Raw genomic sequence first — 57,671 nt, 5'->3', positions numbered from 1 at the left:
TCGGGGAGCGTCCGGCGGCCGAACGACCACCGTTCCGCCGACGACCTCCTCGCCCGGCCGGAACTGGTCGGCGGTGAGGTCCACGTCCGAACCATCCGGCAACCGGTTCCAGTAGTGGTGTCCGCTCTGAGCGCCCTGCACGTGGACCTCGGCCAGGATCAGGTCGCCGCCGAGGACGTCCTGGACGACCAGCGCCGTCATGCCGCATTGGTCGCGAGAAGGATTCTCGGGCGTCCACTCGGCGCTCATGTGCGGGTAGCAGGTGTCCGGTCCCCAGGCTGCGAGGAAGTGTCGGCGGAGCTCTTCGACGGTAGGCATTCCCGGATCGTGGCACCGGGCACCGACACCTCGGCGGCGCTGTCATGGACGCGCGGCCGGGCCGAACCCGGTCCAGCGCAGCTCGGGCGGCAGGTGGCCCATGTCGTTGTAGACGATCAGGGAGGCGTCGCCGCCGTCGCGGAACTCGATCGTCGTGAGGGCCGCGTTGCCGTACGGCAGGCCCAGCCAGCGCTCGGGCGGCGCGCCGAGGGCGTGCCGCACCAGCCATGCGACCTGGAAGGCGTGCGTGATCAGCACCTCGTGCGTCTCGGCCTCGGCCGGGCGGGCGAACCGTGCGGTCAGCGCGGCGGCGAGCCGCTCGCCCTCGGCCGCCTCGGCGTGGTCCTCGCCGTCGAAGAAGCCGGCCCAGGCGGGCGGGACCGGGTCCGGGATGTAGGGCACGTGGTCGACCAGCTCGGCCGCCGCACGGACCGGGACGTCCGGGAGCTGCGCGCCCACCACCTGCGCGGAGTGCACCGCGCGCGGCAGCGGCGAGTGCCAGACGGCGTCGACGGGCAGGGCGGCCAGCCGGCGTCCGGCGAGCGCCGCCTGCTGCTCGCCCACCTCCGTCAGCTCGCCGAACGGGTCCGCCGCGCCGTGGCGCAGCACGTGCAGGTGTCGGGTCGGCATGCGCAGACGCTATCCGCCCCTGCCCGCCCCCGACCAGGCGGTTGCCACCGCAATGGCGGCCGCCAGGAGCCGATAAGGGTGTCAACCGCCTGGTCGGCCTGGGCACGGCGGATAGGGTGCTTCGGGCCGTGCCGTCGGGGCGGCCGCAGGGGACGCGGGGAGCGACATGAGCGAGCGACAGCCTTCGGGAACGACGAGGAACGGCGTCGCCGCGCCCGAGGAGCAGCAGGACAAGCTGCTCTGGCCCAAGCTCGGCCCGTACCCGACCGAGGCGCGCGAGACGATCCGCGTGCTCGCGGAGATCCTCGGCGCCCCGCGCCGGAAGAAGAAGGGCACGCCGACGTCGAGCTCCGGCTGGGCGGCGCGCAAGCTCGGCGTGAAGAAGGCCGCCATGTCGGAGGTCAAGCGCGAGCTCTCCGACTCGCAGCTGCTGCTGCACGGCCACGTCCTCGCGCGTTGGATGAAGGACCACGAGGACGTCGTCAAGATCCTCGGCCCGCAGGGGCGCACGCCGGAGTGGCGTCCGCTCAACCTCGGCGAGGACCACACCGTGTCGGTGCCCTACCACCTGTCGGTGTTCTTCCCCGCGGGGAGCCTGCGGGCGGAGCCGGTCGCGATCCACATCTGCGGCGGGCACCCGGCGGATCTCACGGTCTACACCGGCGAGGGCCGGCGCGACGTCGCGGAGACGGTGCTCGACGACTTCCTGCACGCTCTCAAGGGGGAGGGGAACCCGTACCGGGGCCGGATCCTCCAGGTGTCGGTGAGCGGCTACGGCAACCAGGTCGCGTTCGAGCCGGTCCCGGCGACGCGCGAGACCCGCACGGACCTCGTGCTGCCGGGGGCCGTCTGGTCGGAGGTGGACCTGTTCCTGTCGTCCGGCACCACGCGCCGGGACGACCTGCTCTCCCTCGGGCTGCCGACCACGCGCGGCCTGCTGCTGGCGGGCAAGCCCGGCGTCGGCAAGACGAAGCTCGGACGGATCCTCGCGGCGGAGGTCGCGGGGGCGCTGACGGTGCTGTTCGTGGAGCCGGACGTGCTGCGGCAGGCGTCGGAGAACCTCTACAAGGAGGTCGAGGGCCTCGGGCCCACCCTCGTGGTCATGGAGGACATCGACGCCATCGCGTCCCAGGACATGCGCAGCTCGTCCGGGTTCTCGGAGTTCATCAACGCCCTGGACGGCGCGCGGGTGCGCAACGACGTGCTCACGCTCGCGACCACCAACGACCCCGGCTCGCTCGACCCCGCGGTGAAGCGGCCCGGCCGGTTCGACACGATCCTCGAGGTGCCCCTGCCCAGCCAGGAGGGGCGCGTCGCGATCCTGCGGATCTACCTGCCGCAGCACGGGGAGGGCCTCGACCTCGCGGCAATCGCCGGCAGCCTCGACGGGGCGACGGGGGCCGAGATCCGCGAGGTCGCGCGCCGCGCGGTCCTCGAGCACGGCATCGAGGGCGTCACCACCCGGCGCATCCTCGACATCACCTCCACGGGGCGCTGGAAGCCGATCCCCGCCGTCGGGCACTACCTGTAGCCGCCCCAGCCCGAGACCGCCGAACAGGCGGTTGACACCGTGATCGCGCCCTCGTGACGCCCATAACGGTGTCAACCGCCTGTTCGGCGCGGGGGGGCGGCGGCATGATGGCGGTCATGACCTCACCGATCCGCACCGCCCGCTCCTCCGTCGCCATCGTGAACGGCCACGTCGTCCCGGTGGACGGCAACCCCGTCGACGACGGCACCGTGCTGATCACCGACGGCGTCATCACCGCCGTCGGCGCCGACGTCGTCGTGCCGGACGGCGTGCGCACGGTCGACGCGGGCGGGCGCTGGGTGCTGCCGGGCTTCGTGGAGTCGCACGGGCACGTGGGCGTGCACGAGGAGGCCGAGGGCTGGGCCGGCGACGACACCAACGAGAAGACCGGGCCGAACGGCGCGCACCTGCGCGCGCTGGACGCGATCAACGTCGAGGACGAGGGCTTCCGCGACGCGCTCGCCGGCGGCGTGACGTCGGTCGTCGTGAAGCCGGGCTCCGCCAACCCGATCGGCGGGCAGACCGTCGCGATCAAGACGTGGGGCGGCCGCACCGTCGACGAGCAGGTGATCAGCGAGGCCGTGTCCGTGAAGTCCGCGCTCGGCGAGAACCCCAAGCGCGTGTACGGCGAGCAGAAGAAGCAGCCGTCCACCCGCCTCGGCGTGGCCGCCGTCATCCGGCAGGCGTTCCTCGATGCGCAGCACTACGTGGCCACCCGCGACGCCGCCGCGGCGAAGGGCGAGCCGTTCGCGCGCGACCTCGCCAAGGAGACGCTCGCCCGGGTGCTCGCGGGCGAGCTCGCCTGGGACCAGCACACGCACCGCGCGGACGACATCGCCACGGCCCTGCGGCTGGCGGACGAGTTCGGCTACCGGCTCGTGGTCAACCACGGCACCGACGGCGCGGCGATCGCGGACGTGCTGGCCGAGCGGGACGTCCCGGTGATCTTCGGGCCCATGCTCACGTCGCGCTCGAAGGTCGAGCTGCGCCACCGCGACATCGCGAACCTCGCGCGCCTCGCGGAGGCCGGGGTGCGGGTCGCGATCACGACCGACCACCCAGTGGTGCCGATCAACTTCCTGGTGCACCAGGCGTCGTTCGCGGTGAAGGAGGGCCTCGACCGGCAGGTGGCGCTCGAGGCGCTGACGGTGAACCCGGCGTCGTTCCTCGGCCTCGACGACCGGGTGGGCGCGCTCGCGCCCGGGCTCGACGGCGACGTCGTCGTCTGGTCGGGCGACCCCCTCGACATCGGCTCGCGCGCCGAGCACGTGTTCGTCACCGGCACGGAGGTCTACACCTGGGACACGGACGCCGACGGCGGGCGCGGCGCCGGCCGGGTCCGCGAGCGCGCGGACCGCTTCGTCGGTTGAGCCCGTCGGAACCACGAACCGGGTCTCGACAAGCTCGACCGACGGATGGCGGTTGAGCCCGTCGGAACCACGAACCGGGTCTCGACAAGCTCGACCGACGGTTGTCGGTTGAGCCCGTCGAAACCACGAACCGGGTCTCGACAAGCTCGACCGACGGTTGTCGGTTGAGCCCGTCGAAACCACGAACCGGGTCTCGACAAGCTCGACCGACGGATGGCGGTCAGTGGGTGAAGCCCGACTGCAGTCCCTCGGTCGGCATCGGGCCGGTGAGGGCGTCGAGGTAGGCGACCTCGTCCTCGAGGTCGGCGAGGAACGACGCCGCGAGGTCGCGGCTGAGCCCGTTGCGCACCACGACGCGCTGCACGGTGACGTCGGCGAGGTCGTCGGGCATCGGGTAGGCCGGGACGAGCCAGCCGCGGGTGCGCAGCCGCTCCGACAGGTGGTACAGGTTCCAGTTCTCCGTGTGCCCGGCGCGCAGCCGCCAGGCGAAGACCGGGATGTCGGACCCGTCGTTCCACAGCTCGAACGCGGGCAGCTGCCCGATGCCGTCGGCGAGGAAGCGGGCCACGTCGTGGGACGCGGTCTGGACGGCGGTGTACCCCGCGCGACCGAGGCGCAGGAACATGTAGTACTGCAGCAGCACCTGCGCCCCGGGTCGGGAGAAGTTGAGCGCGAGCGTCGGCATGTCGCCGCCGAGGTAGCTCACGCGGAACACGAGGCTCTCGGGCAGCGCCTTCTCGTCGCGCCACACGACCCAGCCGAGCCCGGGGTACACCAGGCCGTACTTGTGGCCCGACGTGTTGATCGACGCGACCCGGTCCACCTGGAAGTCCCACACGAGGTCCGGCTGCACGAAGGGCGCGATCATCGCGCCCGAAGCCCCGTCGACGTGGATCTTCACGTCCAGCCCGGACGCGGCCTGGATCCGGTCGAGGGCGGCCGCGACCTGCGCCACCGGCTCGTACATGCCGGTGTACGTGACGCCGAGGATCGCCACGACGCCGATGGTGTTCTCGTCGACGTACTTCTCGAGGTCGTGCCCGTCGAGCACCCGGTGCTCCTCGCTGATGGGCACGTACCGAGCCTCGACGTCGAAGTAGTTGCAGAACTTCTCCCAGCACACCTGCACGGCGCTGGACATCACGAGGTTGGGCGTGCCGACCGGCTTCCCGGCGTCCCGGCGGGCCTCCTGCCACCGGCGCTTCAGCGCGAGGCCGGCGAGCATGCCCGCCTCGGAGGAGCCGATGGTCGAGGTCCCCATCGCGTGGACCGGGTCGGGGGCGTGCCACAGGTCGGCGAGCATCCGCCAGCACCGGTCCTCGACCGCCGCCGTCGCCGGGTACTCGTCCTTGTCGATCATGTTCTTGTCGGCGGCCTCGAGGTAGAGGCGGCTCGCGTGGTCGTCCATCCACGTGCCGACGAAGGTGGCGAGGTTGAGGCGGGCATTGCCGTCGAGCATGGCCTCGTCGTGGACGACCTGGAACGCCGTCTCCGGCAGCGACTCCCCCTCGGGGAGCCGGTCGCGCGGGACCGAACCCGTCTCCCCCGGCCGGACGAAGACGGGGTTGAGCTCGATGTCCGCGCCTCGGACGCGACGTCGGCCGCCCCCTCGGGTCCTGCTGACCATGACGCTCTCCCTCGTCGGTGCGGCGTGCGGCTCGTTCGAGCGTAGGTCGGGTGGCGGGGGCTCACCCGGCCGGTGCGAGCGGCGGCGGGTCGATCATCAACATCTCGTCCGTGGAGGGCCTGCGCGGCAGCCGCGGCCTGCACGGGTACGTGGCGTCCAAGTTCGGCGTGCGCGGGCTCACCAAGTCGGTCGCGCTCGAGCTGGGCAGCCGCGGCGTGCGCGTCAACTCCGTGCACCCCGGGTTCGTCGCCACGCCGATGACCACGGGAATCGACGCCGGCCAGCCGCTCATCCCGCTCGGTCGCGGCGCGCGGCCGGAAGAGGTGTCGCAGACGGTCCTGTTCCTCGCGAGCGAGGAGTCGAGCTACTCCACCGGGTCCGAGTTCGTCGTCGACGGCGGCCTCGTGGCGGGTGTGCCCCGCACCGCGAGCCGCTGACGCCCGCTGGTCGAGCTCGGCTCAACCGACGGACTCGAGGAAGTCCTCCATCAACGGCCCGGCCGTGTCCGACCCGCGGTGGCCGTCCTCGATGAGGACTGCCACCGCGAGGTCGTCGACGATCGCGAGCATCCACACGTGCTGCTTCGAGCCGTCGCCGTATTGCGCCGTGCCGGTCTTGGCGCCCACGATGCCGGGTACGTCCTGCAGCATGTCCGCGCTGCCCTTCGTCACGACGCCGTGCATGAGCTCCCGCACCACCTTCGCCTCGGCGTCCGTCACGCCTGGGGTGGCGGGCTCCTCCGCGTCCTCGGCGGCAGTGTCCTCGCCTGCGCGCACCAGCACCGGCTGCACCCGCTGCCCCGCCGCGACGCTCGCGGCGACCGTCGCCATGCCGAGCGGCGACGCCTGCACCTTGCCCTGACCGATCATCGACGCCGCGTGCTCGGTCCCGCCCGCCTCGGTCGGCACCGCCCCGAGGAACGCCGGCACGCCCAGCGACGCCGTCGCGGCCTTCTCGCCCAGCAGGCCGAGGTCGGACGCCGCCGTCGCCAGGTCCGCCTGGGCGACCTTGTCGCGCTGCGCGATCATCGCGGTGTTGCACGAGTGGGCGAACGCCGTGCGCAGCGGCACGTCGCCGATGGCGGACGACGGGTAGCCGGGCACGTTGCCGAACGTGCGGCCGTCTACGGTGATGGTGTCGGTGCAGGCCACGTCGGTGTCCGGGGTGATCCCCGCCCGCTGCATCGCCAGCGCGTCCACCACCTTGAACGTGGACCCGGGCGGGTACTGGCCAAGGGTGGCGGTGGACCAGCCCTCGCTGCCCGGGCCGCTCGCGGCGGCGAGCACCTCGCCGCTCGACGGCCGGAGGGCGACGATCGCACTGGCCGGGTCGACGTCCTCGAGCACGTTCTCGGCGAGCTTCTGCAGGTGCTGGTCGAGGGTGGTGGACACGGGCGTGCCGTCCACGGGGTCCACGCGGTAGACCTCGCGGGCCTCGTCGTCGTCCTTGGCCGGGTCGCCGTCGAGGCCGACGTCATCCCCCGCCGCGCCCGCCGCCGGCACCACGCTCACGACGACGCCTGGCGTCCCGGCGAGCTGGTCGTCGTAGTCGCGCTGCAGCCCGGAAAGGCCCACGACGTCGCCCGCCCGGACCGCACCGTCGGACTTCTCGACGATCTCCTCGGTGGCCTCGCCTGCGCTGCCGAGCAAGGGCTCCGCGAAGTCACTGGTGGGGCCCAGCTCCCGCGAGTCCTCGACGGCGACGACGCCCTCGATGTCGCGCGCATCCTCGACGGAGAAGTCGGTGCCGGGGTTCTTCTCACGGATGGTGATCGCCTCGACGAACGCCTTCTCCCCGGCCGCGTCCACGCGGGCGAAGAACTCGTTGGGCTCCAGGCCCACCAGCTGGGCGAGGTCCCGCGCCGCCGACTCCTGGCCCAGGCCCTCGACCGCCGTCTTGTCCACCCCGATGTGCCAGACGCCGCGCTCGGTGATCATCGGGTCGTCGTCGCCGTCCAGGACGTCCCCGCGGTCTGCGTCGAGCGTCTCGACGTCCAGGCGCTCGCCGGGCACCAGGTCGGGCACCAGCACGTCCGGGCCCCACACCGCCGTCCACGCGCCCTCGCCGTCGCCGTCGGCCGCCGCCTCGTACGCCAGGTCCGCGGTGGTCGAGTACGTCCAGGTGAGGCTGCGCCCGAGAGGCCACGACCAGTCGAGCGTCGCCTGCGCCGTCGTCGAGCCGTCCTTCGTCACGGGCTTGCCCACCTCGGCGACCGCCACCGTGTGCCCCTGCTCGCCGGCGGCGTCCACCAGCGGGTCCAGCACCTCGGTGAGCTGGGTCTGCGGGTCCACGGACCCGGGGGCCTGGAGCGGGAGGTCGGCGAGGTCGCCGGCGAGGAGCGCGGCAGCGAGCGCCGCCGCGGTCTTGTCGGCGGGTGGGACATCGGGTCCGGTGCAGGCGACCAGGGGCAGGGCTAGCGCGGGCAGCAGGACGGCGGCGAGGGTGAGGCGGTGGCGTCGGCGCACCTTCGCGAGGTTATCGGCTTCCTGCCGGTCGTGACGGCTGGTTCGCCCGTGTCTCGGTAACGGTGCTGCATAGATTTCGTGCGGTCACCGGCGTCGGCTCAACCGGCGAGCGCGCGGCCCAACCGCTGCACGGCCTCGGTGAGGATCGCGGACGACGTGGCAAGGTTGAGCCGCAGCCACCCCGCGCCGCCGGCGCCGAAGTGCGTGCCGTCCTCGAGCGCGACGCGACCGTGTTCCAGCACGAAGCCGTGCGCGTCCGCGGCGGGCACGCCGCCGGGGAGGGCGGCACGCAGGTCCAGCCACGCGAGGTAGGTGGCGTCGGCGGGCTGCAGCCGCACCGCCGGGGCGTGCTCGGCGAGCAGCCGACCGACCAGCCCGTGGTGGTGGTGGACGGCGGCCAGCAGGGCGTCGAGCCACGGCTCGCCGTCGCGGTAGGCGGCCGCGTGGGCCAGCACGGCGAGATGGTTGACGGCGTGGCCGGCCTCCTCCGGGATGCGGCGCAGGTCGTCGCGGGCCTCGGGCCCCGCGAGGGCGACGGCCGCGCGCAGGCCGGCGAGGTGGAACGCCTTCGACGCCGACTGCACGACGATCGCCCGCTCGGATCCCGCCACCGACAGCAACGGCACGAACGCCGGCGCCCCGGCGGCGACCCGCTCGAACGTGAACGGCGCGTGGATCTCGTCCGCGACGACGCGCACGCCGTAGCGGTCCGCGAGCGCCAGAACGGACTCCAGCTCGGCCCGCGTGTGCGCCGTCCCCGTGGGGTTGTGCGGGTTGCAGAGCAGCAGCACGGCGCGCCGTCCGGACCCCGGCCCCGTGCCGTGCGCGGCCGCCCCCGTGGCGCGGGCGAACGCCTCCTCGAGGGTGACGAGGTCGAGCCGGAGGTCGGCCGATAGCGGCGCCTCCAGCACTCGGCGTCCCTCGTTCGACGGGAACCCGTAGAACGGCGGGTACACGGGCGGGGTGACGACGACGGCCTCGCCCGGCGCGGTGAGCACCCGCAGCACCTCGACGATCGCCCCCATGACGTCCGGCATCGTGCGGCTGCTCGCGACGTCCGGCGTCCACCCCCACCGGCGCTCCGCGAACGGCGCCAGCGCCTCCGCGTACGTGGTGCCGATGTCGTACCCCGTGTCGCCGATGGCGAGCGCGCGCTGCACCTCGGCCACCACACACGGCGCCACCGGCGTGTCCATCTCCGCCACGAACAGCGGCAGCACGTCCGGTGGGTACACGCGCCACTTCACGGACGTGCGGCGGCGCAGGTCGTCGAGGGTGAGCTGCTCCAGCGGGGAGTCGACGGCGGTGGCGGGCGGGGTGGCGGGCTCGTACGGGGTCACGGCTCCGGTCTACCAGAACCGAGCGCCGGTCGAGCCTGGCGAAACCCCGGTGGTTTCGACAGGCTCAACCGGCGTCGTGGTTTCGACAGGCTCAACCGGCGTCGTGGTTTCGACAGGCTCAACCGGCGTCATGGTTTCGACAGGCTCGACCAACGTCGCGCTCAACCGGCGGCCGGGACGGTCCTCACCACGGTCGCCCACTGCTCCTCGGCGAGCGCCGGACGGTCCTCGTCAGTGTGCCCGGCCCAGCGACGTGCGTCCTCGATGGTCGCGCCGAGGAGGCCGCACAGGCGGTCGTCGACGTCGGGCACGAAGGCCTCGCTGATGCCCTGCACGGCGGTCGACACGACCGACGGCGCGGCGTCGCGCACGAAGCGCTTGGGCCGCACGCGCGTGCCCTCGCAGAACCGGTAGGCCCAGTCGGCCGTCTTGGGCGACGCCGCCAGGGCGTCGGCGCTCGCGGGGGCGAGGGTGCCGTCCGGCCGGCCGTCGAGCACGTCGAGCATGCGCTCGGCGCCGATGATCGCGACCGCCAGCGTCTGCTGCCGGTCCGCCGGGGCAACGGGCAGCGCGGTCTGCGCCGCACGCAGCGCGATCTGCACGTCCCAGCGGGGGTCGGCGCTGGTCAGCCCGATGACGGACGGGATGAGCGGTGCGAGCTGCGGGCGGTTCCCGTCGGACGTCAGGTCGTTCACCGCGCGCGCCAGCATCGCCAGGAGCGGGTGCGTGCACTGCGGATGGTCGCTCCACCGCTCCCCCGCCAGGAACGACGCCAGCTCCATGAAGCACGCGCCCTTCCTCGGATTGCGATGCTTGCCCCTCCCGAGCATCGGCAGCGCGTCGAACGCGCCAGCAACAGATCCAGCCACGAGTCCACCCCCGTATCGGTCCGGTCTCCCCAGTGTGCGACCACTGTGACCCACGTCGCAACGGATGGAGCGGTCGAAAGGTCACCACGCCCCGCCCGCCCGGGCGTGGAGAGCCACCTCAGACCGGCCTCCCCCAGGTCGGACCGCCGTCTGAGGTGCCCTCTGAGGTACCCGGGCCGGCGAAGACCGGTCGATTGCCCGATCCACCGCCGGGGACCTCAGGACGAGTGTCGTCATCACGAGATCAGGTCAGCCGGCGGTGGCCGGCAGGAGAGGCCGGGAACGCCCGGCCGGCGAGGGGACCGAGATGGACCAGACGATGATGAGTGCGATCCAGGCGGAGCTGGAGTACCGGCGCGAGCGCAACGCGAAGGCGTACCAGCAGGGGAAGCCGGCACCGCTGGTGACGGCGGGCCGGTGGGGGGCACGCCTCGTGCACCGACTGCGGGCCGGCGAGGCCGTGCAGCGGTTCGGCACGACGATCGACGCCGTGGCGGCGCGGACCGACGCGGCGGCGTGGGAGCGCCAGGTGACGCGGCGGGCCGAGCAGATCTCCCACGGGCTCGACACGCTGCGCCCGCAGGACGGCGCCGGACGACGCGCCGCCTGACGTGGCGGTCGGGTCGGCGGCCGGCGCGCCGGTCGCGACGGGCGGGCAGGTCGGAAAACCTACGGCGGATGTGGGCGGGCGGTGGGACGATCACCTGGTGCGTCGTTCCAGCGAAGTTCCCCTGATCGCCCGCCAGGAGGAGGTCACCGCCTTCGGCCGTGCCCTCGAGCGCGCGGCGGAGGGCGAGCCCGGCGTGCTGCTGCTCGGCGGCGACGCGGGCGTCGGCAAGACGCGCCTCGTGACGCACCTGGCCGACGTCGCGCGCGACGCCGGCGCGCGCGTCGTCGTCGCGCACTGCGTGGACCTGGGCGACGTGGGCATCCCCTACCTGCCGTTCACGGAGGCCCTGGGCGAGCTGCGCGCCGTGCCCGGCGTGCGCGACGTGATCGCCGAGCGGCCCGCCCTCACCCGGCTGCTCGACCCTGCCAGCGGCTCGGGCACCGACCACGCGGAGCGCCTGCAGCTGCTGGACGGCATGGCCGGCAGCCTCGCCGCGGCGGGGCGCGCCGGTGCGCCGCTGGTGCTGGTGGTCGAGGACGTGCACTGGGCGGACGAGTCCACGCGCGACGTGCTGCGGTTCGTCGTGGCCCGGCTGCGGTCGGAGCACCTGCTGCTCGTGGTGACGTACCGCAGCGACGACGTGCACCGTCGGCATCCGCTGCGGCCCGTCCTCGCGGAGCTGCACCGGCAGCGCCCGGTGGAGCACGTGGAGCTGTCGCCGTTCACCGCCGACGAGCTGCGCGAGTTCACCACGGCGACCCGCGGCGAGCCGCTCGACGAGCGCGAGTTCGACGCGGTGCGCAGCCGGTCGGACGGCAACGCGTTCTTCGCGGAGGAGCTGCTCGACGCCGGGCAGTCCTCCATGGGCCTGCCCTGGTCGCTGGCCGACGTGCTGCACACCCGGCTGCAGCGGCTCGACCCCGCCGTGCAGCAGCTGGTGCGCCTGGCCGCCGTGGCCGGCCGCCAGGTGGACGAAGCGCTGCTGCGCGCCACCGCCCCGCGCCTGCCCGGCCTCGACGCGCCGGGCGCCGCCGAGCTCGCCCTGCGCGAGGCCGTGGCGCAGCAGGTGCTGGGCGTCGAGGGCCAGCACGTCGCGTTCCGGCACGCCCTCGTGGCCGAGGCGCTCGTGCTCGACCTGCTGCCCGGCGAGCGCACCGCCATGCACCGCGCCTACCTGGAGGCGCTGACGACGGACGTGGGCCTCGGCTCGGCGGCCAAGCGCGCCCACCACGCCCTGCAGGGCCACGACCTGACCGCCGCGCTCGTCGCCTCGCAGGAGGCGGCCCGCAGCGCGGCCGAGCTGCTCGCCCCCGCCGAGGAGCTGCGCCACCTCGAGCAGGTGCTCTCACTGTGGGAGATGGTGCCGGACGCCGAGGGGTTGCTCGGCGCCGACCGGGTGTCGGTGGTCCTCGAGACAGCGGCCGCCGCCAGCTCCGCCGGCCTGGCGCCGCGCGCGGAGCAGCTCGCCCGCCGGGCCGTCGAGACCCTCGACGACGACCCGGACCGTCAGGCGCGGCTGCGGCACGTGCTCGTGCGCTACGTGCTGGACCTGGAGGATCTCGCCGACGCGCTGCGGCAGTCGACGCTCGCGCTGGAGGTGCTGCTCCCGGGCTCGACGGACGCCGACCCGGTCCCGGAGGTCGAGGACGCCGACGCCACGCCCGATCTCGCGTGGACGCTCGCCGTGCACGCCCGCGTGCTGCTCAACGTGGACCGCGACGACGAGGCCGGCGACTTTGCCCGGGTGGCGGTCGACGTGGCGCGGCGGGCGGGCGCCCCGGACGCCGAGGCGGACACGCTGACGACCCTCGCCGTGCTGGAGGTCGGCTCCCCCGACTCCGCCGCGGACCTGCTCGGCCGCGCGTGCGAGCGGGCCGTCGTCGCCGGCGACCTGCGCACCGAGATGCGCTGCTGGTACAACCTGGCGGCCACCCACTTCTACGCGGGCCACCTCGAGCGCGCCGGCCAGGTGCTCGAGGCCGGGCTCGCGCGTGCCCGGTCGACGGGCGTCACCTGGGGCGCGTACGGGGTGCAGATGCTCGACCTCGCGCTGATCCAGCCGTATATCGTCGGCGACCTGAGCGACCACCCCACCCCCGAGGGCGCGCCCGCGCCGACGCTCGTGTTCCTCGACTCCGGGCGGCTGTACTCCGCGGCCGCACGCGACGGCGCCGCCGCCGTGGAGCGCGCCGAGGCGCTGCGGCCGGCGTGGCACGTGGACGGGCAGATCGCGCTCATCGCGGGCGGCACGCTCGCGGACGCCCTCACGTGGGCGGGCCGGTACGACGAGGCCGTGGCGACAGCCGAGGAGGTCGCCGCGCACCTCGGCGCCACCTGGTCGGAGTATTTCCTGGGCCGCATCTGGATCACCGCGCTCGCCCTCGCGGCGCTCGCCGAGAACGCCGAGAGCGGCCCGCACGACACCCAGGCCACGCAGGAGCTGCTCGACCGCGGCGACGGGCTCCTCGCCGTCGCGCAGGAGACGGCGCGGCGCGGGCGGCCGCGCGGCGGCAGCCTCGGGCCGGAGGGGCGGGCCTGGCTGCAGCGCGCGGAGGCGGAGCACTCCCGGCTGCGCGCCGCGCTCACCGACGAGCCCGCCGAGCCGGCCCTCTGGGAGGCCACGGTGCGCGAGTTCGACTTCGGCTACCGGTACGAGGTGGCACGGTCCCGCTTCCGGTGGGCCCAGGCGCTCCGGGCGGCCGGCGACGTCTCCGCCGCCGAGGTGGAGGCCGCGGAGGCGATGGGCGAGGCCCGAGCCATGGGTGCCGCGCCGCTGGCGGACGCGATCCACGCCTGGGGCCGGCGCGCGCGCGTGCCGCTGCCCGGCGCCCGGCGCACGTCGTCCGTCCTCACCGAGCGCGAGGAGGAGGTCCTGACCCTCGTCGCGCAGGGCCTGTCCAACCGGCAGATCGGCGAGCGGCTGTTCATCTCCACCAAGACGGTGAGCGTGCACGTGTCCAACCTGCTCGCCAAGCTCGGCGTCTCCGGGCGGGCGGAGGCGGTCGCCGTCGCGCACCGGCGCGGGCTGCTGAACGTCTGAACGGGCTGGGTCCATACTGGGCGACGTGTCGGAAGCCCCGGCTGGCGGCTCTCCGTCCGGCCCGCCGCCCAGTCCCGTGTCCGGCCACCGCGCCGACCACGTGGTCGCTCCCGCGGTCGGCCCGCTCCCGGGAGAGCCTGTCGCAGACGAGGTGTTCGACCGCATCGCGCGGCTCGTGCACCGCCACCTCGGCGTGTCCGCCGCGGCGATCGTCATGCTCACCGGCGACGGCGACTTGAAGCTGCTCCCGGGCGCCGTGGGCTTCCCGGAGCACACCCAGGCCCAGCGCCGGCTCCACCTGCCCAAGCCGCTGACGGCGATCGTCGCGCGCACCCGGGCCCCGCTGGTCGTGCGCGACGCCGACGACGACCCCCGCGTGGAGGGCCGGCACTCCATCGGCGACCTCGTGCTCGCGGCGTACGCCGGGTACCCGATCGAGGACGCCCGCGGGCACGTGGTCGGCGCCCTCTGGGCGGTGTCGTCCGAGCCCCGCATCTGGACCGAGACCGACCTCGCCACGCTCGCCGACCTGTCCGCCGCGGCATCCGGCGAGCTGCGCCTGCGTGCGGAGCGGGAACGTGCCCGCCTCGCGGAGCAGGTGGCGTTCCGCGCGCACCGCCGTTCGCGGTTCCTGCTGGGTCTGTCGGAGCGGTTCGCCCGCGTGACCACCCTGGACGAGGTCGAGGACGCCATCGCGCACGTCATCGGCACCGGCACCGGGGCGCGCTGGGTGTCGCTGGCGCTCGTCGACGCCGACCGGCGGCACCTGTCGTTCTTCACCGTGGGCCATCACCACCCCGGCGAGCCCGCGCTGCGCAGCACGCGGCTGGACGCGCCCCGGCCGGACACGCACGTGGTGCGCAGCCGCGCCCCGCTGCGCTTCCGCGACCACGCGGAGATGGCGGCGACCTACCCGGAGATGGGGCCGGTGGGGACCGTCTCCGAGGGCGCGCGGTCGTTCCTCCCGGTGATGTCGAACGGGATGGTCGTGGGCGTCATCGCCTGCGTGTGGGACCAGGCCCGCGACCACGACGCCGAGACGGCCGCGCTGGAGTCCACCATCAGCCGGTACGTGGCCCTTGCGCTCGAGCGGGTGGCGCTGCTGGAGGCCCGCCGCCGCGTCGCGACCACCCTGCAGGAGTCGATGCTGACCGCGCCACCGACGGTGGCGCACCTCGACATCGCCACCACCTACTCCCCCGCGGCCCGCACGGACCAGGTGGGGGGCGACTGGTACGACGCGGTGGCTCGCGAGGACGGCACGGCGATCGTCATGATCGGCGACGTCGCGGGCCACGACGTGCACGCCGCCGCGCAGATGGGCCAGCTGCGCTCCATGCTGCGCGCCCTGGCCTGGAGCCACGACGAGTCGCCGGCGGGCCTGCTGACCCGGCTCGACAAGGCGAACGCCCGGCTCGGCCCGCGCGCGATGGCGACCGCCGTCGTCGCCCGGCTCGACCGCGACCCGGCGCCCTGCCCGCAGGACGCTCTGGCGGGCGACGCGGCCGCCACACCGCCGGAGCGCGCCTACACGCTCACCTGGTCGGTGGCCGGCCACCCGCCGCCGATGGTGCTGCGCCGGGACGGGCAGGTGGAGCGTCTGTCGGACGTCCCCGACCTGCTGCTCGGCGTGGTCCCCACCACCCAGCGCACCGACCGCACCATCCGGCTGCTGCCCGGCGACACCCTCGTGCTCTACACGGACGGGCTGGTGGAGCGCCGGGGCGTCCCGAGCGACGACCGGCTGGCCGACCTGGAGAAGGTGCTCCGCGCCGCACACGGCGAGGCCACCTCCGCGGTGCCGCGTGCGCTGGTGCGCGGCCTGGTGGGCGACGCCCAGCGGGACGACGTCGCAGTGCTCGCCCTGCGCGTGCGCGTGCCGGCGCCGTCGGGCCCGCCGTCGTCCGCGGGCCCCGCGAAGGCGGAGCGCCGCGTCGCCGATGACGACCTGAGCGACCTGGGCCCGGCGCGGCGGTGGGTGGACGACATGCTCGAGTCGTGCGACGTCTCCGACGAGCAGCGCCGCACCGCGATGCTGCTCACCAGCGAGGTGCTGACCAACGCCCTCGAGCACGGCGAGAGACCCATCACCGCGACGGTGGAGGTGGACGGGCGGCGCCTGCGCGTGGGCGTGCGCGACGGCAGCACCGACGAGCCGGAGCTGCAGACGCCCCAGCCGCAGGATCTGTCGGGCCGCGGGGTGCTGTTCCTCGACCGGCTCGCGTCCCGCTGGGGCGTGCAGTGGCACGACGGCTCGGACGCCGTGGGGCGGCACTCGGGCGCGGTCGAGGGCAAGACGGTGTGGTTCGAGATCGACCGGGAGGCCCGGCCGCTCACCGGCACGGTGGCCCGCGTGCGCCCGCCCACCCCAGCCACGGGCGCCGTGCCCCTGGTCGAGCGCGTGCTCCGCGGCGACCGCGGCTGAGACCGCGCCGGAGCCGGTGTCGGAGCCCGGGGCACACCCCTCCCGAGCGTCGGTGGTCCGTCGTACCGTGTGAGGCGTGACACACGCCGCCCAGCGCCCCGCGCCGTCCCCCCCGACCCGCCCCGGGCCGGTGTCGGAGGCCGGCCGCCCGCCCGAGGACGTCGGCGCCCTGCTCGAGCAGTACCGCCGCGAGCTCACGGGCTACTGCTACCGCATGCTCGGCGGCGCGTTCGAGGCCGACGACGCCGTGCAGGAGACGCTGCTGCGCGCGTGGCGGTCGTACGACAAGTTCGAGGGTCGGTCGTCGCTGCGCTCCTGGCTGTACCGCATCGCGACCAACGTGTGCTTCGACCACCTCGGCTCCTCCAAGCGGCGCGAGCGCCCGATGGGTCTCGGCGGGCCGCAGCCCGCGGAGGAGCAGTACTTCGGCGACGTGCTCGCCGAGGACCGCTGGCTCGAGCCGGTGCCGGACGACGCCGTGCTGCCGCGCGAGGGCGACCCGGCGGACGTCGCGATCGGGCGGGAGTCGATCCGGCTCGCGTTCGTCGCCGCGCTGCAGCACCTGCCGGCTCGGCAGCGGGCGGTGCTGGTGCTGCGGGAGGTGCTGCGCTGGTCGGCCGCGGAGGTCGCCGCGCTGCTCGACACCACTGTGGCGTCCGTGAACAGCGCACTGCAGCGCGCCCGCGCCACGCTCGGCAGCAAGGGGCTGCGCCGGGAGGGCGGCGACGTCGATGCGGACGTCGCATCGTGGGACACCGTGGACCAGGAGCTGCTCGAGCGGTACCTGGACGCCTTCGAGCGCTACGACATGGAAGCCCTGGTCGCGCTGCTGCACGAGGACGCGGTGCTGAACATGCCCCCGTACACGATGTGGGTGCACGGCCGCTCCGAGGTGGTGCGGTGGATGACGGGGCCGGGCGCCGGGTGCCGCGGCTCGCGCTGCGTGCCGCTCCAGGCCAACGGCTCGATGGCGTACGGGCAGTACCGCAAGGACCCCGCCGGGGGCTGGTCGCCGTGGGGGCTGGCCGTGCTGGAGGACGACGGCTGCGGCCGCATCACCGGCATCACGACGTTCCTCGACACCGCCACCTGGTTCCCCCGGTTCGGGCTGCCGGGCCGCCTGCCGGCCCTCTGAGCGGCCCCCTGACCGGCGCCACCGGGCTGTGGCACGCTGACCCGGTGAGCCTCATGCTGCTGGACTCCGCGAGCCTGTACTTCCGCGCCTTCTTCGGCCTGCCCGACTCGTTGCGCTCCCCGGACGGCAAGCCCGTCAACGCGGTGCGCGGCCTGCTCGACATGGTCGCCTTCCTCGTCACGGAGCACCGGCCGGACCGCCTGGTCGCGTGCTGGGACGAGGACTGGCGCCCGGCGTTCCGGGTCGAGGCGATCCCGTCGTACAAGGCCCACCGCGTCGCGACGACGACGCCCGCCGGCAGCCCCGACGTCGAGGAGGTGCCCGACCTGCTGACGCCGCAGGTGCCGGTGATCGTCGACGTGCTGGCCGCCCTCGGCATCGCCCGCGCCGGCGCTCCCGGCTACGAGGCCGACGACGTCATCGGCACGCTCGTCACGCGCGAGGTGGCGCGGAGCGCGGCCAGCGTGCTGCCCGTGGCCGCGCCGGTCGGGATCGTCATGCCCGCGGCCGTCGACATCGTCACCGGCGACCGCGACCTGTTCCAGCTGGTCGACGACGCCGCCGGCGTGCGGGTGCTCTACCCGGCGCGCGGGGTGCGCGACCCCGACGTCGTCGACCAGGCGCGGCTCGCGGAGAAGTACGGGGTGCCGAGCGGCGCCGCCTACGCGGACATGGCGACCCTGCGCGGCGACCCGTCCGACGGCCTGCCCGGCGTGCCCGGCATCGGCGAGAAGACCGCGGCCAAGCTGCTCGAGACGTTCGGCGACCTGCGCGCGATCCGCGCCGCCGCCGAGTCCGGCGCCCCGGGCCTGACGCCGACGCAGCGGTCGAAGATCCTCGCCGCCGCCGACTACCTCGACGTGGCGCCCACCGTGGTCCAGGTCGCGCACGACGCCCCCGTCGCCGACGTCGACGACGCCCTGCCCGCCGCGCCCCGCGACCCGGAGGCGCTGGACGCGCTCGCCGAGCGCTGGGGCATCCGATCCAGCGTGAACCGCGTGCTCACCGCCCTCGCAGGTGCCGCTGGTTGAGCCGGCCCTTCCCACCCACAGCGGTCAGGGGCGGAAGACGCAGAACTCGTTGCCCTCGGGGTCGGCCATGACGGTCCAGGAGATCTCGTCGTCCTGCGGGCGCAGCACCTGGGCGCCGCGGGCGACGAGGTCGTCGACGGTGACGCCGTCGTCCAGCGTGACGTCCCAGTGCCAGCGGTTCTTGACCGTCTTCGGCTCGGGCACGGGGACGAAGTCGAACGACTCGAACGGCACGCCCGCACCCTCGTCGAGGTAGGCGTAGTCCGCGGCGTCGTCCTGGGTGAGCCTCCCGCCCAGCAGCTCGTGCCAGAACGCGGCGACCTTCCGGTAGTCGGCACAGTCGACGACGACGTCCTTGAGGCGGTACGACGGCGGCTCGTCGGTCGTGAAGACGCAGAACTCGCCGCCCTCGGGGTCGGCCAGCGTCGTGTAGTGGTACTGACCGGGCTCGGTCAGGCGCGGCTGGTCGGGAAACTCGTCGAGCGACCGAGCGCGCACGTCGAGGTGCGCGCGGTGCTTGACCGTCTTCGGCTCCGGCACGGTGTTCACCCAGATCGACCGCTCCGCGACCGGCTCGGGCCCGGGGTCGCGCAGCACAACGTCACCGTCGTCCAGCGGCTCGGCCCGCAGCCCCAACGCGCCGGCCCAGAACTCCCCCAGCGCGGCCGCGTCCGCGGCGTCGAGACAAAGGTCCTTGAAAGTCACCAGGCTCATGACCTGCAGCGTAGCCATATGTCAGCCCAGCGCGGACTCGACGAGGTCGGCGGCCCGCTGGGTGCCGCCCTCGGCCCGGGCGGCGGCCTGGAGCTCGGCGGAGCGGCGCGCGACGGCAGGGTCGGAGGTGAGCCCGAGCAGGGCCGCCCTCAGCTCCTCGGCGGTCGCGTCCTCGGAGCTCAGGCGGCGCGCGACGCCGAGCTCGGCCAGCCGGTCCGCGTTCATGAACTGGTCGACCGCCTGCGGCACGGCGATCATCGGGACGCCGGCCAGCAGCCCCTCGCTGCTGCCGCCCATCCCGGCGTGGGTGACAAAGGCGTCCGCCTGCTCCAGGATCGCGCGCTGCGGCACCCAGGCGTGCACCTCGACGTTCGCCGGGAGCTCACCGAGCTCGGTCGGGTCCACGTACTTGCCGACCTGCAGCACGAGGTGCCAGCCGGGCAGGTCGCCGAACGCCGCGAGGCACCGGCGGTAGAACTCCGGCTGCCGCGTGTACGCGGAGCCGAGAGAGACCAGCAGCACCTTCTCGGCAGCGGCCGGCCGACTCCACCCCGCCACGTCGCTCCGGATGTCGAAGCACGGCCCGACGAACGTCACCACGTCGGTGTCGACCCGGTCGGCCTGCGGCTGCATCGCCCGCGGGATCATCGCCAGCACCGTGCCGGGCGCCCCCGGAAAGGCGTCGACGTCGGTGGTGGTGGCCCCGTTGGTCGCGAGCCAGCGCCCGAACTTCTCGCGGTACGCGTCGGCGCCCGGCAGCTGCCACAGCGGCGCCGCGACCTCCTCCGCGTAGCCGTCCCAGGCGACGAACGTCGGGGACAGCTGGACCACCGGCCTGCCCTGGGACTCGCCGAGCGCCCGCGCGGAGTACCCGCCGATGTCGTAGAGGTAGAGGTCCGCTGGGTCGTCGTCGTAGAAGGCGCGCAGCTGCGGCAGCACCTGGATCTGGTCGTCGAGGAACGTCTCCATCGCGCCGATCGCGTCCTCGGGCCAGTCGTTGTCGGTGACCGGCAGCGTGGACGTGACCGGCACCAGCTCCGCCCCCGTGGGTGCGATGAGGTCGGCCACCGGAGCGTCGTTCGCGTAGGTCACCCGGTGCCCGCGCGCGACGAGCTCGCGGACGATCTCCAGGCTCGGCAGGACGTGGCTGACAGCGGGCACGCCGACCATCGCGATATGGGCAGGGCGGCGGGGCATGCGATCACTCCAGGGGCGCGGCGGGACGGTGTCGTCCGCCATCGTGCCAGCGCCCCCGGCGCCGGGACCAGCGCTTTTGCCCGCCCCGGCCGATCAGCCCGTGTTCTGCAGGCCGGCGCTGACTCCGTTCACGGTGAGCAGCAGCAGGTGCTGCCAGCGGTCCTTGTACCCGCCGTCCACCCACTCGCCGTCGTCCACGGTGAGCCCCTCGCTGGCGCCCTTGCTGCGCAGCGCGCGCAGCGCCCGCACCTGCAGCAGCGACAGGGCGTCGACGTACGGCGAGCGCAGCTGCACCGCGCGGCCGAGGACGCGACGGTTCTGCAGCGGCCACTCGTTGCCCGTGACGCGAAGCACCCAGGTCCGGGTGAGCTGCAGCTCCTCGAGCACGAGCCGCGCGAGGTCGTCGCGGTCGCCGAGCGCCAGGTACTGGGCGGCGATGTCCTCCTGCGTCTTCGCGACGCCCATCTCGACGGTGTCGAGCAGCGTCGTGAACAGCGGCCAGTCGCGGTAGGCGGCCCGCAGCTCGTCGAGCCCCCCGGGCTCCTCGGCCCGCGAGCTCAGGGCCGTGCCGAGCCCGAACCAGCCGGCGAGGTTGATCCGCGCCTGCGACCAGGAGAACACCCAGGGGATGGCGCGCAGGTCGTCGAGCGAGTTGACGGACAGGCCGCGCTTGGCCGGGCGGGAGCCGATCGGCAGCAGGCCGACCTCCTCCAGCGGCGTCACCTGGGCGAACCACTGCGGGAAGCCCTCGGACCGCACCAGGCCGTGGAACCGGGCGCGGGACGACACGTCCAGCGCGGCGGCGAGCGGCGCGAACCGCTGCGTGGCCTCGGCGTTGCGCTCCTCCACCGACGGCGCGGAGGCGAGCAGCGTCGCCGCGGCGACCTGCTCGATGTGCCGGGCGGCGATCGTCGGGTCGCCGTAGCGGGCGAGGATGACCTCGCCCTGCTCGGTGAGCTTGAAGCGCCCGTCCACCGAGTGCGGCGGCTGCGCGAGGACGGCGCGGTTGGCCGGGCCGCCGCCACGGCCGAGCGACCCGCCGCGGCCGTGGAACTGGGTGAGGGTGATGTCGTGGCGCTGCGCCCACTCCGCGATGCGTGACTGGGCCGAGTGCAGCACGAGGGTCGCGGCGACCGGGCCGACGTCCTTCGACGAGTCGGAGTAGCCGAGCATGACCTCGACGCGGCGACCGTTCTCCGCGAGGCGGCGCTGAACCTGCGGGAACTCCAGCATCGCCTCGAGGATGTCGACCGAGTTCTCCAGGTCGTCGAAGGTCTCGAACAGCGGGACGGCGTCGATGACGGGCAGGTCGTCGGTCCCCTCGAAGGCGAGCTCGGCCAGCCGGTAGACGGCGGCCATGTGCTCGGGCGCCTGCGTGAACGACACGATGTAGCGGCGCGCGGCGCGGATGCCGAACCGCTTCTGCACCGCCCCGAGGGCGCGGTAGGTGTCGAGCACCTCGCGGGTCCCGTCGGACAGCTCGCCGTGGATCCCCTTCTCGTCGATCTCGGCGAGGGCGGCGGCGTGCACCTGCGAGTGCTGGCGCACCTCGAGCTCGGCGAGGTGGAAGCCGAAGGTCTGCACCTGCCACACGAGCTTCTGCAGGTCGCCGAACGCCGCGCGGGGTGCGCCGGCGGCGACGAGCGAGGCCTGCACGACCTCCAGGTCGGCGACAAGCTCCTCCGGCTCCCGGTAGGCGAGGTCGGCATCGCGGCGGCGGGTCGCGGCCACGCGCCCCGCGATCGCGAGCACCGCGGCACGGTGCGGCTCGTTGGGCGAGTCCGCGGACGCCTGGGTGACCAGCTCGTCCGAGAGCTGGCGCATCCGCTGCCACAGGGCCTTGAGGTCGGACGACGCCGGAGTGCCCGCCTCGTCGAGCGTGAGCTTGCGGCCCGTCTCGCGCGCCGCGGTCTCCAGGGCGCTGAGCGCGTGCTCGGCGGCGAGGGTCGCGGCCTGCCGGGTCACCTCCGCGGTGACGTTCGGGTTGCCGTCGCGGTCGCCCCCGATCCAGGAGCCGAGGAAGACGAACGGCCGCGCGACGGGCGGCACGCTCCCGGCCTCACCGTCCAGGAGCCAGTCGTCGAGGCGGCGGTACACCTCGGGGAAGGTGCCGAAGAGGGTGGCGTCGAAGACGCCCATCGCTGTCTTGACCTCGTCGATGACCGACGGCTTGCGGGCGCGGATCGGCGACGTGCGCCACATGGTGTCGATCTCGGCGAGGAGGCGGCGCTCGTTCTCCGCGAGGGTGGTGCCGCCGGGGCGCATGACGTCCCGGTCGGCGAGCAGCGCGGAGATGCGTCGCACCGCGCCGGACACGGCGCGGCGACGCGCCTCCGTGGGGTGCGCGGTCAGCACGGGCCGGAACTCGAGCTCGCCGAGGCGGCGCAGGGCCTCGTCCCGCCCGACCTCCTCGGCCAGCAGGGTGAACGCCTGCGGCAGCGAGTCGTCGACGGCGCCCGGCGTCGTGGAGGCCTCTCGCTGCCGCAGCACGCGGACGCGGTGGTACTCCTCGGCAAGGTTCGCCAGGTGGAAGTAGCACGTGAAGGCCCGCGCCACCTGCTCCGCGCGCTCCAGCGGGAAGCCCGCGACGACCTCGGCGGCCTCGGCCAGCGCCGCACCCCCGTCGTCGGCCCCGTAGGCGCGGATGGTTAGCTCGCGGAGCCGCTCGACGTCGTCCAGCAGGTCCTGCCCGCCGGCCTCGCGCAGGACCGTGCCGAGCAGGCTGCCGAGCAGGCGGATGTCCTCGCGCAGGAGGTCGGGCATCTCGTGGCGCGCGACCACGCGTTCGATCGAGCCGGTGGATCCCAGGTTCTCGCTCACGGGACTAGAGGGTATGCCGTCGCGGCGCCGGGCGGTCGTCGCGTCCGGCAGGTGACCCTGCGACGGGGCCGCGCATTGCCCTGACGCCCTGTCGGGCCGGGGCTCAGGCGTCGGCGGCGTGCCGGGCCAGGATCGCCGCGGCGTCGGTGCCGCGCGGGAGCACCCCGTAGCCGTGCCCGCGGCCGTCGCCGAGCCGAGCCGCGACGAACGCTTCGGCTGAAGCCGTCGGCGCGTGCCGCACCATGAGCGACGCCTGCAGCCCCACGGCCAGCGCCTCGACGACGCGGCGGGCGGACGCCTGCCGCTCGTGCTCGTCGGCCGTGCCGAGCAGGGTCAGGAGGCCGCGCGTGCGGACGACGTGCCTGTCGAGGTCCGGGTGGGCGCCGGCCGCGAGCGCGATCTCGGCGTCCACGGCGGCGAGGGACGCGGGCTCGCGCGTCATCGTGCGCAGCACGTCGAGGGCGATGACGTTGCCCGAGCCCTCCCAGATCGCCATCACCGGCTGCTCCCGGTAGCGCCGGGCGAGGGGAAACGCCTCGGTGTACCCGTTGCCGCCGAGGCACTCCATCGCCTCGTAGGCGTGCTGCGGCCCGCGCTTGCACACCCAGTACTTCGCGACGGCGGTGGCCAGCCGGCGGAACACCCGCTCACCGCCGTCGTCCTCGGCGTCGTGCGCGGCCGCGAGCCGCATCGACGTGAGCGTCGCGGCCTCGGACTCCAGCGCGAGGTCGGCGAGCACCGTCGTCATCGCCGGCTGGTCCACGAGGCGCGCGCCGAACGCCGCCCGGTGCCGCGCCTGCCACAGCGCCTCGGCCACGCCCTGGCGCATCCCCGCGGCGCTCCCGTGCACGCAGTCGAGGCGCGTGCGCTGCACCATCTCGATGATGGTGCGCACCCCGCGCCCCGGTTCACCCACCAGGTGCCCGACGGTGCGGTCCAGCTCGATCTCGCCCGACGCGTTGGAGCGGTTGCCCAGCTTGTCCTTGAGCCGCTGGATACGGAACGTGTTGCGCGTGCCGTCCTCGAGCACCCGCGGCACGAGGAAGCACGAGAGGCCCGCGTCCGCCTGCGCGAGCACCAGGAACGCGTCCGACATCGGGGCCGAGCAGAACCACTTGTGCCCGGTGAGCAGGTGGTCGCCGTCGGCGCCGCCCGCCGGCACGGCGCGGGTGGTGTTGGCCCGCACGTCGCTGCCGCCCTGCTTCTCCGTCATCGCCATGCCGACGAGCGCGCCGGGCTTGGTGCCGGGCGCCGCGAGCGCGCCGTCGTAGCCCGTGGCCAGCAGCCGTGGCTCCCACCGCCCGGCCAGCACGGGCGCGTGCCGCAGGCTGGGGACGGCGGCGTGCGTCATCGAGACGGGGCAGGCGTGGCCGGGCTCCACCTGCGCGAACAGGGAGAACATCGCGCCGCGCACGACGTTCGCGCCCGGCCGCGGGTCGGCCCAGGCGCTCGTGTGCGCGCCGCGGCCGACGGCGGCCGCGATCACCTCGTGGTACGCCGGGTGGTACTCGACCTCGTCGACGCGGCGGCCGCGTCGGTCGTGGGTGCGCAGCACCGGCTCGTGCGTGTTGGCGAGCTCCGCGGCCCGCTGGAACGCGGCGCCCCCGACCATCTCGCCGACCTCCGCCAGCCGTTCCTCGCCCCAGCCGCCGCCGAAGGCGTGCACGGCGGCGCGCAGCACCGGGAAGTCGAGGTACTCGTTGACGCCTACCCGCTCCGGCGGCTGGTTGGTCACGTCGTGCGTGCGGTGCTCGCCCGGTGCCACGTCCTCGTCGACGGTCACAAGCCGGCTCCTTCCCTCGGACCGCCGTCAGGAGGCGGTGTACGCCCCTTGCCATACGGTGTCGAACGGGGTGCGGGCGGCGACGCGTGCCACGATCCCCTGCGTCACCATGTCCTTCGCGATCCGGACGGCGTCGTGAATGTCGGTGCCCTTGGCAAGCTCGGCCGTGATCGCGGCGGCGAACGTGCACCCGGCGCCCGACACGCGCTCCTCGCCCACCTTGGGCGCGGCGTAGACGGTGACGCTCTCGCCATCGAACAGCACGTCGACCGCATCCGGGCCGGGCAGCTCCACGCCGCCCTTGGCGACGACGTAGCGCGGGCCGTGACCGTCGCCCAGCCGGGCGTGGATGCGGCGGGCGGCCTCGGTGAGCTCCTCCACCGACGTGATGTCGTCCATACCCGCGAGCGTCTTCGCCTCGAAGAGATTCGGGGTGATCACCGTCGCGAGCGGCAGCATGCGCTCGCGCAGCGCGGTGTCCGTGTCGAGCGCGGCGCCCGGCTCCTGGCCCTTGCAGATCAGCACGGGATCGAGGACGACGTGCCGCCACGGCTGCGTCTCGAGCGAGCGCGCCACGACGTCGATCGTCGCGGGGGTGCCGAGCATGCCGACCTTGACCACGTCGAGCGCGTGGGACGAGGTCGCGGCCTCGAACTGGTCGGCGATGACCTGTGGGTCGACGGGGACGAACCGGTGGCCCCAGCTGTGCTTGGGGTCGAACGAGACGATGCAGGTCAGCGTGCCGACGCCGTAGGCGCCGAGCTCCTGGAAGGTCTTGAGGTCGGCCTGGATGCCGGCCCCTCCGGTGGCCTCGGACCCGGCGATGACGTACGCGAGCGGCGGCGTGGTGCTCATGGGGCCACAGCCTACGACGCTGTCGCCGGCGGTCCGTAGGGTGGGCACATGAGCGTGAAGATCGGGGCCCACGTCGACCGGACCGACGCCGTCGCGCAGGCGAAGGAGATCGGCGCGGAGGTGGTGCAGGTGTTCCTCTCCGACCCGCAGGCGTGGAAGGTCGCGCCGTTCGACGACACCTTCCATCCGGGCGGCGCGGAGGCGTTCCGCGAGGAGACGACGGCGGCGGGGCTCGACGTGTTCGTGCACGCCCCGTACGTGATCAACGTGGCGTCCACCAACAACCGCATCCGCATCCCGAGCCGCAAGCTGCTGCAGCAGATCATGACCGGGGCCGAGGCGATCGGGGCCAAGGGCGTGGTGGTGCACGGCGGCCACGTCACGGGCAAGGACGACCCCGCCGTGGGCTTCGACAACTGGCGCAAGGCGATCGACTCGCTGGAGACCGACGTGCCGGTGCTCATCGAGAACACGGCCGGTGGCGACTTCTCATTGGCCCGGCGGCTCGACCGCATCGAGCAGCTCTGGGGGGCGGTGATGCAGGCGAACGGCGCCGAGAACGTCGGCTTCACCCTCGACACCTGCCACGCCTGGGCCGGCGGCATCGACCTGGCGACCGCGGCCGACGACATCCTCGCGATCACCGGCCGCATCGACCTCGTGCACGCCAACGACTCCCGCGACACCGCCGGGTCGGGTGCCGACCGGCACGCGCACTTCGGCGACGGGAACATCCCGCCCGAGCTGCTGGTCGGCGTGATCGCCGCCGCCGGCGCACCCGTCGTCTGCGAGACGCACGGCGACATGGGCCCGGACATCGCCTGGCTGCGGGAGCGCCTCGCCGCCTGACCCGGTCTCGACAGGCTCGACAGGCTCGACCGGCGGAGAGCCTGTGGATGACGACCGCGTGCCGCCCGCCCACCAGGGCAGGCTGGCGCGGTGCCCGATGACACCCCTGATGACACGGCTGACGACGCCCCTGCGCGGCCCGACTACGCCGCCATCCTCGGCGTGCGGCGTTCCACCGGCCCGCTGAACCCCCACCTCGTCCCCGGCGCCGACCCCGATCTGGACGCGGACCTCGACGACGCCGAGGGCGGCCCCGGCGCGCGTCGTCCCCGCCGTCGACGGGCACCCCGGCTTGCCACCGACGGCCTGGCCGAGGTGGCTGCGGGTGCCGTACGCCTGGAGAGCGCGCGGCGCGGCTTCGCCCAGCAGGACCTCGCCATGGCCCTGGGGATGTCACGGAGCGCCGTGTCCGCCCGGTACACGGGGCAGGTCGCGTGGACTCTGGACGAGATCGGCCGGCTCGCCATGCTCTACGGCTGCCGTGTCGTAGATCTGCTCACGGAAGCCCCGAACGCTCGCGGCCGCACCACCTGGTGAGCATGGGCGCGGGCAGCGCCGCGCCCACGTCGCCGCACCGCTCGGAAGCCCTTGTCGTTTTCCGCTCTGTTCGCCCGGCAGGAGATCCGACCGGCAGCCTGGCGGAAATCCTGCACGGCAAGAGATTCCCGCGACGGCGGAGCCGTGACCCCTCCGCAGGAGACACTCCCGCCCTGCCGACAGGGCGAGAAATACACATGCCCGCGCGGCGGCGAGCGGCGCCAGCTCAGCCGGCGAGGCCGGCGTCGTGCACCGTGATCGCAGCCTGCACGCGGTTGGCGGCGTCGAGCTTGGTGAGGATGCGCGAGACGTGGGTCTTCACGGTGGGCACGCTCATGTAGAGCTCGGTGGCGATGTCGGCGTTGGACAGGCCGCGCGCGATGGCGAGGGCGACGTCGCGCTCCCGGTCCGTCAGGGCCTCGACCCGCGCGGCGGCGGCCCGACGCCCGTCGGGCGCGGACCTCACGGTGACCGCCGCGATGAGCTGCTCCGCGACGCGGGGCGACAGCGTGGGCTCCCCGGCCGCCGCGGCACGGACGGCCGCGACGAGGCGCACGGGGGGCGTGTCCTTGAGCAGGAAGCCCGCGGCCCCGGCCCGGAGCGCCTCGACGATCATGTCGTCGGTGTCGAACGTGGTGAGCACGATGACGCGGACGGCGGACGCGGCGACCAGGCGGCGGGTGGCCTCGATCCCGTCGAGGCGCGGCATCCGGATGTCCATGAGGACGACGTCGGGCCGCTCGCGCGCCACCACGTCCAGCGCCTCCAGCCCGTCGGCCGCGGACGCCACGACCTCCAGGTCCGGGTCGCCGCCCAGGATCAGGCTCAGCCCCGACCGCACCAGGGCGTCGTCGTCGACCAGCACCACCCGCGTCTTCTCGCTCACGGCGCCCACGGTAGCCACGCCTCCAGCACGAACGCGGCGCCGCGCCCGTCCGCGCCGTCGCCCGTCCTCCCGAACGACAGGCGGCCCCCGACCAGCTCGGCGCGCTCGGTCAGGCCCACCAGACCGAGCCCCGACGGCGGCGCGGCCGGCGCGTCCTTCGCCGGCCCCACGGTGCTCACCGGGTTACGCACGGTCACCGTCAGCCCCTCACCCGGGGCTCCCGCGACGGTGACCGCCACCGGCGCCCACGGGGCGTGCTTGCGCGCGTTCGTCAGGCCCTCCTGCACGATGCGGTACGCGTGGCGGCTCGCGGCATCTCCCAGCCCGTCCAGCCGCTCGACGCGCCGGTCGAGCCGCACCTCGACGCCGCTGGCGCGCGCCTCGGCCAGCAGCTCGTCGAGGTCGGCCAAGGAGGGCTGCGGCGGCTCGGGCGCCCGCCCGGCCCCGGTCGAGCCCGTCGAGACCTCCGCGGGATCGACCCCGGTCTCGCGCAGGACGCCGAGCACCTCGCGCAGCTCGACCAGGGCGGTGTGCGCGTTGCTCTGCACCACGGTGGCCGTCTCCGCGACCTGCTCCCGCGGCAGGTCCGTCCGGTAGGCCAGGGCGCCCGCGTGCATCGCGACCAGCGACATGCGGTGCGCCAGCACGTCGTGCATCTCCCGGGCGATCCGCGCCCGCTCGGTGGCCCGCGCCTGCGCCACCCGGCTCGCCTGCTCGCGCTCCGCCGTCTCGGCGCGCTCCCGCAGCGACGCCAGGTGCTCGCGGCGCAGCCCGATGTACGCGCCGATCCACACCATGAGCGCGTACGAGAGCGAGCTGGCGATCACCTCGAACAAGGGGCCGCTGCCGTCGGTCGGCGGATGGACGCGCGAGTAGAGGGTCCCCGACAGGCAGAAGACGACGCCCACACCGACGAGCGCCCACCATCGGCGCGTCGTCGCCAGGGAGATGACGGCGATCGCCGAGGCCCCGGTGACCGAGACCGACACGGCGTTCGCAGCGGCGAGCAGGAGCGCGATGGTCAGCGGCGCCCGCCGGCGCAGCAGGAGCAGCGGCAGCCCAAGCACCCCCACGAGGACGTCCACACCCCACAGGTCCGACGGGAACTCCCGCCGCCCGCTGTCGTACTCCCACGCGACCGCGACGAAGCCGACGAACCCCGCGAACGCCGCCAGAAGCACGCGCCACACCTCGCCCCACACCCGGGCGGTCCGCGTCCGGGAGGGGGCGCGAGCGACGTCGGGAGCGGACATGCCCCGAGACTAGGCAGCCGCGGGTCGGCGGGCATCCGCCGGGCGGCTCCTCCGCATCCACCGGAAGGAGGACATGGACCATCCTCTCGCCGGACGCGGCGCGCCCCCGGGGCCGGGCAGGATGGAGCCATGATCACCGTGGAGCACCTGACCAAGAGATACGGATCGGTGGCGGCCGTGGACGACGTGTCGTTCACGGCCGAGCCCGGGCACGTGACGGGCTTCCTCGGCCCCAACGGCGCGGGCAAGTCCACCACCATGCGCATGATCTGCGGCCTGACCCCCGCGACGTCGGGCGCCGCCCGCGTGCTCGGTAAGCCGTTCACCGCGCTCACCAACCCCGGCCGACGCGTGGGCGTGCTGCTCGACGCCGCCGCCCAGCACTCCGGCCGCACCGGCCGCGAGGTGCTCACCCTGGCCGCGCTCATGACGGGCGTCGACCGGCGCCGCATCGACACGACCCTCGACCTCGTGGGCCTCACCGACCGCGAGGCCGCCCGCCGCGTGGGTCAGTACTCCCTCGGCATGCGCCAGCGGCTGGGGATCGCCTCCGCGTTGCTCGGCGACCCCGAAATACTGGTCCTCGACGAGCCGGCCAACGGCCTCGACCCCGCCGGCATCCGCTGGATGCGCGACCTCCTGGACGACTTCGCCTCCCGCGGCGGCACCGTGCTGCTCTCGTCGCACCTGCTGCGCGAGATGGAGGCGGTCGCCGACCGGCTCGTCGTCATCGGCCGCGGCCGGCTCGTGGCCCAGGGGCACAAGGACGACCTGCTGCGGCAGGCCGGCACGTTCGCCCGCTCCACCGACGACGTCGCCCTTGCCACGGCGCTGCGCCGCGGCGGGGTCGAGGTCGACGTTCCCGCGACGGGCGGCCTGTCGGTCGCCGCCGAGCCGATCGACGTCGGCCGCGCCGCCGCCGCGGCGGGCGTGGTGCTCGTCGAGCTGCGCGCCGCCGACTCCCGCGGGCTCGAGGACCTCTTCCTCGAGCTCACCGCCGAAGACGCCCGCGAGGCCGTCCGAGAGGAGGTGTCCGCATGACCGCCACATCGTCGGTCGAGCCTGTCGAGACCAGGACCCGCCGCCCCCGCACCACCTCCGACGTCCGGCCACTGACGTTCGCCACCCTCACGCTGGTCGAGTGGCGCAAGCAGCTCGACACGCGCGCGGGCCGCTGGATGCTGGCAGTCATCGCCATCGTCACCGCCGGCGTGCTCGCCGTCATGATGGCCGTGAACGGCGGCAACCACTCGTTCAGCGCCTTCGTCGCCGGCACCACGACCCCGATGGCGATGCTGCTGCCCATCGTCGGCGTGCTCGCCGCCACCTCCGAGTGGTCGCAGCGCACCGCGCTGGTGACGTTCACCTTCGAGCCGCGACGCACGCGCGTCGGGCTGGCCAAGGTGGTCGCCGCGATCGGCTCGGGCCTCGTGCTGCTCGCGCTGACGATCGGCCTCGCCGCCCTCACCCACCTGCTGGTCGTCGCCTTCCGTGACGCCGACCCCGCGTGGGACTTCACGGTGCGCGGGGTCGCCTACCTCGCGATCACCGTGGTGCTGTTCATGGCGCAGGGCGTGGGCTTCGGCCTGGTGCTGCGCAGCACCCCGGCCGCCATCGTCACCCTGATGCTGGTGCCCACGCTGTTCGGCCTCGTCGGCGGGCTGGTGCCCGGCATGGCCGACGTGCTGCCGTGGGTCGACCTGGGCACGTCGAGCGAGCCGCTGCTCGTCGGCGGCGCGCTCGACGGCGAGGGCTGGGCGCAGCTCACGACCGCCTCGCTCATCTGGGTGGTCGCCCCGCTCGTCGGCGGCCTGTGGCGCGTCGCGCGCAGCGAGATCAGCTCGTCCTGACCGCGTTCGCCGGTTGAGCTCGTCGAAACCAGCCACCCGGGTTTCGACAGGCTCAACCAGCGGGCTCACCGGGGTTTCGACAGGCTCAATCAGCGGAGTCGAGGTGCCCCCGCATCTCGACGGCGATCTGGTCGGCGTCGAGCTGCTCCAGGGCCCTGCTCAGCAGGTCCGAGTCGTAGGTCCCCACGGCTCGGGCCTCGAGCAGGGCCTTGCGCTGTGCGGCGATCGTCGCGAGCCGCAGCTCGAAGAACTGGGCCGACACCTCCTCGGGCGTCGCGTCCTCCTCCTCCTGGTCGATCTGTTCGCGCATGACGACGTTGCGCACGCGCTCCACCACGTACGGCGCGTACGGGGTGCCGTCCTTGCGGTGCAGGTCCGGGCTGTCGAGCATGTCGCGCGCCGTACCGTCGACGACCTCGCGCAGGCCCTGCGTCCCCTCGACGAACCGGGACGACGTGACCCCCGCCAGGCCGAGCCGGCGCACCACCCACGGCAGCGTGCCGCCCTGCACCAGCAGGGTGCCGGCGGCGACGCCGAACGCGACGAGGATGAGCAGCGAGCGCTGCGGAAAGTCCTGGGGCAGCGTCTGGGCCGCCGCGAGCGTCACGACGCCGCGCATGCCTGCCCACACGATGACCACGCCCTCCCTGGGCCCGAGCGGCGCGGCGAGGAGATAGTCCACGTCCGCGATGCGTCGCGTGAACCGGCGCCGGAACTCGGTGATGCGGTCCATCCGGCGCTGCCGCAACCGCTCCTGCTGGTCGTCGGACAGCTCGCCGGAGGCCGCCCGCCGCCTGTCGGCCTCCGCCTGCACGCGACGCTGCATCGCCCGCACCTGCCGGCGCGGGTTGCCGGCCTCCCACACCCTCTGGTCGCTCTGGGTCAACACGCCGGAGAGGTCCTTCGCCGCCTCCGGGGTGATGATGCCTTGGGGATCGCTGAACTGGTCGAGCTTCGCGGCGACCCGCTCCTGCATCCGGTCCAGCGTCTCGCGGACCTGCTCCGCCCGCCGTCGCCGGGCCGAGAGGTAGCGCAGCAGCGGAAGCACGAACAGCGCGCGCAGCCCGACGACACCCGCCGCCGCGAGGCCCGCGACGCCGACCGCCATCCAGACGGACCCGTGCGCCTCGTGCACGTCCTCGACGAGCGCGAACACCTCGAGGCCCATGGCGAGGAAGAGCCCTCCCTCCAGCAGTGTCTCGATGGTGCGCCAGTTCATCCGCTCGGCCACCCGGTCCTGCGGACTCAGGTGGCGTGCGGAGAGCGTGCTGGTGACGAGCCCGGCGGCCACAGCGGCCACGATCCCGGACGCGTCGAGCTCCTCCGCCGGCAGGTAGGCGGCGAACGGCACGACGAAGGACACCGCCGTCGACAGCGTCGCGTGCCTCAGGTGCTCGCGGGCCCAGAGCCCGAGACGTCCGACGATCACCCCGATGAGGACGGCGAGCAGCACGGCCTTGAAGAAGTTCCCGACCACGCCCCACAGACTCACGCTGGCCGCCGTCGCCGCGATCGCGGAACGCAGCAGCACCAAGGATGTCGCGTCGTTGAGGAGCCCCTCGCCCTCGAGCATGACGACGACGCGCTGCGGGGCACCCAGCTTCTTGATGATCGACGTGGCCACGGCGTCCGTGGGGCTGACGATCGCGCCCAGCGCGATCCCCGCCGCCAGGTCGATGTCCGGGATCACGCGGGAGAAGACGAACCCGAGCAGCACCGCGGAGATGACCACCAGCAGCACCGACATCCCGCCGATCGCGGTGAAGTCGCGGCGGAAGTCCATGGACGGGAACGACGCCGCCGCCGCGTAGAGCAGCGGGGGCAGCACCCCCGCGAGGACCACCTCGGGGTCGATCTCGATGCCCGGGATCGCGGGCACGAAGCTCACGGCGACACCGATCAGCACCAGCACCAGGGGTGCGGCCACCCCGGCCCGGGGCGCCAGCGCAGTGACACCGATGACGACAATCGCAGCGGTGACCGCGACGAGTAGCACCTCCATGGCGACCAACGTAGGCGTACCTCCTCACGTTCTCCTGGGGCCGTCACCAAGGCGGTACAGACGTGACCCACATCACATCGGCACTCGTTTCGTAACGATATATCGTGTTCTATCTTAGACGTGTCGTCACCCATCCAAGACAGCAAGGACATCTCTCATGCGAACCCCACGAGACACCTCTTTCGACCCCCGATCCTTCGACCCCCGGTCCTCCGACCGGCATTCCGACCCGCGCGGCGACCGCCGACGGCGCGGGGAGTTCCCCGGCGCCGAGGGCTTCAGCCCCGGCTTCGGCCCCGGCTTCGGCGGCCCCGGCGGACCCCGTGGCCCGCGCGGTCACCACGGCGGACGCCGCGCCGGGCGCGGCGAGATCCGCGCCGCCCTGCTGCTGCTGCTCGTCGAGCGGCCGATGCACGGCTACCAGGTCATCACCGAGCTCTCCGAGCGCACGGACGGACGCTGGCGGCCCAGCCCCGGCGCCGTGTACCCGGCGATCTCCCAGCTCCGGGACGAGGGCCTCGTCACAGTGACGGAGGACGGCGGGCGCCGTCTCGCGTCGCTCACCCACGAGGGCCGCGCGTACGTGGAGGAGCACCGCGAGGAGCTCGGCAACCCGTGGCAGAAGGTGGCCGACGACCCGCGCCGTCAGGGCCACGAGCTGCACGTCGCGATGCGCGGTCTGGGCGGCGCCGTCGCACAGGTGGCCCGCGCCGGTGACCGCGCGCAGGCCGAGGCGGCCGCGGCCGTGCTCGACCGGGCGCGGCGCGAGGTCTACCTGATCCTCGCCGGCCCGCAGGACGCCGGTACCGAGAGCGGCGTCGACAACGACGCCGACCCCGGCACCGAGGAGCCGTCAGCCGAGTCCGACGATCTCGGCCGGTGACCACCGCACGAGCCGGCCGTCGACGGCGAGCTGAACGCCCCAGCCGTCGCCGCCCAGCTCCACCCGCCACAGCTGCACACCCGTAGCGGCGTCGAGCGCGACCCAGTGCACGACGTCGCTACGGGTGTAGTCCGGCACGACGAAAGCGGCCAGCCGCCCGTCGGTGAAGGCCGCCTCCACGAAGCGCGGCCCGTAGGCCCCCCATGCGTCGAGGCCCTCCACGAGGTCCTCGCGCATCCACAGCACCTCACCCGTGCCGAGATCCAGTCCGTGCACGCGGCGCCCCTCGTCCACCACGACCGCGACCTGCGCGGTACGCACCAGCAGGCTCGTGCTGCGCACGTCGTCCTTCCACAGCTCGTCGCCGTCGTCGTCCGTCGCCACGGTGGTGCCCCGACGACGCTCGAGGTGCACCCCGTCCCCGCCGCCGTCCGTGCTCAACGGCACCAGGTAGCGGCCCCGCACCTCCCGCACCTCGCTGCCGTCGCCGCGCAGCAGGCGGTCGGTGGCGTCCTGCGGGGCGGCCGCGTCCGCGTCGACGCGGGCCACGTAGCCGCCGCCGGTCAGCGGCTCCACCGAGAACCCCTCGAACGTCCCCGGGTCCCCCGGCCGGTCCAGACGCTCGCCGCCCGGCGTGAACCAGGCGTCGATGCCGCAGCCTCCCAGCCACACCAGCTTGTCGGTGACCATCGCCTGCACGCCGCCGCGCAGGTCCACCCCGGACGTCGTGCCGTCCTCCGACCAGCGCACGCAGAGTGCGGGGTCCACCGCGCCGTCGAACTGCACCGTGTGCTCCCAGCGGGCGTCACCCGTGGCCGCGTCCTCGAGCCGGACCCGCAGGTCGTACCCGTCGGGGATCGCCCCCGCATCGGCGGTGCCCGCTATCACGTCGTCCGCCACCCTCGGGTCCACCGGGCGGGCGGCGCCCACCCACGCGACCGTGACCAGCCCACCGCCCGAGCCCGGGAAGAGCATCGCGTGCGAGGCCGCGACCTCACGGGTCGCCGCGACCGTGCCGTCCGCGGCCACCACGGTCACCGTGCTGCGCTCGTGCGAGTCGTCCCCGGCGCCCTCATCGGCACCATCGGCACCATCGGCACCATCGGCACCGTCGGCACCGTCGGCGCCCGCCGTCGCCGAAACGCACACGAGCTCCTCCGCGGGCTCGACCGAGACGCTGCCCGACCGGGTCTGCGTGCCCGGCCCCGGCCCGCACGAGCTGGACCCGTCGGGCAGCTCCACCTGCCAGCGCTGCTCCCCCGTCTCGACGTCCAGCCCGAGCAGCGCGTCCTGGTGCTGGGCCACGACCAGGCCGTCGACGACGCCCACCAGCCCGCCGTGCGCGCGGCCCTCCGCCCCGACCCGCCACACCTCGCGCGGCTCGTCGGTCAGGTCAACCACGCCACCGGGCGCGTCCCGCAGCGCGGCGAGGCGACTACGGTCGCCCACCGTGTCCACGACGACGAACGTGAGCGCGGCCGCCACCAGCACCACCGCGGCGACCAGCCGACGCCCCCGCAGCGCCCGGCGCAGCCGGTCTGCGGCACGCCGCAGCCCGTCGACACCCCCTGCCGGTCCCGACATGCCGCCGAGGTAGCCCTCCGCGGGGGCCGCGGCGTCGTCGGCGGCGTCGTCGGCCGGGCCCTCGGCAGGATCGAGATCGATCAGCAGGGTGTCCGTCGGGCGCTCGCCGCGCCGCCGGTGCCGACCTGGAGTCGTCTCCGCCGGCGTGTCCGCGATCCGCGCCGTCCGCGTGCTCCGCACGACGGCGGCAACGTCGGCCCCCTCGTCGCCGTCGGGCTCGAGGTCGAACGTGTAGGCGTCACGGCCGGCGCCACGTCGTCGGGCCACCTCTCGAACCTAAGCCTGGCGGCCGGATCCTGCCGTCTTCGTGCCCTGGCGAAGTACCGCCGGTCGAATGGTCCGGCGGCGTGCGACGGCGGGGCCGCCGGCGCCAACGTGCGCCTCGTCATGAGGGTGACCCTCGGGACGGGCGTCGAGGGCCTCATGCTCGCGGCGCGGTCGGCCGCTCACCCCCATGCTGCGCGGCGACGATTTCGTCGGTGTTGCCCCGGCGTGTCGTCCGCGTCAGAGCCCACGTCAGAAGGTTCAGAGGAAGACGGCGGTGCGGGGCCCGAGCGGCCGCACCAGCACCCGCCAGCTCACGGCCTGCGCCACGAGGACGGCCGCGAACGCGCCGAGCACGGGCCACGTCAGGCCGTGCAGCACGGCAACGGGGGCGGCGAGGGCGATCACGGCCGGGCCCACCACGGCCGCCGTCGCCGCCACGGGCACGACGGCGAGCACCGGCCCCGCCCAGCGCACGACGCCGCTGCGCCGCAGGCCATTGTCAAGGTCGAACCGGGCCGCGAGCGCCACGCACGCCGCCGCGATCAGCAGCACCGCGGCCAGCAGCGCAGACGCCGTGCCCAGAGCGGCGATCCCCAGCGCGCCGAGCGCGGCCAGCGTCGTGAGCGCCGCGGCCGGCACCAGAGCGCGGCGCACGCGCCGTCGGGCCTCCTGCGCGATCGCGACGGGCGCGCGCGCGGCCACGACCAGGCCGCCGTGCACCCGGGCCGCGGCGACGCCGAGCCCCGCCGTCACCACCGGCACGCCGAGCACGAGGCCCTGGGCCGCCGTGAAGCCGTCCGCGGCCTGCGAGAGCACCCCCGAGAGCAGCACCCACGCCACACCGGAGAGCGCGCCGAACGCCGCCGGGAGCGCGACGCTCGCCGCCTGCCCGACGACGTCCCAGCCGCGCCGCCAGCGCGGCGACGTGAGCCGGCTGCGCAGCCAGAGCGCGGCGTCGCGGGTCACCCACGCCACGAGGAGCGCGACGACCACGGGGTACGCGGCGGCCCAGAGCTCGGCCTCGACGTGCCCGAACGCTGCGAGCAGCACCCCCGCCACGGCGACCAGCCACACCTCGCCGAGCAGCAGGAACGGCGCGACGGTAGCGAGGACCACGCGGCGTCGGGGGTCGTCCCGGCCACCGAGTCCGCGCACGAGCTGCGCCCCGCCCTGCACCGCGCCGTCCAGCACGGCCCATCCCGCGAGCAGGACGGCGAGCAGCAGTCCCCAGCCGAGCGCGTTCATCGTGTACCTCCGAAGGTGAGGATCTCGGTGCGGTCGGGGTCGACCGCGGGGTCGAACGCGTCGTCGGTGTCGGGGCGGCCGTCGACGGGCGACGAGCTTTCAGGGCCGTCGCGCAGGGCCTCCCCGGGCGGCGCGCCCAGGGCGAGCCGCGCGGCGCCCCGCCGGGAGAGCCGGGCCATGACCGACCAGTCGACGACGGCGAGCGTGAGCATGGTGCCGACCAGCACCACGAGCGAGGCGATGACGACCCCGGCGGACGCGTCCGAGACGGCGTCCTCGGTGCGCAGCACGCCCTCGATCGCCCACGGCTGCCGGCCCACCTCGCGCGCCACCCAGCCGAGGAGGCCGGTGAGGAACGGCACCGGCAGCAGCACGGTGAGCGTGCCGAACAGGGCGACGCGCAGCGGCCGCCACATGCGGAACAGGACGTTGCCCGGCAACAGGAGCAGCATCACGACGCCGCCCAGGAACGTCAGGAACGCCACCGTCTGCATCACCGCGTACGCGGTGCCGATCACGCCGGGGGCGTTCGCGACCGAGGCCCCGGCGTCGAAGTACGAGTACTGGCCGTAGCCGAACCCGATCGCGAGGAACGACCCGACCGTGCCGGTGACGAGCCCCATGCGCAGCGACCGTCGCCACACGTCGTTCTCCGGCGACATGACGGCGCCCGGCAGCCCCGCGGCGACGATGCCCGGCAGGCGGGACGGCGACCGGCGCAGGTGCCACGCGCTGACGCCCACCAGCAGGAACGCGCCCGCCATGAGGCACGCCCCCAGGACGTGCAGGGCGGACAGGATCCCCGCCGGGTTGGTGATGAGCGCGGCGGCGTCGGTCACCCGGGCGACGCCGTCCACCATCTCGAAGCCCACGGGATTCCGCAGGAAGCCGTTCGCGACCATCACCGTGAACGCCGACAGGTAGCCGGTCGCCACCACCGCCCAGAACGCGGCGGTGTGCGCCCACCGCGGCAGCACGTGCCAACCGAACACCCACAGCCCGAGGAACGTGGACTCCAGGAAGAACGCGGCCATCGTCTCGACCACCAGCGGGGCGCCGAACACCCCGCCCGCGACGTCGAGCAGGCCCGGGAAGTGCAGGCCGAGCTGCAGCTCCATGACGATGCCGGCCGCGATGCCCAGCGCGTAGTTGACGAGATACAGCTGCCCCCAGAACCGCGTGGCGGTCTCGAGGGTCGCGGCCTTGCCGGCGTCGCGCGCCACCGCCCACCGCGTCTGGAGGATCGCGACGACGGGCCCGAGCCCCAGCGTCACCAGGACGAAGAGGAAGTGGGTCCCGGCGAGCAGCGCGAACTGCAGGCGGGCGGCGTCGACGGCGGTCATAAGTGCGACGCTAGACCCGCGGAGGCCCGGAATTCTGCGCCTCCGGGCAGGTTCGGGGGGTAACCCTGAGCGATTTCGGGGGACACCCCTACCCCACCCGCGAGTTGTCAGGACCACGCGCATGGATACGTGCGCGTGATCCTGACAGGTCGCAGCCGCCGTGAGTTGTCAGGGCCAGGTACACCAATACCTCCCTCTGGCCCTGACAACTCGGTCAGGACGCCGTGAGCGCGCGCTTCCAGCTGAGGCGCCCGCCGGTCTGCAGCAGCGCCCCGCGGTAGGCGCGCTCGCCCACCAGGAGCGCGACGACGGCGAACGCAAGGAGGATCAGCAGCGACAGGATCGGCTCCCACCACAGGGCGTCGCCGGACAGCACGCGCACCGGCATCGACACGACGTTGGCGACGGGCACGTACGACAGGACGGTCTCGAGGGTGCCGCTGGCCGAGAACGTCAGGAAGTAGATGCCCATCACCGCCATCGTCATCGGCGTGGTGGTGTGCTGCAGGTCCTCGGCGCGGGACGCGAGCGCCCCGGCCACCGCGTACAGGGCCGCGAGCCCGAGGAAGCCGACGGCGAAGAACAGCACGAACCAGACGAGCGACGTCGACAGCGCCGGCAGGATCGACGCGGTCGGCGTGAACGACAGGGCAGCCAGGCCGACGGCCGCGAACACCACGTTCTGCGCCAGCGCCACCACCGAGCTGCCGAGGATCTTGCCCACCATCAGCTGCCGCAGCGGCACGGCGGTGGCCAGGATCTCGACGAGCCGCGACTGCTTCTCCTCCACCACGCTGCCCGCGATCATCTGGCCCGAGCCGATGACGCCGATGAAGAACAGCAGCGCCAGGGCGAGCGACGCGAAGAACAGCGTCTGCGAGTCGACGGCGTCGCCGTCGATCCGGTCGGTGGACAGGGTGCCGCCCTCGGTGAGCTCGGCGGTGGTGGTGCCCGCGGCCTCGGCGTTGTCCTCGAGGGTCTGCTCCGCGACGCCCGCCGTGAGCAGCCCGGTCAGCGTCGTGTCGGGGTCGGACTGGCCGGTGAGCACCCAGCCCCCGTCTGCGGGGTGCAGCCAGGCGTCCGCGTCGCCGTCGGTGAGCGCGGCGCGGGCGGCGTCGCCGTCCGCCACCTCGACGACCTCGAGCTCGGCGCCGCCGCCCTGCTCCTCGGGGACGGCCCCGGCCGTCTCGACCGCCGCGGTGGCGACCGTGTCCCCGGCGGTGACGGCGACGGTGAAGCTGTCGGTCTTGCTGCCCTGCCACGCCATGAACGCGGCCAGCACGGCGATGATCGCGACCGAGACGAGCAGCCCCACGAGGAACGTCTTGTTGAGGGCGCGCACCACGATCTCGCGGTTCATCACGACGAGCCAGGCGCCGCGGGTGCCCTCCTCGCCCTGTCGGTCGAGCGGGCGACGTCCTGAGCCGGTCGAAGGGTCGAGACCCTGCGCATCCGGACGGGTCGTGGTGGTCGTGGTCATGCCGTCACCTCGCGGTAGATCTGGGCCAGCGTGGGCTTCAGGGGAGTGAGCTCGCGGACGCCGCCGCGCTCAAGGGCCGTGGCGAGCAGGCGCTGCACGGTCGCGTCGTCGGCGAGCTCGAGCAGCGCGACGGGGCCGTCGACGTCGATCGCGTGCACGCCGGGCACCTCCCGCACCCAGCCCGCGTCGCCGCCGGTCACGAGGCGGTGGCGCACCCGGCCCGCCTGCTGCAGGTCGGCGGGGCGGCCGTCGGCCATGACCCGCCCGGCCTTGAGGATCACGAGCCGCTCGCACAGCCGCTCCACCAGGTCGAGCTGGTGCGAGCTGAACAGCACGGGCACGCCGCGGGCGGAGTGCTCGGCCAGCAGGTCCGCCATCCCGTCGACGGCGGCGGGGTCGAGGCCGCTGAACGGCTCGTCGAGCACCAGCAGGCGCGGGGCCCCCATGAGCGCCGCGACGATCTGCACGCGCTGCTGGTTGCCGAGCGACAGCTTCTCGACGTGCTCCTTCGACCTGTCGCCGAGCCCCAGGCGCTCGAGGTGCTCGAGCACCTCCCTCTTGGCCGTGGCGGCGGGGATGCCGCGCAGCCGCGCCAGGTAGACGAGCTGGTCGAGCACCGGCTGCTTGGGGTACAGGCCGCGCTCCTCGGGCATGTACCCGAAGGTGCGCCGGTCGCCCCGCGTCACGGGGTTCCCGCCGAACCGCACCTCGCCGGCGGTCGGGCCGAGGACGCCCATGATCATCCGCATGGTCGTGGTCTTGCCCGCGCCGTTGCCGCCCACGAACCCGGTGAGCAGCCCGGGCGGGGCGGTGAACGACACGTCGTCGACGGCGGTCAGGTCGCCAAAGGTGCGCGTGAGGCCGCGCACCTCGAGGGCGGCGTCGGCACGGTGTGCCCGCCCGGCGGGTGTTGCGGGAGTCGTGAGGCTGGTCATGGCGTCCACGCTAGGCAGCCGCGGGGCCGCGCGGATCCGCCCTACGACGGAGATCGCCGCCTCCGCCCCTGGGCGGAGACGGCGTCTCTCCTGCTCTGGCGCCTACTCGCGGGTCTCGGACACCCAGTCCGGGTTCGACCGGTCGGAGCGGGCACCGACCACGCCGTCGGCCAGCTCGCCGAGCGCGGACGCGGCCTCGTCGTCGAGCTCCAGGCGCAACGACGCGAGGTTCTCGTCCACCCGGGCCGCGCGGCGGGAGCCCGGGATCGGCACCACGGGCAGCCCGAGCACCTCCCCCTGGCGGCGGAGCCAGGCCAGCGCGACCTGGGCCGGCGTCGCGCCCCGCTCCTCGGCAATGCCGCGGAGCACGGCCACCAGCGCCTGGTTGGCCTCGAACGCCGAACCGCGGAACCGCTCGAGGTTGCTGCGCCAGTCCCCCGCCAGCATCTCCGCGCCGCCCAGGGTGCCCGTGAGGAACCCGCGGCTGAGCGGCGAGTACGGCACGAAGCCCACCCCGAGCTCAGCCGCCGTCGGCACGACCGCACGCTCCACGTCGCGGCTCCACAGCGACCACTCGCTCTGCACCGCCGCGATCGGGTGCACGGCCTGCGCCGCGCGGAGCTCCGCCGCCGTGACCTCCGAGAGACCGAGGTGGCGCACCTTGCCCGCCGTCACCAGGTCGGCCATCGCCCCGACGACCTCCTCGACCGGCACCCGCGGGTCGCGACGGTGCAGGTAGTACAGGTCGATGACGTCGACGCCCAGGCGGCGCAGGCTCGCGTCGGCCGCCTCGGCGACGTACGCCGTGTCGTTGCGCACGCCCATGCGCGTGTACGTGTCGTCCTCGGGCACGATCCCGAACTTGGTTGCGAGGGTGACCTCGTCGCGACGGTCCGCGAGCAGCCGCGCGATCAGCCGCTCGTTCGAGCCCGCGCCGTACAGGTCGGCGGTGTCGATCAGGTCGATGCCCGCGTCGAGGACGTGGTGCAGCGTGGCGAGCGCGTCCGCCTCGTCCACCTCGCCGTAGACCTGGGCGAGGCCCATCGCGCCGTAGCCGAGCAGGGAGGTGGTGAGGCCGTCGCCGAGCGTGGTGCGCGGGGTGGTCGTGGTCATGAGTCGTTCCTCTCGGCGGTCACGGGCAGGCCGTCGCAGTCGAGCCCCGCGGCGATCAGCTCGCCGTAGTGGTCGATCTTGTGCTCGACCGTGGCCAGGTCCTGCGCGAGCTGGGCCTGCTGCTGGCGGATGTTCGCGCGCTGCTTCTCCAGCAGCGCCAGACGACGGCCGTGGGAGCGCGCGCCGGCCTCGGACATGCGCACGAACTCGCGCACGTCGGCGACGGGCATCCCGGTGCGCCGCAGCGCCACGACGAGCCCCACGAAGACCACCAGCCGCTCCGGGTAGCGCCGTCGCCCGTCCGTCCCACGCGGGGTCGGGGGCAACAGCCCCTCGCGCTCGTACCAGCGCAGCGCGTCCACGCTCAGGCCGCTGTGCGCGGCCACTTCGCGGATGCCGAGCGTGACTTCCGTCTCCACTGCCGTCATGGGTCGACCGTAGGAGCTGGAGTGCACTCCAGCGCAAGGAACTTCCGCTCTCGACGTAGCGACTTCTTCGCGTCCGGGCGCAGGACGGCGAGAGATCGCTACGTCGACCGACGAGGGCTGTGGATGACGGCTGCCAGGCCGGCCCGACCCCGGTCTGCTGCACGGATGCATCGTCGCCTCGTCGTCCCCGGGCGCCTCCGCGCTGTCGCCGCCAGGCAGGAGGGCCTGGTGTCCTCGGGCCAGTGTCACGAACACGGCCTCACCGACCGGCACGTCGCCCTGCTCGTGCGTCGCGACGAGTGGAGCCGCGTCCTCCGCGGGTCGGCGCGGTGCCGCCCGTGCAACCTCATGGTGGGACGAGTCCGACCCGGGCGGAGTCGCCGATCGAGACCGCGACGCGGCTGGCCTGCGCGGACGCGGGTTGCCCGCCCGACGCGCTGCAGCTCGTCGTCCACGACGCCGACGGCTGGTTCCTCGCACGCGCCGACCTGGCGTGGATCCTGCCGGGTGGCCGGCTGCTCCTCGCCGAGCTCGACGGGCGCGACACCCACACAACGCCGGAGGCGCTGTTCGGCGACCGACGTCGGCAGAACGGGCTCACGAGCCGCGGGGCGGTGCTGCTGCGGTTCACGGGGCGCGACGTCACCCGGGGCGTGGTCGTCGCGGAGGTGCGCCGGCTCCCGGCCAGCGAGGGCTGGACTTCTCGCCCGTGGGCTCCGGACCGGCCGTACGTGCTGTCGACGTCACACTGCCCGCACGTCCGTGCGCAGGACGGTGAGGGATCGCTACGTCAGCGTGCGGTGGTAGAAGACCACGGCCTGCACGCGGTCGCGCAGCTGCAGCTTGGCCAGCAGGTTCGACACGTGCGTCTTGACCGTGGCCTCGCCGAGGAACAGCTCCGTGGCGACCTCCGCGTTCGACAGCCCGCGGCCGACCAGCACCAGCACCTCCCGCTCGCGCGGAGTGAGCTGCTCGAGCCCGCCACCGCCGGTCGAGCTTGTCGAAACCCGGGTCTCGACAGGACCGACCGACGACCGGACCGCCTCGACCGACGGCCTGCCGGAGACCATCCGCTCGATGACGCGCCGCGTCACCTCCGGGGCGAGCAGCGCGTGCCCGGCCGCGACGGTCCGGACGGCGTCGACCAGCCGGTCGGCGTCGGAGTTCTTGAGCAGGAAGCCGGACGCGCCGGCGCGCAGCGCGTCGTCGACGTAGGCGTCGTCGTCGAACGTGGTGAGCACGAGCACCTTGGCAAGGTCGGCGGCGACGATCCGGCGGGTGGCCTCGATGCCGTCCATCACGGGCATCTGCACGTCCATGAGCACGACGTCGGGGCGCAGCGCCCGCGCCTGCTCCACGGCCTTGGCGCCGTCGGCGGCCTCGCCCACCACCTCGACGTCCGGCTCGACGGACAGGATCATCGCGAAACCGGAGCGCACGAGGCGCTGGTCGTCGACGAGCAGCACGCGGGTCGGTGCGCCGCCGCCGGGGGTGTCGACGCTGGTCACGGGCGGTTCTCGGGCAGGGGCAGGCGCACCCGCACACGGTAGCCGCCGGTGACGCGCGGCCCGACGTCGGCGAGCCCGCCGTGCGTGGCGACCCGCTCGCGCACCCCCATCAGGCCCATCCCCGTCCCGGTGGACCCCGGGCGCGGACAGCCGTCGTCGAGCACCTCCACCTCGGCGAACCCGTGGCGGAACCGCTCCGCCCCCGGCTGACCGATCGAGACCGGACGCCGGTCCACCCGCACGACGACGCTCGCCCGCCGCGCGGTGGAGTGCTTGCGCACGTTGCTCAACGCCTCCTGCGCGGTGCGGTAGAGGCTGAGGCCGACGGGCGCGGGCACCCCGTCGACCGCGCCCGGGTCCGCCACGACGCGCACCTCGACGTCGAGCCCGCCGGCGTCCTCAGCGAGGCCGGGGATGTCGGGGAGCCCCGGCTCGGGGGCGCGGCTCTCCGGGGCGGCGCCCCCGGCCCGCGACCCGTCGTCCGGGCCGGGGTCGATCCCGCGCAGGGTGCCGAGCAGCCCCCGCATCTGCGTCACGGCCTCGCGCGACTCCCCCTCGATGGTGGCCAGCGGGACGGCGGCGGCCTCGGGGTCGCGGGCGAGCATCCGGCGGGCGGCGGCGGCCTGGATGCCGATGACGGACACGTGGTGCGCGACGACGTCGTGCAGCTCGCGGGCGATGCGCAGCCGCTCCGTCACCACCGCCTGCCGCTGCAGCTCCAACGTCTGGCGCTCGATCGTCTCCGCCTGCTCCTCGAGCTGCTCGCGGCGTCGCGCGGCGTGCCACATGAGCTGGCCGCCCGCCACCGCCCCGTAGAAGTAGGCGAAGTTGAAGAGCCAGGTGTAGGCGACCATGGCGATACCCGGGCTGATCAGGCCGGGGTGCGGGACGTCCAGGTCGAGCTGGTCGACGATCCCCTGCACGCCGGCCCCCGCCGCGAACTGCCACGCGAGCCAGAGGAACATCGCCAGCAGCGCGGCCCCGACGACGACCGTCATCGCCTGCCGGTCCCGCGCCCACGCCACCGCGCTGAACAGCGCGACGAAGTAGACGACCTGCAGCGGCGCGACCGCCGTCACCATCGGGACGGTCAGGCCCACGACGAGGAAGTGCAGGTACACCAGGGCAAGCACCGTCAGCGGGTACCGGCGACGCCACGCGAGCGGGACGGCGCCCGCGGCGGCGATCACGAACAGGCCCCAGGCGGGGGTGTCGACCCCCACGAAGCTGCCGAAGCTGCGGGCCAGCTCGGTGCCCACGACCGTGACGACGACGAACGCCGCGCCGAGCCACAGGTCGTTCCGGTAGGCGCGCGACGGGTCGGCGGGGATGCGCTCCCAGCCGGAGCCGATCCCCCACCAGTCGGAGAGGCGCGTGGTCATACTCGTGGTCTCCTGCGGCACCTGCCCAGCCTAGGGAGCGCAAAGCGCTGGGCGCCTCCGCCTCGAGGTGGAAGTCTGGTCGACATGGCCACGGATCAGTCGACCACCGATGAGTTCTGGATCTGCCGCACCTGCGCGGTCGAGCACGCCTCCCGCCCGGACGTCTGCGCGATCTGCGCCGACGAGCGGCAGTGGGTGCCCGCCGCCGGCCAGGCCTGGACCACCCTCGACGAGCTGGCGGCCGAGGGCCGCGCCGTCGAGGTCGTCGAGCTGGAACCCGGCCTGCTCGGGCTGCAGACCGCGCCCGGGGTCGGCATCGGGCAGCGGGCCAAGGTGGTGAGCACCTCCGCGGGGGCGCTGCTGTGGGACCTGCTGGGCTTCGTCGACGACGGCGTGGTCGCGGCAGTCGTCGACGCGGCCGGGGGCGGCGACGTCGTGGTCGCGGCCAGCCACCCGCACATGTTCGGCGTGCAGGTGGAGTGGAGCCGGCGGATTGCCGCGGCGATAGGCCATGATGTCCCGGTGCTGGTCAGCGAGGCCGACGCCGGCTGGGTGGCGCGCCCCGACGCCGTCATCGAGACGTGGTCGGGAGAGCGTGAGGTCCTGCCCGGCGTGGTGCTCAGCCAGCCGGGCGGGCACTTCCCCGGCTCGGCGGTCGTGCACTGGGCGGACGGCGCCGACGGGCGCGGGGTGCTGCTGTCCGGCGACACGATCTTCGCCAACCCCGACCGCACGTCCGTGAGCTTCATGCGCAGCTACCCCAACCGCATCCCGCTGTCGGGGGCGGTCGTGACGCGGGTCGCAGAGCACGTCGCCCGCCGACCGTTCGAGCGGCTCTACAACAACTTCGAGGGCGTGATCCCCGCCGACGCGCGCGACATCGTGCTGCGCTCCGCCGAGCGTCACGCCGCGTGGGTGCGCGGGGACTTCGACCACCTCACCTGACTCCTCGCCGGAACCGGGTCTCGACACGCCCGACCGACGGGGACAATGGCGGCCGTGGCAACCATCGCGACCGGGCGGCAGCGCGCCATCGGCGTCGGGCTGGCGATCGTCGCGGGGGTCGCAGCCGCGCTGCAGAGCCGCGTCAACGGCACCGTCGCCACCGAGACGGGCACGGCGTTCGGCACGGCGGCGCTGTCGTTCGGCTCCGGCTTGGTGCTGCTCACCGCCGCCCTCCCGTTCTCCCGCGCCGGGCGGTCGGCCGTCGCACAGGTCGCGGCCGGCCTGCACCACGGCCGCGCCGGGCGGCGGCCGGGCGGGCTGCGCTGGTGGGAGTGTCTCGGCGGGCTCGGCGGGGCGTTCTACGTGATGTCGCAGGGGCTCACGGTCGACGCCCTCGGCGTGGCCGTCTTCACCATCGCGCTCGTGGCCGGGCAGTCGGTGAGCTCCCTCGTCATCGACCGGCTGGGCCTGGCCCCCGGCGGCGTGCGCCTGGTGACCGCGGGGCGGGCGGCCGGGCCGGTGCTGACCGTCGTGGCGGTGGTCGTGGTCGCTGGCGCGGGGGCGTCGACGGCGGCCCTCGGGCTCGCGCTGTTCCCGCTGGTGTCGGGGATCCTGCAGTCGTTCCAGCAGGCGCTCAACGGGCGGGTGCGCACGGCGGTGCGCCCGGCCCCGCTGGTTGAGCCCGTCGAAATCGTCGAGCCCGTCGAAACCCGGGCCTCGACCTCCGGGAGAGACGGCGGCGTGCTGGCGGCGACGTTCGTGAGCTTCCTCGTGGGGACGGCGGCGCTGCTGGTCGTGTTCACGGTGTCGCTCGTCGTCGGGGGCCCGCCCACCGGCGCGTTCCCCCCGGACCTCCTGCTCTACTCCGGCGGCCTGCTGGGGATCGTCTTCATCGCCCTGCAGGCGGCCGTGGTGCAGCGCATCGGCGTGCTGCTGCTCGGGCTCGGCATGATCGCCGGCCAGGTGGTCGGGGCGCTGGTGCTCGACCTCGCCTCTCCCGGCGTCGCCCCGCCCGGCGGCCCGACCTACGTCGGGGCCGCCCTCACCCTCCTCGCCGTCGCCGTCCCGCTCGCCGAAGGCGCGCTCCGCCGCCGCTGAGCCTCGCCGGGTCCCGCTGGTTGAGCCTGCGCAACGGACGATCGTCCGGCCCAACGGTCGCGCAACGCCCGGGGTGCGGCGTTGCTTACGGCGTGTTGCCGGTATGTTCGCCTCGAGCACGAATCGGTAACGATCCACAGTTCCGCGGGAAATGTGACCTGGGCGACGATCGGCCCCTGTAACGTCACGGCACCGCGACCATCCATGAGAGAGCCCGCCGACCTTGACTCGATATCTGCTACGCCGCACTGCCGGTTGGTTGCTCATGGTGGTAGCCGTCACGAACCTGACCTATCTCCTTGCCTGGGCCTACCTCGATCCCCGGAGCAACTACGTCGGCCGACGCCCACCGCTGAGCGAGGTGCAGATCGTCAATCTGCTCGAGCCGCGCAACCTGGACGACGGCACCCCCCTCCTCGAGCGCTGGTGGTCGTGGTTCAGCGGGATCGTCCTTCACTGGGACTGGGGCGTGAGCCCCACGGGGCAGTCCGTCAACGAGCAGGTGTCCTACCGCATGTGGGTCTCGGGCGAGCTCATGCTCGGTGCGACCGTCCTCCTGACCCTGATTGGCATCGCGCTGGGCGTCTACAGCGCGTCCCGGCAGTACCGCCTCGGCGACCGGATCGCCCAGGGCACGTCGATCATCACGATGAACATCCCGATCGTCGTGGCTGCGCTCGGGCTCGTGCTGCTCGCGATCGGGTTCAACAGCGCCGTCGGCACCACCGTCTTCTACGTCACCGGGTCGTCGAGCCCTGGCGTGAGCGGGTTCTTCCCCACCCTCGTCGACACCGCGCAGCACATCGCGCTGCCCACGATCGCGCTGGTCCTGGTCGGCTACGCGCAGTACCACTTCCTGCAGCGGTCCCTGCTGCTCGACAACATCAAGTCCGACTACGTGCGCATGGCCCGGGCCAAGGGCCTGACCAAGCAGCAGGCGATCCGCAAGCACGCGCTGCGCACGTCCCTGATCCCGGTCACGACGCAGGTCGCCTTCTCGATCCCGGCCATCTTCACCGGCGCGGTGCTGACCGAGTCGATCTTCGCCTGGAAGGGCATGGGGCAGTACTTCATCGAGACGATCTCGAAGAACGACGTCAACGGCGTGGTCGCGGTGGCAGCGTTCGGCGCCGTCATGACCGCGGTCGGTGCCATCCTCGCGGACGTCGCGGTCGTCGCCCTCGATCCCCGAGTGCGGGTGAGCTGACATGGCAACGGATTCCTCCACACCCGGCTCGATGGTCGATCCCCTCGCGGAGGGCGATAACCTGCCCCCCGTCGTCGCGGGTCCCGAGGCGCGCAAGCGCCTCTCGAAGTGGCGCCTGTACGGCCGCCGGTTCGCCCGCAACCGGCCCGCCGTCGCGGGGATCGTCATCTTCGTGCTGCTCGTGCTCTTCGCGCTGCTCGGCTCGCTGTTCCAGAAGTTCGACTCCGTCGAGCTCGACTTCCTCGCGCTGTCCGACCCGCCGAGCCCCGAGCACTGGTTCGGCACCAACAACGCCGGCAACGACATCTACGCGATGGTCGTGGTCGGGCTGCAGCGCTCGCTGCTGATCGCGGTCGTGGTGGCCACGGGCACGACGATCCTGTCCGCCGTCATCGGCACCGCCGCCGCCTACTTCGGCGGGCGCATCGAGAAGGTCTCGCTGTTCGTCATCCACTTCCTGATGGTGGCGCCGACGTTCCTGCTGCTCGCGATGATGTCCAACGACTCCGGCGGCGACTGGCGCGTGATCGCCCTCGTCCTCATCCTCGTCAGCTGGTTCTTCCAGGCCCGCACCATCTGGACGCTGTCCCTGTCGCTGCGCGAGCGGGAGTTCGTCCACGCCGCGCGCTACATGGGCGTGCCCGGGTTCCGCATCGTGCTGCGCCACCTGATCCCCAACATCGGGTCGCTGCTGGTCATCAACTTCACGCTCGGCGTCGTGGGCGCCGTGATGGCCGAGACGGGCCTGTCGTTCCTCGGGTTCGGGGTCAAGCTGCCCGACGTCTCGCTCGGCTCCCTCATCGGCATCGGCGCCTCGAGCATCTCGAGCGCTCCGTGGCTGTTCTCCTTCCCCGCGGCGGCGCTGACCCTGCTGACCGTCTCCATGGCGCTCATCGCCGACGGCCTGCGGGATGCCCTCGATCCCACCTCCGCAGCGGGAGGCCGCGCATGACCACCCCCATCCTCTCCGTCCGCGACCTCACCGTCAGCTTCCCGTCCGAGGCCGGCCGCGTCGACGCCGTGCGCGGCGTCTCCTTCGACCTCTCCGCGGGGCGCACCCTCGGCATCGTGGGCGAGTCCGGCTCCGGCAAGTCCGTCACGTCGCTCGCCGTCATGGGCCTGCTCGACGAGAACGCCCGCATCGGCGGCTCGGTGGCGTTCGAGGGGCAGGAGCTGCTCGGCAAGAGCGACGCGCAGATGTCCAAGATCCGCGGCAACGGCATCGCGATGATCTTCCAGGACCCGCTCACGTCACTGACGCCGGTGTTCAGCGTCGGCGACCAGATCGTCGAGGCCCTCACGATCCACAACCCGCGGATGTCGCGCCGCGCCGCGTGGGACCGCGCCGTGGAGCTGCTCAAGCTCGTCGGTATCCCCCGCCCCCAGGAGCGGGTGCGCTCGTTCCCGCACGAGTTCTCCGGCGGCATGCGCCAGCGGGTGGTCATCGCGATCGCGATGGCGAACAACCCGAAGCTCATCATCGCCGACGAGCCGACGACGGCCCTCGACGTCACCATCCAGGCGCAGATCCTGGACCTCATCGGCACCGCTCAGCGCGAGACCGGCGCCGCGGTCATGATGATCACCCACGACATGGGCGTGGTCGCGCACACCGCTGACGACGTGATCGTGATGTACGCCGGCCGGGCGATCGAGCGGGCGCCGGTCGACACGCTGTTCGCCGACACGCGCATGCCGTACTCGATCGGCCTGCTCGGCGCGATCCCCCGCGTCGACAAGGCCGAGAAGCAGCCGCTGGTGCCGATCAAGGGCAGCCCCCCGCTCCTGGTCGACCTGCCGGACGCCTGCCCGTTCGCGGACCGCTGCCCGATCGTGACCGACGCCTGCCGCACCGCCGAGCCCGAGCTCGTCACTGTGGGCGACCAGGTGGGTGGGCAGGTGGGCGGGCAGGGCGACCACCGCGCCGCCTGCATCCGCGCCGAGGAGATCCGCGCGGGCCGCATCGACGACGGCCCGGTCTACCCGGTCCCGACCGTCCCCACCTCGACGCTCGAGTCGGTGCCGCGCGACCTGCGCGAGCCCACGCTCGAGGTCGAGAACCTCACGAAGTCGTTCCCGCTGACCCGGGGCTCCTTCCGCAAGCGCAAGATCGGCGAGGTGCATGCCGTCAAGGGCGTCAGCTTCGACATCCGCGAGGGTGAGACGATGGCGATCGTCGGCGAGTCCGGGTCGGGCAAGACCACGACGCTGCTGCAGATCATGGACTTCGCGCCGCAGGCCGACGGCGACATCCGGATCGTCGGCACCAGCGTCACCGACATCAAGCGCGGGCGCGCCGAGCGGGAGCTGCGCCACGACGTCCAGATCGTCTTCCAGGACCCGGTGGGCTCGCTCGACCCGCGCATGACCATCTTCGACGTCATCGCCGAGCCGTTGCGCACCGGGCACATGGCGGCCGCCGAGGTCGGCCCGCGGGTCGACGAGCTGATGGACCTCGTCGGCCTGGACCCCGCCCACAGCGACCGGTTCCCGGCGGCCTTCTCCGGCGGCCAGCGGCAGCGGATCGGCATCGCGCGGGCCCTGGCCACCAACCCGAAGCTGGTGGTGCTGGACGAGCCCGTGTCGGCCCTCGACGTGTCCGTCCAGGCCGGCGTCATCAACCTGCTCGACGAGCTCAAGGTGCGCCTGGGCCTGTCGTACCTCTTCGTCGCGCACGACCTCTCGGTCGTGCGGCACATCGCCGACCGCGTGGCCGTGATGTACCTCGGCAGCTTCGTCGAGCACGGCGACGTCGACGCGGTGTTCGACGACCCGCAGCACCCGTACACCCGGGCGCTGCTGTCCGCGATCCCCATCCCGGATCCCGTCAAGGAGCGCGGCCGCGAGCACATCGTGCTCACCGGCGACCTCCCGAGCCCGACCGACACGATTCCGGGGTGTGCCTTCGTCACGCGGTGCCCGCTCTATCAGACGCTCGACGAGACCGAGCGGGTCGCCTGCGAGACGAAGGTGCCGGCTCTCACCGGCCGCACCGGTGTCCACGTGAACGCCTGCCACTACCGCTGACGTTCCGCCCCACCACTTCACTCCATCCATCAAGAAAGCGCCCGCGAGGCGCGAAAGGAGCACCATGAGGTTGCACAACCGACTGGCAGGCAGCGTCGCCGCCGCCGGCGTGCTCGCCCTGGCCCTGACCGCCTGCGGTGGCGGCAACGGGGACGGTGGCGACGAGCCGACGGCCGAGGCCCAGAGCATCGAGGGCGCGGACTACAACCCGCAGCCGCGCGAGAACCTCGAGCAGGGCGGCGAGGTGACCCTCGCCATCGACGAGATCACCCCCCAGATGAACGCCAACCACTCCGACGGCTCGGTCGACACGGCCAAGGTCTGGGCGTGGTACAACCCGCAGCCGATCCTCATGTCCCCGGAGGGCAAGGCCGAGGCCAACCCCGCCTACCTCACCGACTGGACCACCGAGGTCGTCGACGGCAAGACCGTCGTCACGTACACGATCAACCCCGAGGCGGTCTGGAACGACGGCAGCCCGATCACCTGGGAGTCGTACGAGCAGGGCTGGATCGCGAACCGGTCGACCGACGAGAAGTACGTGCCGAACACCACGGACGGCTACTCGCAGATCGAGTCGGTCACCCAGGGCGAGGACGAGCGCCAGGCGGTCGTCACGTTCAAGTCGGAGTTCCCCTGGACCGAGGGCCTCTTCTGGAACCTCATGAACCCGAATGTCGACTCGCCCAAGGTCTTCAACGAGGGCTACGTCGAGGAGGCCCACCCCGAGTGGGGCGCCGGGCCGTACAAGATCGACGACTTCGACATCAACGGCGGCGTCATCTCGTTCGTGCCGAACGAGAACTGGTGGGGCGACGAGCCCATGCTCGACAAGGTCACGTTCCGGGTGCTCGACCCGGTCGCCGCGGTCAACGCGTTCCAGAACGGCGAGATCGACATGGTCGAGAACCTCACCGCGGACAACCTCGAGCAGCTCGCCGACGTCGAGGGTGCCGCCACGTATCGCGCGCAGCGCGCATCGAGCAACCTGTTCCAGCTCAACGCCGAGCGCCCGCAGCTCGCGGACCTCGAGGTGCGCGAGGCGATCTTCAAGGCGATCGACCGCGAGCAGATCAAGGAGGTCGTCTGGAACGGCCTCGGCTACACCGAGACCGAGGCCGGCTCGTTCAACCTGTACCCGTTCCAGGAGGGCTACGTCGACGCGCTCGCCGAGTCGGGCTGGTCGCACGACGTCGAGGCTGCCACCGCCGCCCTCGACGAGGCCGGGTGGGCACTGAACGGCGACGTCCGCGAGAAGGACGGCCAGAAGCTCGAGGGCCGGATGCCGATCTTCGGCGAGGACCCGATCACCGAGGCACGCGCCAAGGTGGTGCAGCAGCAGCTCGCCCAGATCGGCTTCGCGCTCGAGATCGACAAGCGCCCCGCGAGCGACTTCTCCACCGTCCTGACCACGAAGGACTGGGACATCGTGATCATGGGCTTCTCCTCGAGCGACCCGTACGGCGTGGCGTGGATGTGCCAGGTGTACTGCTCCGACAGCGGCCTGAACCTGTCGATGACCGGCACCAAGGCGATCGACGAGAAGATCGCCGACGTGATGACGCTGCCCACGGCCGAGGAGCAGACCGCGGCCGGCATGAAGCTCGAGTCCGAGATCATGGCCGAGACCTGGGGCATCCTGCCGCTGTACAACGGCCCGTGGATCGCCATGGCGAAGGACGGCCTCGCCAACCTCACCCCCGAGACCTACACCGGTCTCGACCTCTTCGGCCTGCAGCCGGTGGAGAACATGGGCTGGGAGAAGGCCGCCGCGTCGGAGTGACGCGAGCGATCCGCGGCGGCTGAGAAGCCGCACTCGATCAGAACGGCCTCGGGGCCGGTGGGACTTCCCACCGGCCCCGAGGCCGTTTTGCTATCAGCAGGGCTCAGAGGCTCAGAACTTCTGCTGCATCTGCGGGTTCAGCGACTTGAGGTTCGTCTTGGCCTTGCCGTCGATCGAGTCGTCGATGTCGAACGCATCGAAACCGATCCCCAGGTCGTTCGAGTAGGCGTAGCCGTTGTACCAGTAGGTGGACCAGGAGCCACCGCTGGAGATGCCCGCGCCGCGGTCGAACCAGGCGACCTCGGTCGGGTGGGACGAGTCGGTGAAGTCGAACACGGAGACGCCGCCCTGGTACCAGGCCTGGACCATGAGGTCCTTGCCCTTGACGGGGATCAGCGAGCCGTTGTGGGCCACGCAGTTCTCGGTGCTGTCGTTGATGCGCGGGATCTTGTAGTAGCTCTGGAACGCGAGCTTCTTGCCGTTCTTCCCGCCGTGCTTCTTGACCTTCTCGATGTCGTAGATGCCGTTGGCGCCGAGCTCCGGTGCATACTCGCCGGTGCAGGTCGCCAGGCCGCCGCCGCCGAGTTCGTCGGTGAAGACGACCTTGGTCGCGTCGTTGTTGAAGGTGGCCGAGTGCCAGAACGCGAAGTTCTCGGTGTCGCGGACCGTGCTGATCACCTTCGGGTGGGCGCGGTCCTTGATGTCCATCAGGATGCCGTCGCCCATGCACGCTCCGGCGGCGAGGTCGTACTTCGCGTAGGTGGTGATGTCGTGGCAGCCGGAGGTCGCCGAGGCTCTGCGATCCGGGTCGCCCTCGTAGCCGCCCTTCGGGAAGAGGTTCGGTGTGCCGACGAGCTTGGCCGCCGCGGGGTTCTTCACCGGGACCTTCACGATCGAGATGATGTCGTGCGGCGGGCGGCAGTCGGGGTACGACGAGCTCGGGCTGTACGACGAGACGTAGACGTACAGGTCCTTGCCGTTCTTGGTCGGCGCCAGCGAGTGGGTGTGGGAACCGCACGCCGTCTCGACGGCCTTGACGTACTCGGGCTCGAGCGGGTCGGAGATGTCCCAGACCTTGATGCCCTCCCAGGAGCCCTTCTCCGTCGCGGGGCGGGTCGTCGAGGCGCACGAGTCGTCGCTGCGCGACGAGTCGGTGGAGAGCACCAGGATGTCGCCGTAGACGGAGACGTCGTTCTGCGAGCCGGGGCAGTACACCTGGAGCGCCTGGACGGGCTCCTCGGGATCGGACAGGTCGTAGACGGTGAAGCCGTCGTAGTTGCCCGCGTAGGCGTACTTGCCCTGGAACGCGAGGTCAGAGCCGGTGCCCTGCAGGGCGCCGTTCTTCGGGTTGTTGCTGAGGTGCTCGATGTTCGACGACGCCACCTCGCCCGGTGGGACGTCTGGCTCCAACGCATCGGACTGGGCGTCGGACGCTGATGCCGGGGCCGCGAGCCCCAGCACTCCGGCCGTCAGGGCCAGCGAGAGGGCGACGCCGGCGGCGCCCCTCGCCCGTGAACTTCTCATCCGTGAACTCAGGGTTGGACGACGCACAGGCGCCACACCTCCTTGTTGGGTCACACTGAGTGTCGCCTGGAAGCATCCTCCCAACCAGGTGTGCGGGCATCTTTTAACGCGGTGGCAACAACCTCAGGAGAGGATCCACAGGTGACCACAGACCCCCGGCTCCGTCACACGGGCGGCAGTCGCGCCGTCCTGACCTGCGCCTTCGTCCTTGCCATAGGGCTCACCGCCGCGGGGTGCACCGCCGCGGAACCCGAGGTGACCTCGACGCCGTCGTCGGCGGTGCTCGCGCCGGGGAAGCCCGGCGAACCCGCCCGGACGATCGCACCCGAGGACTACGAGGGCATGGGTGACGCCGACGTGGTCACCGACGCCGATGCCGACTTCATGACCCGGATGATCGGCCACCACGCCCAGGCCGTGGAGATGGCGCAGCTGGTTCCCGGGCGGTCGACGTCGGCGCAGATCGCGAAGTTCGCCGATCGAATCCGCCTGACGCAGGACGGCGAGATCCAGTACATGAGCCGTTGGCTCGAGGACCACGACCTCCCGGTGCCCGCGGTCGCCTCACCGACGTCGTCGACGGCGCCGTCGGACGGGAGCGGGCCACGCGCCCCCCAGGCCCACGACCACGACTCCATGCCCGGCATGCTGACCGACGCCGAGATGGCGGCCCTGGCGGACGCGGACGGCACCGCGTTCGACCGGCTCTTCCTCAAGGGCATGATCAAGCACCACGCGGGTGCGCTGGAGATGGTCGAGGACGTCAGCTCCGCCGGGCGGGACGAGACGGTCCAGGAGTTCTCCGCGAACGTGGCGGCGGACCAGATCGCGGAGATCGACCGGATGTCCCGGCTGCTCGACGAGCTCGCCGGCTGAGCGTCAGCCCCGCGCGGGCCCGGACGCGGTCACCAGCAGGGTGGTCGAGTCGTCCTCCGACTCCAGGCCCGCGAGCTTGTGCTCGAGCACCTCGAGGTCCAGCGTCAGCGCAGCCGTGGCACGGAGCTCCTCCAGCCGGGCCCGAAGGGACGTACCGCGCCGCTCGACGAGCCCGTCCGTGTAGAGCAGCAGCGACTGCCCCTCGTGCAGCTCGAGCCGGCCGACCTCTGGAACCGCGGGCATGGCGCCTATCGGCAGGTTCCGCACCACGTCCACCCACTGCGCGCCGTGGCCGTCGACGACCAGGGGCGAGAGGTGGCCCGCGCAGACGTACTCGATCGTCCTGGCGCCCGGGTCGAGGATCGCGGCGAACAGGGTCGCCATGTCACCGCTCAGCAGCGTGCGGGCGAGATGATCGAGCGCCCCGACGGCTCTCCCCACCTCGCCGTGTGTCAGGAGCAGCGACCGCAGCCCGTTGCGGAGCTGGTTCATCGCGGACGCCGCGGGAAGGCCGTGCCCTACGACGTCGCCGATCACCAGGGCGACGCGCCCGTCCGGCATGTCGAACGCGTCGTACCAGTCGCCTCCCACGGACCCGCCGTGGGCCGGGCGGTAGCGGGCCTGGAGTCGCCAGCCCGGCGGGGCGGGCAGCGTGGCGGGCAGCGACGAGTGCTGCAGCACCAGGGCGGCGCCCAGGTCGGGCCGGGTGCGGCGGTAGAGCGCCTCGACGACGGTCCGGCGAGCCACGACCGCGGAACGGACGTCGTCTCCGGACCACGGCTCGCTGGTGCCGTGCACGATCTCCCGCCACCGCGCGAACGAGCTGCGGGGGCCGATGCGCACCGCCCCGTCGTCCTCGCGAACCACGGTCTTGGCACGGGGGTCGCCGGCCCAGGTCACCTCGCGCGTGATCTCCCGGCGGAAGAGCGCCAGCAGGTCGCCGTCGGGCAGGGGCGCCACGAGCGCGCCCGCGACCTCGCCGAGCCCGGCCAGCGCCGGATGATCGGCCCGCAGCTCGTGGGTCGCGAAGACGGGGTTGCCGCCGCCGTCCTCGTGGCGCGGCGGGCTCGCCGACTGCACGGCCTCGACGACGGCGTCGAGCGCGGCCGGCACCGTGCCGATCGTCGCCGAGGTGCCGCCGGTGCGCACCAGGGCGCCGTCGACGCCGAGCACCCGCAGGAGCTCCGGCCGCGCGACCACCTCGGCGATCGGTCCGTCGCTGGCGCCGACCAGCACTTCCAGGGCGTTGGTCACCCGGCGGGCGCGCTCTGCCCGGTCGGCCGCGGCGTGCACCACCATCTGCAGGGACAGGCCGGAGGCGAGCGCCTCCGCCGCCGCGCGCACCTCGAGCGAGGGGGTGTGCGGGCCCTCGTGGTGGCAGGCCACCATGCCCCACAGTCGTCCGCCGTCGAGCAGGGAGATCGACATGGACGCACCCACTCCCATGTTCTTCAGGTACTGGATGTGCACGGGCGAGACGGCCCGCAGGCCGGCGAACGTGAGGTCGGCCGGCACCCCCGTCACCGGGTGCAGCACCGGCACGAGGGCCACCGGCTCGGACCGGACGTCGGAGATGAGCCGCAGCCAGCTCTTCTCGTACAGCGCGCGCGCCTGCGGCGGGATGTCGGACGCCGGGTAGCGCTGCCCGAGGAACGGCTCGAGATCGTCCCGGCGGTCCTCGGCGACCACCTCGCCGTGGTGGTCCACGTCGAACCGGTACACCATGACCCGGTCGAAGCCGGTCACCTCCCGCACCCCGCGCGCCGTGAGGTCGTAGAGCTCACGCAGGGAACCGGCTGTCGCAGCCCTGCCGAGCACGGCGTAGGCGGTGCGGTACCCGTCGCCCGGGTCGGCGTCCTCGTCCCTGGGCTCGAGCTCGACGACGACCGTGCCCTCGGCGGTCCGG

Annotated in this window: 45 protein-coding genes (2 of these 45 running past the window's edge); 20 read left to right on the top strand and 25 right to left on the bottom strand. The window is 73.4% G+C overall.

The features are described 5' to 3' along the window. On the bottom strand, positions 1–318 hold the 5' portion of the coding sequence (locus AC1C2V_RS16100) for a YunG family protein (protein ID WP_495390647.1). Its footprint begins 72 nt before the window's first position; the window shows 318 of its 390 coding nt (coding positions 1–318); its start codon is at positions 316–318; its stop codon lies off the left edge, out of view. 42 nt (positions 319–360) lie between these two features. Next, entirely contained in the window at positions 361–948 is a 588-nt protein-coding gene (locus AC1C2V_RS16095) for a histidine phosphatase family protein (RefSeq protein ID WP_495390646.1), read from the bottom strand. Positions 949–1,114: 166 nt separating this feature from the next. Between AC1C2V_RS16095 and AC1C2V_RS16090 the strand changes: the two genes are divergently transcribed. After that, a complete protein-coding gene (locus AC1C2V_RS16090; RefSeq protein WP_495390645.1) occupies positions 1,115–2,479 on the top strand; it encodes an AAA family ATPase in 1,365 nt (454 codons plus the stop codon). A gap of 116 nt (positions 2,480–2,595) precedes the next feature. Further along, the gene (locus tag AC1C2V_RS16085) at positions 2,596–3,849 is read left to right on the top strand and encodes an amidohydrolase (RefSeq protein ID WP_495390644.1); all 1,254 of its coding nucleotides are present in this window, start codon (positions 2,596–2,598) and stop codon (positions 3,847–3,849) included. 220 nt (positions 3,850–4,069) lie between these two features. Here the strand turns inward: AC1C2V_RS16085 and gad are convergent, their stop codons facing one another. Then, positions 4,070–5,476: a glutamate decarboxylase gene (gene gad, locus AC1C2V_RS16080; RefSeq protein ID WP_495390643.1), complete on the bottom strand. Its 1,407-nt coding sequence runs from the start codon at positions 5,474–5,476 to the stop codon at positions 4,070–4,072. Between the two features lie 50 nt (positions 5,477–5,526). Between gad and AC1C2V_RS16075 the strand changes: the two genes are divergently transcribed. Continuing rightward, on the top strand, positions 5,527–5,913 hold the full coding sequence (locus AC1C2V_RS16075) for an SDR family NAD(P)-dependent oxidoreductase (protein WP_495390642.1): 387 nt from the start codon (positions 5,527–5,529) through the stop codon (positions 5,911–5,913). A 21-nt stretch (positions 5,914–5,934) separates the two neighbouring features. On the opposite strand, the gene AC1C2V_RS16070 is transcribed toward AC1C2V_RS16075, so the two are convergent. The 3 genes from AC1C2V_RS16070 to AC1C2V_RS16060 form a co-directional block, all read right to left on the bottom strand. After that, positions 5,935–7,941 (bottom strand): penicillin-binding transpeptidase domain-containing protein, encoded by a 2,007-nt coding sequence (locus tag AC1C2V_RS16070; RefSeq protein WP_495390641.1) that lies wholly within the window; start codon positions 7,939–7,941, stop codon positions 5,935–5,937. 98 nt (positions 7,942–8,039) lie between these two features. Then, entirely contained in the window at positions 8,040–9,281 is a 1,242-nt protein-coding gene (locus AC1C2V_RS16065; protein ID WP_495390640.1) for a MalY/PatB family protein, read from the bottom strand. Between the two features lie 161 nt (positions 9,282–9,442). Next, entirely contained in the window at positions 9,443–10,150 is a 708-nt protein-coding gene (locus AC1C2V_RS16060; protein WP_495390639.1) for a hypothetical protein, read from the bottom strand. Positions 10,151–10,457: 307 nt separating this feature from the next. On the opposite strand from AC1C2V_RS16060, the gene AC1C2V_RS16055 reads away from it, so the two are divergent. The 5 genes from AC1C2V_RS16055 (at position 10,458) to AC1C2V_RS16035 (ending at position 18,391) form a co-directional block, all read left to right on the top strand. Then, positions 10,458–10,760, top strand: coding sequence for a hypothetical protein (locus AC1C2V_RS16055; protein WP_495390638.1), 303 nt, complete (start codon positions 10,458–10,460; stop codon positions 10,758–10,760). A gap of 97 nt (positions 10,761–10,857) precedes the next feature. Next, positions 10,858–13,800: a helix-turn-helix transcriptional regulator gene (locus tag AC1C2V_RS16050; protein WP_495390637.1), complete on the top strand. Its 2,943-nt coding sequence runs from the start codon at positions 10,858–10,860 to the stop codon at positions 13,798–13,800. 25 nt (positions 13,801–13,825) lie between these two features. Further along, positions 13,826–16,225 (top strand): SpoIIE family protein phosphatase, encoded by a 2,400-nt coding sequence (locus AC1C2V_RS16045; protein ID WP_495390636.1) that lies wholly within the window; start codon positions 13,826–13,828, stop codon positions 16,223–16,225. A gap of 76 nt (positions 16,226–16,301) precedes the next feature. Next, positions 16,302–17,360 carry a sigma-70 family RNA polymerase sigma factor gene (locus AC1C2V_RS16040; protein ID WP_495390635.1) on the top strand — a complete coding sequence of 353 codons (1,059 nt, stop codon included), beginning with the start codon at positions 16,302–16,304 and terminating at the stop codon, positions 17,358–17,360. A gap of 53 nt (positions 17,361–17,413) precedes the next feature. After that, positions 17,414–18,391: a 5'-3' exonuclease gene (locus AC1C2V_RS16035; protein ID WP_495390711.1), complete on the top strand. Its 978-nt coding sequence runs from the start codon at positions 17,414–17,416 to the stop codon at positions 18,389–18,391. Between the two features lie 24 nt (positions 18,392–18,415). On the opposite strand, the gene AC1C2V_RS16030 is transcribed toward AC1C2V_RS16035, so the two are convergent. The 5 genes from AC1C2V_RS16030 to AC1C2V_RS16010 all read right to left on the bottom strand — a co-directional run bounded on the left by AC1C2V_RS16030 (position 18,416) and on the right by AC1C2V_RS16010 (position 25,760). Continuing rightward, positions 18,416–19,105 carry a VOC family protein gene (locus AC1C2V_RS16030; protein WP_495390634.1) on the bottom strand — a complete coding sequence of 230 codons (690 nt, stop codon included), beginning with the start codon at positions 19,103–19,105 and terminating at the stop codon, positions 18,416–18,418. A gap of 21 nt (positions 19,106–19,126) precedes the next feature. After that, positions 19,127–20,344, bottom strand: a complete 1,218-nt coding sequence (locus AC1C2V_RS16025) for a macrolide family glycosyltransferase (RefSeq protein ID WP_495390633.1) — start codon at positions 20,342–20,344, stop codon at positions 19,127–19,129. Between the two features lie 51 nt (positions 20,345–20,395). Beyond that, the gene (locus AC1C2V_RS16020) at positions 20,396–23,065 is read right to left on the bottom strand and encodes a phosphoenolpyruvate carboxylase (RefSeq protein ID WP_495390710.1); all 2,670 of its coding nucleotides are present in this window, start codon (positions 23,063–23,065) and stop codon (positions 20,396–20,398) included. Between the two features lie 160 nt (positions 23,066–23,225). Next, positions 23,226–24,905, bottom strand: a complete 1,680-nt coding sequence (locus AC1C2V_RS16015; RefSeq protein ID WP_495390632.1) for an acyl-CoA dehydrogenase family protein — start codon at positions 24,903–24,905, stop codon at positions 23,226–23,228. A gap of 27 nt (positions 24,906–24,932) precedes the next feature. Then, positions 24,933–25,760 (bottom strand): hydroxymethylpyrimidine/phosphomethylpyrimidine kinase, encoded by an 828-nt coding sequence (locus AC1C2V_RS16010; RefSeq protein WP_495390631.1) that lies wholly within the window; start codon positions 25,758–25,760, stop codon positions 24,933–24,935. 48 nt (positions 25,761–25,808) lie between these two features. Between AC1C2V_RS16010 and AC1C2V_RS16005 the strand changes: the two genes are divergently transcribed. Both AC1C2V_RS16005 and AC1C2V_RS16000 read left to right on the top strand, forming a co-directional pair. Next, a complete protein-coding gene (locus tag AC1C2V_RS16005) occupies positions 25,809–26,609 on the top strand; it encodes a deoxyribonuclease IV (protein WP_495390630.1) in 801 nt (266 codons plus the stop codon). 90 nt (positions 26,610–26,699) lie between these two features. Then, the gene (locus AC1C2V_RS16000; RefSeq protein WP_495390629.1) at positions 26,700–27,146 is read left to right on the top strand and encodes a helix-turn-helix domain-containing protein; all 447 of its coding nucleotides are present in this window, start codon (positions 26,700–26,702) and stop codon (positions 27,144–27,146) included. Between the two features lie 226 nt (positions 27,147–27,372). On the opposite strand, the gene AC1C2V_RS15995 is transcribed toward AC1C2V_RS16000, so the two are convergent. Together AC1C2V_RS15995 and AC1C2V_RS15990 are read right to left on the bottom strand one after the other, a co-directional pair. Then, positions 27,373–28,032: a response regulator gene (locus AC1C2V_RS15995; protein WP_495390628.1), complete on the bottom strand. Its 660-nt coding sequence runs from the start codon at positions 28,030–28,032 to the stop codon at positions 27,373–27,375. Then, a complete protein-coding gene (locus tag AC1C2V_RS15990) occupies positions 28,029–29,285 on the bottom strand; it encodes a sensor histidine kinase (RefSeq protein ID WP_495390627.1) in 1,257 nt (418 codons plus the stop codon). Before AC1C2V_RS15990 ends, AC1C2V_RS15995 begins: the two co-directional genes overlap by 4 nt. Before the next feature lie 129 nt (positions 29,286–29,414). On the opposite strand from AC1C2V_RS15990, the gene AC1C2V_RS15985 reads away from it, so the two are divergent. Then, positions 29,415–30,326, top strand: a complete 912-nt coding sequence (locus tag AC1C2V_RS15985; RefSeq protein ID WP_495390626.1) for an ABC transporter ATP-binding protein — start codon at positions 29,415–29,417, stop codon at positions 30,324–30,326. Further along, positions 30,323–31,135 (top strand): ABC transporter permease, encoded by an 813-nt coding sequence (locus tag AC1C2V_RS15980; protein ID WP_495390625.1) that lies wholly within the window; start codon positions 30,323–30,325, stop codon positions 31,133–31,135. The genes AC1C2V_RS15985 and AC1C2V_RS15980 overlap by 4 nt, the downstream gene beginning before the upstream one ends. 85 nt (positions 31,136–31,220) lie before the next feature. On the opposite strand, the gene AC1C2V_RS15975 is transcribed toward AC1C2V_RS15980, so the two are convergent. Continuing rightward, positions 31,221–33,137, bottom strand: a complete 1,917-nt coding sequence (locus AC1C2V_RS15975; RefSeq protein ID WP_495390624.1) for a cation:proton antiporter — start codon at positions 33,135–33,137, stop codon at positions 31,221–31,223. A gap of 157 nt (positions 33,138–33,294) precedes the next feature. Between AC1C2V_RS15975 and AC1C2V_RS15970 the strand changes: the two genes are divergently transcribed. After that, entirely contained in the window at positions 33,295–34,020 is a 726-nt protein-coding gene (locus AC1C2V_RS15970) for a PadR family transcriptional regulator (RefSeq protein WP_495390623.1), read from the top strand. Here the strand turns inward: AC1C2V_RS15970 and AC1C2V_RS15965 are convergent. From AC1C2V_RS15965 to AC1C2V_RS15925, 9 genes are all read right to left on the bottom strand, one after another. After that, entirely contained in the window at positions 33,991–35,871 is a 1,881-nt protein-coding gene (locus tag AC1C2V_RS15965; protein WP_495390622.1) for a hypothetical protein, read from the bottom strand. The two genes, AC1C2V_RS15970 and AC1C2V_RS15965, sit on opposite strands and share 30 nt — an antisense overlap. Positions 35,872–36,129: 258 nt before the next feature. Then, positions 36,130–37,116, bottom strand: a complete 987-nt coding sequence (locus tag AC1C2V_RS15960) for a cytochrome d ubiquinol oxidase subunit II (protein WP_495390621.1) — start codon at positions 37,114–37,116, stop codon at positions 36,130–36,132. Beyond that, positions 37,113–38,459, bottom strand: coding sequence for a cytochrome ubiquinol oxidase subunit I (locus tag AC1C2V_RS15955; RefSeq protein ID WP_495390620.1), 1,347 nt, complete (start codon positions 38,457–38,459; stop codon positions 37,113–37,115). Before AC1C2V_RS15955 ends, AC1C2V_RS15960 begins: the two co-directional genes overlap by 4 nt. A gap of 214 nt (positions 38,460–38,673) precedes the next feature. Further along, positions 38,674–39,939: an ABC transporter permease gene (locus AC1C2V_RS15950; protein WP_495390619.1), complete on the bottom strand. Its 1,266-nt coding sequence runs from the start codon at positions 39,937–39,939 to the stop codon at positions 38,674–38,676. Continuing rightward, positions 39,936–40,874: an ABC transporter ATP-binding protein gene (locus AC1C2V_RS15945; RefSeq protein WP_495390618.1), complete on the bottom strand. Its 939-nt coding sequence runs from the start codon at positions 40,872–40,874 to the stop codon at positions 39,936–39,938. The genes AC1C2V_RS15950 and AC1C2V_RS15945 overlap by 4 nt, the downstream gene beginning before the upstream one ends. A 102-nt stretch (positions 40,875–40,976) precedes the next feature. Beyond that, complete coding sequence (locus AC1C2V_RS15940; protein ID WP_495390617.1) at positions 40,977–41,987, bottom strand: aldo/keto reductase; 1,011 nt, start codon at positions 41,985–41,987, stop codon at positions 40,977–40,979. Continuing rightward, the gene (locus AC1C2V_RS15935; protein ID WP_495390616.1) at positions 41,984–42,415 is read right to left on the bottom strand and encodes a MerR family transcriptional regulator; all 432 of its coding nucleotides are present in this window, start codon (positions 42,413–42,415) and stop codon (positions 41,984–41,986) included. Before AC1C2V_RS15935 ends, AC1C2V_RS15940 begins: the two co-directional genes overlap by 4 nt. A 785-nt stretch (positions 42,416–43,200) precedes the next feature. Further along, positions 43,201–43,836 (bottom strand): response regulator, encoded by a 636-nt coding sequence (locus AC1C2V_RS15930; protein ID WP_495390709.1) that lies wholly within the window; start codon positions 43,834–43,836, stop codon positions 43,201–43,203. 83 nt (positions 43,837–43,919) lie between these two features. After that, positions 43,920–45,326 carry a sensor histidine kinase gene (locus AC1C2V_RS15925; RefSeq protein WP_495390615.1) on the bottom strand — a complete coding sequence of 469 codons (1,407 nt, stop codon included), beginning with the start codon at positions 45,324–45,326 and terminating at the stop codon, positions 43,920–43,922. A 63-nt stretch (positions 45,327–45,389) separates the two neighbouring features. Here AC1C2V_RS15925 and AC1C2V_RS15920 point away from each other — a divergent pair, with 63 nt between their 5' ends. The 6 genes from AC1C2V_RS15920 to AC1C2V_RS15895 all read left to right on the top strand — a co-directional run bounded on the left by AC1C2V_RS15920 (position 45,390) and on the right by AC1C2V_RS15895 (position 53,365). Beyond that, entirely contained in the window at positions 45,390–46,250 is an 861-nt protein-coding gene (locus tag AC1C2V_RS15920; protein ID WP_495390614.1) for an MBL fold metallo-hydrolase, read from the top strand. A gap of 45 nt (positions 46,251–46,295) precedes the next feature. Continuing rightward, on the top strand, positions 46,296–47,348 hold the full coding sequence (locus AC1C2V_RS15915; protein WP_495390613.1) for a DMT family transporter: 1,053 nt from the start codon (positions 46,296–46,298) through the stop codon (positions 47,346–47,348). A 265-nt stretch (positions 47,349–47,613) separates the two neighbouring features. Beyond that, entirely contained in the window at positions 47,614–48,555 is a 942-nt protein-coding gene (locus AC1C2V_RS15910) for an ABC transporter permease (protein ID WP_495390612.1), read from the top strand. 31 nt (positions 48,556–48,586) lie between these two features. Then, positions 48,587–49,507 (top strand): ABC transporter permease, encoded by a 921-nt coding sequence (locus tag AC1C2V_RS15905; RefSeq protein ID WP_495390611.1) that lies wholly within the window; start codon positions 48,587–48,589, stop codon positions 49,505–49,507. Further along, positions 49,504–51,582, top strand: coding sequence for an ABC transporter ATP-binding protein (locus tag AC1C2V_RS15900; protein ID WP_495390610.1), 2,079 nt, complete (start codon positions 49,504–49,506; stop codon positions 51,580–51,582). The genes AC1C2V_RS15905 and AC1C2V_RS15900 overlap by 4 nt, the downstream gene beginning before the upstream one ends. 64 nt (positions 51,583–51,646) lie before the next feature. Further along, a complete protein-coding gene (locus AC1C2V_RS15895; protein WP_495390609.1) occupies positions 51,647–53,365 on the top strand; it encodes an ABC transporter family substrate-binding protein in 1,719 nt (572 codons plus the stop codon). A gap of 111 nt (positions 53,366–53,476) precedes the next feature. Here the strand turns inward: AC1C2V_RS15895 and AC1C2V_RS15890 are convergent, their stop codons facing one another. Then, entirely contained in the window at positions 53,477–54,889 is a 1,413-nt protein-coding gene (locus tag AC1C2V_RS15890; RefSeq protein ID WP_495390608.1) for an LVIVD repeat-containing protein, read from the bottom strand. A 141-nt stretch (positions 54,890–55,030) separates the two neighbouring features. Here AC1C2V_RS15890 and AC1C2V_RS15885 point away from each other — a divergent pair, with 141 nt between their 5' ends. Further along, positions 55,031–55,765, top strand: coding sequence for a DUF305 domain-containing protein (locus AC1C2V_RS15885; protein ID WP_495390607.1), 735 nt, complete (start codon positions 55,031–55,033; stop codon positions 55,763–55,765). A gap of 3 nt (positions 55,766–55,768) precedes the next feature. Here AC1C2V_RS15885 and AC1C2V_RS15880 read toward each other — a convergent pair whose 3' ends face one another. Then, on the bottom strand, positions 55,769–57,671 hold the 3' portion of the coding sequence (locus AC1C2V_RS15880; protein ID WP_495390606.1) for a SpoIIE family protein phosphatase. Its footprint extends 305 nt past the window's final position; only the last 1,903 of its 2,208 coding nucleotides appear in the window; its start codon lies beyond the right edge, outside the window — the gene reads right to left on this strand; its stop codon occupies positions 55,769–55,771.

Source organism: Isoptericola sp. Y541, assembly GCF_059445465.1.
This window is presented reverse-complemented; position numbering and strand designations above follow the sequence as displayed.

Coding starts and splice junctions, on each gene's coding strand:
- AC1C2V_RS16095 (WP_495390646.1), bottom strand. CDS start 948: ATGCCGACCCGACACCTGCACGTGCTGCGCCACGGCGCGGCGGACCCG.
- AC1C2V_RS16090 (WP_495390645.1), top strand. CDS start 1,115: ATGAGCGAGCGACAGCCTTCGGGAACGACGAGGAACGGCGTCGCCGCG.
- AC1C2V_RS16085 (WP_495390644.1), top strand. CDS start 2,596: ATGACCTCACCGATCCGCACCGCCCGCTCCTCCGTCGCCATCGTGAAC.
- gad (WP_495390643.1), bottom strand. CDS start 5,476: ATGGTCAGCAGGACCCGAGGGGGCGGCCGACGTCGCGTCCGAGGCGCG.
- AC1C2V_RS16055 (WP_495390638.1), top strand. CDS start 10,458: ATGGACCAGACGATGATGAGTGCGATCCAGGCGGAGCTGGAGTACCGG.
- AC1C2V_RS16035 (WP_495390711.1), top strand. CDS start 17,414: ATGCTGCTGGACTCCGCGAGCCTGTACTTCCGCGCCTTCTTCGGCCTG.
- AC1C2V_RS16030 (WP_495390634.1), bottom strand. CDS start 19,105: ATGAGCCTGGTGACTTTCAAGGACCTTTGTCTCGACGCCGCGGACGCG.
- AC1C2V_RS16025 (WP_495390633.1), bottom strand. CDS start 20,344: ATGGCGGACGACACCGTCCCGCCGCGCCCCTGGAGTGATCGCATGCCC.
- AC1C2V_RS16020 (WP_495390710.1), bottom strand. CDS start 23,065: ATGCCCGACCTCCTGCGCGAGGACATCCGCCTGCTCGGCAGCCTGCTC.
- AC1C2V_RS16010 (WP_495390631.1), bottom strand. CDS start 25,760: ATGAGCACCACGCCGCCGCTCGCGTACGTCATCGCCGGGTCCGAGGCC.
- AC1C2V_RS16005 (WP_495390630.1), top strand. CDS start 25,809: ATGAGCGTGAAGATCGGGGCCCACGTCGACCGGACCGACGCCGTCGCG.
- AC1C2V_RS15990 (WP_495390627.1), bottom strand. CDS start 29,285: ATGTCCGCTCCCGACGTCGCTCGCGCCCCCTCCCGGACGCGGACCGCC.
- AC1C2V_RS15985 (WP_495390626.1), top strand. CDS start 29,415: ATGATCACCGTGGAGCACCTGACCAAGAGATACGGATCGGTGGCGGCC.
- AC1C2V_RS15980 (WP_495390625.1), top strand. CDS start 30,323: ATGACCGCCACATCGTCGGTCGAGCCTGTCGAGACCAGGACCCGCCGC.
- AC1C2V_RS15975 (WP_495390624.1), bottom strand. CDS start 33,137: ATGGAGGTGCTACTCGTCGCGGTCACCGCTGCGATTGTCGTCATCGGT.
- AC1C2V_RS15970 (WP_495390623.1), top strand. CDS start 33,295: ATGCGAACCCCACGAGACACCTCTTTCGACCCCCGATCCTTCGACCCC.
- AC1C2V_RS15960 (WP_495390621.1), bottom strand. CDS start 37,116: ATGAACGCGCTCGGCTGGGGACTGCTGCTCGCCGTCCTGCTCGCGGGA.
- AC1C2V_RS15955 (WP_495390620.1), bottom strand. CDS start 38,459: ATGACCGCCGTCGACGCCGCCCGCCTGCAGTTCGCGCTGCTCGCCGGG.
- AC1C2V_RS15950 (WP_495390619.1), bottom strand. CDS start 39,939: ATGACCACGACCACCACGACCCGTCCGGATGCGCAGGGTCTCGACCCT.
- AC1C2V_RS15945 (WP_495390618.1), bottom strand. CDS start 40,874: ATGACCAGCCTCACGACTCCCGCAACACCCGCCGGGCGGGCACACCGT.
- AC1C2V_RS15940 (WP_495390617.1), bottom strand. CDS start 41,987: ATGACCACGACCACCCCGCGCACCACGCTCGGCGACGGCCTCACCACC.
- AC1C2V_RS15935 (WP_495390616.1), bottom strand. CDS start 42,415: ATGACGGCAGTGGAGACGGAAGTCACGCTCGGCATCCGCGAAGTGGCC.
- AC1C2V_RS15930 (WP_495390709.1), bottom strand. CDS start 43,836: ATGATCCTGTCCGTCGAGCCGGACGTCGAGGTGGTGGGCGAGGCCGCC.
- AC1C2V_RS15920 (WP_495390614.1), top strand. CDS start 45,390: ATGGCCACGGATCAGTCGACCACCGATGAGTTCTGGATCTGCCGCACC.
- AC1C2V_RS15915 (WP_495390613.1), top strand. CDS start 46,296: ATGGCGGCCGTGGCAACCATCGCGACCGGGCGGCAGCGCGCCATCGGC.
- AC1C2V_RS15910 (WP_495390612.1), top strand. CDS start 47,614: ATGGTGGTAGCCGTCACGAACCTGACCTATCTCCTTGCCTGGGCCTAC.
- AC1C2V_RS15905 (WP_495390611.1), top strand. CDS start 48,587: ATGGTCGATCCCCTCGCGGAGGGCGATAACCTGCCCCCCGTCGTCGCG.
- AC1C2V_RS15900 (WP_495390610.1), top strand. CDS start 49,504: ATGACCACCCCCATCCTCTCCGTCCGCGACCTCACCGTCAGCTTCCCG.
- AC1C2V_RS15895 (WP_495390609.1), top strand. CDS start 51,647: ATGAGGTTGCACAACCGACTGGCAGGCAGCGTCGCCGCCGCCGGCGTG.
- AC1C2V_RS15890 (WP_495390608.1), bottom strand. CDS start 54,889: ATGAGAAGTTCACGGGCGAGGGGCGCCGCCGGCGTCGCCCTCTCGCTG.